Genomic DNA, 57,671 nt, shown 5'->3' on the forward strand with positions numbered 1-57,671 from the left:
TTTCCATTGTTCTCCCTGAAATTTTCCCTTTCGCTGATTCCCTGATATTTCTCTGTTCTGTTGCTCTTGGAAGCATGGAATATTCAGCTGTTATCCAGCCTTTCCCCTGTCCCCTCATAAAAGGAGGGACCCTCTCATCGATACTTGCTGTACAAATCACCTTCGTGTCTCCCACGGTTATAAGGACAGAGCCCTCAGGATGCTTTAAGTAATCTGTTTCAATATGTATAGGCCTAAGCTGCTCCGGTTCACGTCCATCTGCACGCATAAGCTGATTCCCCCTTCTTTTGCTAAGATAAAAATTATTTAGTACGACATATGTATCATTTGCTCAGGTACATTGGCATGCCTTCATTTTACCAACAAAGAAGAGGCGGCATTAAATGCCAACCCCTTTTTCCTGTTACTATATAGTATAACAAAATCTGGTCTATTAAAAACTTCCTGTATTCACATTTTCAGGACGGGTTACAGGTTCGGATAGTTTTTGGCCATCCTCATTGACAATCTCTGCTTTGCCATCGACTGTGACCGCCACACTTTCGATGCCCTTTTGTTCTGTCAGTGAAAGGACAAGGGCATTCAGCAAGTGCTTGGAAATCATTTTCTCTTCGAAGCTGCTGAAGACATTCTCATTGAAGTTTAATGTGACTTTTCCTTCTTCAATTTTAGGAGCTTCAAGCAGCTCTACATCCGGAAGGAAGTCTGTCACCAGATTGGAAGCATAGTTCGGCCCTTTTATCAGTTCGGATACAACCGCTTCAACTTTATTGTCCATATCATTGCTGACACGCTTGGTGACAGGCACGTAATAATAGTTTTCTTCATCCCCGCCCAGATAATAAACGGTAACCGGCTTCGTATTCGTGATATCCACTACTTCCGTTGTATCCATGTTTATTCCATTAGCTCTGCTTAACGCCGAACTGACCGGAGTGCCATTCACAGGCATCTCTTTTAATTCATGTCCGTTTAATGTCAGCTTAACTTTATCAATGGAATCAAATTGTGTAAGTGTCCAGGTAACTGATTGAAGAATATTCTTTTCATCTTCTGGAGCATATTCCTGAAATTCTTTTGAAAAATCAACGGTTGCAACTTTATCTTTAATATTTACAGAAACTTTTGTATCAGCCGGAAGGACTGCTCGGAAATCATTAGGAAGAAGCTCTGTAACAGGACCGTTTTCTACCAGATACTCTAACGCCTGTGTAGCAACTGAATTAGTTTTTGGAAGATCAATTGTCTGGGGAACGACATACCCATTCTTATCAATCAAGTAAAGCTCTGTTTTAAGATTTGCCGTAACACCCTCTTCATTTTCGGCTGTTTCTTTTCCAGCTGTTTCTTCGGCAACACTTTCGCCTTCATCGGTATAAGATACTGCTTTTGGCGGATCGACTTTTTCCTTCCCCTGGCTTCCAAACAATCCGCAGCCTGATAATAGAACAGATGATACCAGCACAGCTGACACTATAGACGTTTTTTTATTTAAAGACATACATAATCCCCCCTGAGACAGTTTGTACTACATGTATACGAGCCTATCTGAAATTTAGACCGTCTTTTGGGATAAAAGTGTTAATAGATTTTTGACAAATTTGGACAAATCGGAAAGAGGTGTGAAATGGCATCCATTAAAAAAAGAAGCCCCCATAAGGAGCTTCTCTGTCAAATTTGTTTCTGCAGTTCATCTTTTACCAGGACGGCTTTGATTTTAAAATAATCTATTTCTTCCGGAAGTTCATCTTTAATTGGTTTAAGTTTGTCTCTTCCAGCTTTTTCAGCAGCCTGTAAAACGAGCTTTTCTTCAGTTTCATTGAAAATATCTGACCAGTCAATTACATTGCCTTCTCTGATAGAGCGAAATATATGCTCTTGAATTGTTATCAGTGAGAAATTTCGCTTTTTGGCTATTTCCCTTATTGAATCTCCATCCTTGTAATAGTCAAAGGAAATCTGGTAGCTTGGACGATCATCTATAGGTTCCTCTGTTTTTGGCGGCGCTTCTGCTGCAGGCTTAGGGGAAATATTATGTTCTTCGGCAAATTCTTTAATAGCCTGGATAAAGTCTTCCCCATACTTTTCAAACTTCATTTGCCCTATACCTTTAATATTTAACATCATGTCTTTGCTGACGGGAAAATAGCGGCTCATTTCTTTTAATGCTGCATCAGCAAAAACTACGAAAGGAGGGACATTTTCCTCATCTGCAATCTTTTTCCTGAGCTTTCTCAGGATCTCGAAGAGTTCATTGTTTTCTTCTGTTTCCTGAACAGGCACAGGCTCATTTATTTTCATGGATAATCTTTTCTGCCCCTTCAAAACGGGAACTGCACTGGCGGATAGCCTTACTGTCGGATATTTTCCATCTGTTAAAATCAGATAGTCCTCAGCGAGCAGATAGTTTATCATATCAGCAATCTCTTTTTCTTTGCGGTTTTTCAGCAATCCAAATGTTGAAAGTGTATGAAAATTCATTTCGCGGATTCTCTTATTAGTGGAGCCTTTCAAAACCTGGGCTGTCAAAGTAATGCCAAATCTTTCTCCCATTCGCTTAATGCATGAAAAAATCATTAAAGCTTCCTGAGTAATATCCATGCTTGTCCGTTCATCCAGACAGCTGCTGCATTTGCCGCATTGAATAGGTTCAGCATTCTCATCAAAATATTCAATGATATAGGACTGGAGGCATTTTTCTGTATGGCAGTAATTAACCATATCCTTAAGCTTGCTGTATTCCTGCTCCATTTTCCGGGGATCCAGACTGCTCTCCTCTATCAAAAACTTCTGCAGCTGGATATCCTGAGGAGCAAACAGCAGGTAGCATGTGCTATCCACCCCATCTCTGCCAGCCCTTCCCGCTTCCTGATAATAAGCTTCAATGTTTCGCGGAAGGTTATAGTGGATGACATATCTGACATTGGATTTATCAATCCCCATTCCAAAAGCATTCGTTGCAATCATAATATCTGATTTATCGTATACAAAGGCATCCTGTGCTTCTTTTCGTTCTTCTTCCTTTAGGCCTGCATGATATTTGGCAGCTGAGCAGTTCTTGCCTTTTAAAAATTGGTACAGCTGGTCCGTTTCCTTGCGGCTTGAAGTGTATATAATTCCCGCTTCGTTTTTATGTTTCTTTATGGTCTGCAATATAAAGTCCCTTTTGTTAACACCTTTCAAAACTTGGAAAGATAAATTCTCCCTTGCAAAACCAGTAATGAACGTATTTTCCTCTTTTATGTTTAAAAGCCTGCGAATATCATCTGCAACATCCCGTGTTGCTGTTGCTGTCAAAGCAGCGATTACAGGTTTCTGGTTCAGGCTGTTAAGCTCAGCGACAACGGAACGATAACTTGGTCTGAAGTCATGCCCCCATTGAGAGATGCAGTGCGCCTCATCAAAGACGATAGCACTAATTGAAATAACGTTTAATAATTCCAAAAAGGCCATGGAACCAAATCGTTCCGGCGCCACATACACGAGCTTATATTCACCATTACGTATTCCGGCCACAACATGCTGATACTCGGCAGAAGACAGTGTGCTGTTGATAAAAGCAGCCGGGATGCCGGCAAGGCTAAGGGCATCTACTTGATCTTTCATCAGGGAAATTAAGGGAGAAATCACAATGGCCGTTCCGGGGAGTACAAGAGCGGGTATTTGGAAGCAGATTGACTTTCCGCCTCCAGTTGGGAGAATGCCAAGAGTATTGGTTTGAGAAAGGATATTTTGAATAATCTCCTGTTGTCCGGGGCGGAAAGTGGTATATCCAAAATATTTTTTCAGATAGTTTTCGGCTTGTGCCAGCAAATTGATCACCAACTCAACTAATATATTTTGTCTTTCATTCTCATGATACCAAAGCTTTTTAAAAATGTAATCCTAAAAGAAAAGCGGAAGCGCCTTGCCCACGAAGGAACGCAGACTAAGAACGCCACGTCCTGTGGCAACGTCCGCATGACCCCCATCCTCTCAAAAGCTGCCGCTTTTGGTCGTGCGATGATTATGCTGTTCGAAGCCTTCCTTGTCCTAGGGGCCCCCGAGGGGGTAGGCGCTCCTCCTAAAAGCTACCGCTTTTAGTCGTGCGATGATAAAGCTGTCGAAGCATTCCTTGTGGAGCTAGACAGTTATCCGCGTTCAAAATTTTATACTTATCTTTAAAAAACACCTTCTGAAAAAGTTCAGAAGATGTCCGTATTTGTTAAAGCGATATTTTTTCTACGGTTTTTACAGGAAAACCCAGCCACTTTGAAGCAATTTTAGAAAAAATGGCCGTTGAGCCCGTTGTGCAGAATTTATATTCAGGGTTCTCATCAGCAGCTTTAAGCATTCCATAGTGATGAAGGATGGTACTTGCTTCCCTTGCTGTTTCCTCACCGGAACTGATGACATTTACGTCTTTTCCCATTACATTTTTTATAATTGGTTCTAATAAAGGATAATGGGTACATCCGAGAATGAGTGTATCCATTCCTTTGCCTTTAATAGGCTGAAGAGTCTCAGCCACGATCTTTTTGGCAACAGAGCCTTCATACTCCCCGCTCTCTACAAGAGGAACGAATTTAGGGCATGCCAGACTATGCACATCAGATCTCCTGTTTAACTGAATCAGCGCATTTTCATATGCCTTGCTTTTGACTGTGCCTTCTGTGCCAATGACACCAATTTTATGATTTTTCGTTACTTTTATAGCTGTTCTGGCCCCAGGGAAAATGACACCGATAACCGGTATCGTCAGTTCCCTGCGTATTTCTTCCAGGGCTACAGCAGTAGCAGTATTACAGGCAATGATCAGCATTTTAATATTTCTGCCAAGCAAGTATTTCGTCATTTGCCAGGTAAAGGATTTTACCTCGTCACCAGGCCGGGGGCCATAAGGGCATCGGGCTGTATCTCCAAGGTAAACAATATCTTCATTTGGCAGCTGCCGCATGATTTCTTTTGCGACTGTTAAGCCTCCGACTCCGGAGTCAATAATTCCTATAGGTTGTTTCACAAGTACCGCCTCATTCTCCTCGCATATCATGGTGTAATTTCATTAAGTTATCTTTTAAGAACAAGACCTCATTATGTGAAGAATTTTTAAGAACTTCTTTTAGATAATCCTGGCGTTTTTTTATAACTTCTTCAATAATCCGCTCTCCTTCTTCAAGCAGGTGGATCCTGACCACTCTTCGGTCATTTGGGTCTTTTACCCTTTTCACAAGGGTGTTTTTCTCCATTCTGTCAACAAGATCTGTTGTCGTGCTGCATGCAAGATACATTTTGTTTGACAGCTCACCGATGGTCATATCGCCTTCTTCAAAAAGCCATTGCAATGCAACAAACTGAGGAGGGGTAATGGTGAAATCACTTAGAATTTCCCTTCCCTTCTGCTTGATAATGCCGGATATGTATCTTAAGTCTTTCTCAATTTCAGCTACCACATCATTTATTTCATTTGTTTTAGGATCTTCAAGCTTCATTCTTAAACACTCCCATTTAAGCTTTTACGACGTTTTCTGCCCTTGTGCATTTATTTTCACCTTTTTCCGTAAAAATTTCAAGACAGAAATAAATCCAATAATGAAAAAATCCCTTTATAAATGTGATAACCGGCTTCCCAGAAGGATAGCCGGTCTAAATTAAAGTTCTAGCTCTCCCATTCGAAGGAGCTCTACAACAGCTTGTGATCGCCCCTTTACACCAAGCTTTTGCATGGCATTGGAAATGTGGTTCCGAACCGTTTTTTCACTTATAAACAATTCACCAGCGATTTCCCTTGTTGTTTTATCTTGTACTAACAATTCGAATACTTCTCTTTCTCGTTTGGTGAGTAACGGCTTGTGAGTATATTCATTCTCCTTCAAGTATTGTAACCCTCCTTGCCTTTCGCCAGCTATGAACCGCGGGATGGGTATATATTTAGTCACCATATCATATGTCAGCAAAACAGCCGAAGTGACTATATTTAGTGAAAGGAGAAAGTTATTTTCAAAAATGTGCCATTGTGCCGCTAGGCCCGTACTTTAACCCCGCTTTTCAGCATTTCTTTCATTTCTTCGGTCCAAGGCACACCCTTGCCTGTCACCTTTGATATCTGCACCATCGTCCCTCTGCCGGTGAAGCAAACTGAACCATCTGATTTCTTGCCCATATAATGAAGATCAACAGAAGAATTACCTATTGAAGCAGCTTTTACATATATTTGTATCTCTTCATCAAAGAAAACCTGGCGGATAAAATCGCACTGGAGGTCTGCTACGACTGGTATGGTTTCGTTATCAGGCTTTACCCAGTCCTGCATGAAGCCTTTACTTTTGAAAAATTCTATCCGTGCTTCTTCATAATATGTGAATGGAACGGTATTGTTCAAATGTCCAAACATATCTGTTTCAGAAAATCTGACTTTTACTGGATGAAAGAAAATGAATTCTTCTTCCCATTTTTTAAAATCGTCAATATAGCTCAATTTTTTCATGCTGGTTCCTCCCGGCTATTAATGAATGAGCGCTCACTCTTTTATATTTTATTATAGTGTTTTTGGAATTATTTGAACACCAAAACCTTTCAGCTCTGAATGCAAAAACCCCTCTCCAAAAAGGAAAGGGGTTCTATGATGTTTAGATCTGGTCGCTTCCAAAGAAGTTTTTGAAAGACTGGAATGTTGTATCGCGGTTAAGTGCCGCGATGGATGTTGTTAAAGGAATGCCTTTCGGGCAGGACTGTACGCAGTTTTGAGAGTTTCCGCAGTTGGCAAGTCCGCCATCACCCATGATTTGCTCCAGGCGTTCTGCTTTATTCATTTCACCAGTTGGGTGAGCATTGAACAAACGAACCTGTGATAAAGGAGCTGGCCCGATAAAGTCAGATTTGCTGTTTACATTCGGGCATGCTTCCAGACAAACACCGCATGTCATGCACTTTGACAGTTCATATGCCCATTGGCGCTTTCTCTCAGGCATACGCGGTCCTGGTCCCAAATCATAAGTACCATCGATCGGAATCCACGCTTTAACCTTTTTCAAGGAGTCAAACATACGGCTTCTGTCGACCTGCAGGTCACGGACTACAGGGAACGTGCGCATCGGCTCAAGACGGATCGGCTGTTCCAGCTGATCTACAAGTGCCGTACAGGACTGGCGGGGCTTTCCATTGATAATCATTGAACATGCACCGCAGACTTCTTCAAGGCAGTTCATATCCCATGCGATTGGAGTAGTCTGTTCGCCCTTCACATTAACCGGATTACGGCGAATTTCCATTAGAGCAGAAATAACGTTCATATTTGGACGGTAATCTATTTCAAACTCTTCCTGAAAAGGGGCTGAATCAGGAGTATCCTGGCGGCTGATTACAAAACGGACTGTTTTAGTTTTTGTTTCTTGCATGGATTAATTCTCCCCTTTCTTTTTGGAATAGTCACGCTTACGCGGTTTTATTAAGCTTACATCAATGTCTTCATAATGGAATGCTGGAGCGGAATTTGCATCAACAAACTTCGCCATTGTTGTTTTCATAAATTCCTCATCATTACGCTCTGGGAAATCCGGCTTATAGTGGGCACCGCGGCTTTCATTACGGTTGTAGGCACCAATTGTAATAACACGTGCCAATTGAAGCATATTCTGCAATTGGCGCGTAAAGCTTGCACCCTGATTGCTCCATTTCGCAGTGTCATTAATATTGATGTTTTTATAGCGCTCCATAAGTTCAACAATTTTTTCATCTGTTTTCAAAAGCCTGTCGTTGTGGCGGACAACCGTTACATTGTCTGTCATCCATTCACCAAGCTCTTTATGAAGGACATATGCATTCTCTGTGCCATCAAGAGACATGATATTATTCCATTTTTCTTCTTCCTGTTTTACATGGCGGTCAAATAATGATGATGGCAGATCTTCAGCACTCTTATCCAGGCCGCTGATATATTTGACAGCATTCGGACCTGCCACCATACCGCCGTAAATGGCTGATAGTAGTGAGTTTGCACCCAGACGGTTGGCACCGTGCTGAGAATAATCACATTCACCTGCAGCAAATAAGCCAGGAATATTTGTCATCTGATCATAGTCAACCCATAGTCCGCCCATTGAATAGTGGACAGCAGGGAAGATTTTCATTGGCACTTTACGAGGGTCTTCACCCTGGAATTTCTCATAGATTTCAATGATTCCGCCAAGCTTGATATCAAGCTCTTTAGGATCTTTATGGGAAAGATCAAGATAGACCATGTTCTCCCCATTAATGCCAAGCTTCTGGTTAACACACACGTCAAAAATTTCACGGGTTGCAATATCACGGGGCACCAGGTTTCCATAAGCAGGATATTTCTCCTCAAGGAAGTACCATGGTTTTCCATCTTTATATGTCCAGACTCGTCCGCCTTCACCGCGCGCAGATTCACTCATTAGGCGAAGCTTATCGTCTCCCGGAATAGCGGTTGGGTGAATTTGAATAAATTCTCCATTTGCATAATAAGCGCCCTGCTGATAAACGATTGAAGCAGCCGATCCAGTGTTGATAACCGAGTTAGTGGATTTTCCGAAGATAATTCCAGGTCCTCCGGAAGCCATAATTACAGCATCTGCAGCAAATGACTTGATCTCCATAGAAGTCAGGTTCTGGGCAACGACACCTTTACAAGCTCCATCATCGTCGATTACTACCCCTAGGAATTCCCAGCCTTCGTACTTTGTTACTAACCCTGCCACTTCATGGCGGCGGACCTGCTCGTCCATCGCGTAAAGAAGCTGCTGACCTGTTGTAGCACCAGCGAATGCTGTACGGTGATGCTGTGTTCCACCAAAGCGGCGGAAATCCAGCAGTCCCTCAGGTGTACGATTAAACATAACACCCATACGGTCAAATAAGTGAATAATTCCTGGTGCTGCCTCTGCCATTGCTTTTACAGGCGGCTGGTTTGCCAGGAAGTCTCCGCCATAAATTGTATCGTCAAAATGAATCCAAGGAGAATCGCCTTCCCCTTTTGTATTTACTGCTCCGTTGATGCCGCCCTGGGCACAAACAGAGTGAGAACGTTTAACCGGCACTAAAGAAAATAATTCAACCGGAGTCCCGGATTCTGCAACTTTAATTGTCGCCATTAAACCGGCTAATCCGCCGCCGACAACTATAACCTTTCCTTTACCCATAGTGACTCACTCCCTAATTACTAGTACAACTTAGAAAAGCGCAGAGCGCCTGCCTATCGCGCTTAAAGCCAGACCGCTTCTCAACGCTGCAATATTATTGGCACGTTTAAATCCAAAGTCTAATAGTCTTTTATTGTCTTTTAAATAAATGCTGTAAGAGCACGTACACCAACAATAGATAGTGCAATGAAAATTCCGATCGTTACATACGTGGAAATGACCTGTGAACGAGGAGATACTGTAATTCCCCAGCTGACAAGGAATGACCAAAGTCCATTAGCAAAGTGGAAAATTGCAGAAATGACTCCAATAATATAGAACCAGAACATAAATGGATTAGATAGGATGTTCTCCATCATCTGAAAGTTAACTTCTGCTCCAAAGGCAGCCTGTACACGTGTTTCCCAAACATGCCACGCAATAAAAACCAGCGTAATGACACCTGAAACACGCTGCAGCATAAACATCCAGTTACGGAAGTATCCATACCTGCTTGTGTTATTTTTCGCAGTAAAAGCAATATAAAGGCCATAGATTGCGTGGAACAGCAAAGGTAGATAGATTACAAACGTTTCAAGGAATATTCTGAATGGAAGACTTTCCATGAAATGCGCCGCATTATTAAAAGATTCCTCTCCCCCTGTTGCAAAATGGTTCACTACAAGGTGCTGCACCAAAAACAATCCAACCGGTATAACCCCAAGTAATGAATGCAATCTGCGATTAAAAAACTCACGATTACCTGCCATAAACTTTCCCCCCCTGATTTTAAAAAAATGATGCTGAGCCCCCGCTCAGGACATCATCTCGAAAATGTTATTCATTTTCTTACAATTATGTGACATGTCCATTTTACTCCCAAGATAATAGAGCGTCAAGAAAACGGATACATAAAATGTTCCATATTAATAAAATTTTTAAAAAATATTTACGGTTAAAAAACATATATTATTCTTCGGTTCAATATGACCTAGTTGCTGGTCTCCAGTATACTGAAATAGTAATTATTTCTATGCAAATCGTTCTATTTTTCCCCGAATTGATATTAACTCCCTCAGCATATTGTATATAATAGAATCATAGAAAGAGGGGAGACTATTGAGCGAATTAGCATCTGCGAAATCCACTAATGAAGATCACATACAGACAATTCCGGTATTTGGCTATGAACTAATCCGGGAAGTGCTGCTGCATGACCTTTTGGGAAATGAAGCACCGGAAATTTTATATTGGGCCGGCAAAAGGATCGCACGCATGTATCCTCTTGAAACAGCCAGCCAGATTGCCGAGTTTTTTATAAACGCCGGCTGGGGAAATCTTTCCATCGCAAACGAATCGAAACATGAAATTGAAATGGAATTATCAAGCCAGCTGATTGCAGACCGCTGCAAAAAGAACAATAACTGCACCTTTCAGCTTGAGGCCGGATTTATAGCCCAGCAGATTGAACTTCAAAAAGAAGTCATCTGTGAGGCATTTGAACATCCCCGCAAAAAAACCGGCAAAATCCTTATTACAGTGAAGTGGGATAAAAAGGATCCTGCTGAGTAATATCATATGTACAAACAATAAGCTATCAATTTTGATAGCTTATTGTTTGATTTTCCTGGAATTAAGCCTTAACCGGAGAAACTGACAGCTTGAATGCATCATGCAAAGCATCAACTGCATCAATCATTTTGCTGTTTTCAACAACCGCCGATACTTTAATTTCTGACGTGCTTACCATTTTCACCGTTATTTCATTCGCGGAAAGCACTTCGAACATTTCTGCAGCCACACCCGGATTGGAAATCATGCCTGAGCCAACAATCGAAACCTTGGCGAGGCCGGATTCCCATTCAATTCTGTCATAATTTAATTGTTCTCTATGCTTTTCCAGCACTTTTACTGTATCTGTAAGATCTTCATTCTTTATTGAAAATGAGAGGTTTGTCGTCTGAGCTTCTGTCATGCTCTGGATAATGATATCAACGTTAATGTGATTTTTGGCAAGGGCCGAGAAAATAGTAGACAATCCAGTCAGTGAATTAGGAAGACCAAGAATCGTCACCCTTGTTATATCATCCTCAAAAGCCACACCGCGCACGACTAAGTTTTGTTCCATTTTTACTTCCTCCTCAATGATTGTTCCGGCTTCCTTCTCAAGGCTTGAACGCACTTCAAGGGGAAGTCCATAGTTTTTAGCAAATTCGACTGCTCTTGGATGGAGCACACCAGCCCCCAAATTGGCCAGTTCAAGCATTTCATCGTAGGAAACAGAATATAATTTTCTGGCATTCTTTATAAAGCGGGGATCAGATGTAAATACCCCGGTTACATCGGTATAAATATCACATTTATCAGCTTTAAGTGCTGCAGCCAGTGCAACAGCCGTTGTATCAGACCCGCCCCGGCCAAGTGTGGTGATGGAACCATCTTCAGTCATCCCCTGGAAGCCTGCTACAATCACAATTTTCCCCTGGTTTAATTCCCCCTGAATGGTACCTGGATCGATATTCACTATCCTCGCATTGCCATGGACTGCTTCTGTCTTAATACCTGCCTGCCACCCTGTAAAAGAAACGGCGGGATGCCCTTTCGCATTTAATGCCATCGCCAATAAAGAGATGGTCACCTGTTCGCCGGTTGTAAGCAGCATGTCCATTTCCCTTTTATCAGGTGAGGGTGAAATCTCCCTTGCCATGCCAACCAGCTGATCAGTCGTTTTGCCCATTGCCGAAACAACCACAACAACATCGTTTCCCCGGTTTTTTTCTTCAATTACCCGATTGGCGACATTTTGAATTCTGTCTACAGTCCCCACGGAGGTGCCCCCGAATTTCTGCACAATGATTCCCACAGCTTTCCCTTCTTTCTAAAGAACTCGTAATTTTATGATTTGCCGTCCTATGTAAGTGAAGCATGACAGTTCACTCTCTGTATTTGACAATGGCCTTAAATCTAAAATACCCTTTTGGGCAATAAAAAAAGCAATGGAATAGTTTACTATCCCATTGCTGTGCAGCCAAAGTATAAAAATGCAAACACAGTGAGATAGCTCTCCAGAACGGCATTGTCCTGACAATTCTGCATTTGTTCAATGCAGAACCAGCAGAGAAAATGATGAGATTTTCTCCACTTCGGCGAACATACCCTTTCAAAGCTTTTCATGGAAGCTCATTCTTCTCCAAGCTTTTACTGATGAAGTTCGCACCTCTACCTTCACTTAACGATTCAGTTCACAGTTCACTTCGTTTGAACTATATGAACATACGCTTTATCGCTATAAAGTGATATTGATATAAAGTTTCAATTAGTATAACATGTCTGAATTTTTCTGTCTATATCCATTTATGACTTGGGATTTCCATTTTGTTCCTCAAACCTCTGTTTTAATTCCTCAGCAACATTCGCAGGAATGCCTATTTTCCTAAACTCCTCGATTGGTGCCTCTTTCATTTTCTTTACAGATCCAAAGGCTTTCAGCAGCTGTTTCTTTCGTTTTTCTCCTATGCCTGGAATATCATCAAGAATAGACTGAAATGCACTTTTTCCGCGAAGCTGGCGATGAAAAGTAATCGCAAAGCGATGAACCTCGTCCTGAATTCTCTGCAGCAGATAAAATTCCTGGCTGTTCCTTGCAAGCGGAATAATTTGAAGCGGATTACCATATAAGAGCTGTGAAGTCCTGTGCTTCTCATCCTTCACCAGGCCTGAAATCGGAATATCCAGACCGAGTTCATTTTCAAGCACATCCCGAACAGCTTCAACATGCCCTTTTCCCCCATCAATCATAATTAAGTCCGGAAGCGGCAGCTCTTCTTTCAGTACCCTTGTATATCTGCGCCGGACTACTTCTCTCATGGATCCATAGTCATCAGGGCCTTTAACGGACTTAATTTTATATTTACGGTACTCTCTTTTCTCTGGTTTGCCATCAATAAAGACGATCATGGCTGAAACAGGGTCCGTTCCCTGGATATTTGAATTATCAAATGCTTCTATCCGGTGAGGAGTATAAATTCCAAGCTGATCTCCCAGATTTTCTACAGCCTTAATTGTCCGTTCTTCATCACGCTCAATTAAAGAAAACTTCTCCTGAAGAGCAATTTTTGCATTTTTATAGGCAAGCTTCACCAGGTCCTTTTTTTGCCCGCGCTGCGGTTTTAGCACTTTAACATCCAGAAGCTGTTCTGCCATTACAGCATCAACCGAATCCGGTGCCAATATTTCACGCGGTTTAAAATGGTTTGTTTTTGTATAAAACTGGCCGAGGAAAGTTAAGATTTCTTCTTCCGGCTCATTATAAATAGGGAACATTGATACATCCCGTTCAATGAGTTTGCCCTGTCTTATGAAGAATACCTGAACACACATCCATCCTTTATCAACCGCATACCCAAATACATCCCGGTCGGTAAAGTCTGTCAATGTCATTTTTTGCTTTTCCATTGTTGCATCTATATGGGCAATTTTATCCCTAAGCTCTTTTGCTCTTTCAAAGTCCAATTCTTCAGCAGCTGCTGTCATCTTTGCAGTCAGGTCTTTTTTAATCTCTTTGTATCCGCCATTTAAGAACTTTGCAATCTCATCTGTCATTTGCTTATATTGGTCTTCGCTTACGGCCTTCACACATGGCGCAAGACATTGGCCTAAATGATAATAAAGGCAAACTCTGTCCGGAAGAGTCGAACATTTGCGGAGAGGATAAATTCGGTCGAGCAGCTTTTTTGTTTCATTGGCAGCCTGCACATTGGGATAAGGTCCGAAGTATTTTCCCCTGTCTTTTTTTACTTTTCTGGTTGTAATCAGACGGGGATGGCGTTCGGCCGTCAATTTGATAAAAGGGTAGCTTTTATCGTCCTTCAGCATTACATTATATTTCGGATCATATTTCTTGATCAGATTCATCTCAAGGATCAATGCTTCCATATCTGAAGAAGTGACAATGTACTCAAAATCTATGATCTCATTAACAAGTCTTAATGTTTTTCCGTCATGTGAGCCTGTGAAATAGGATCTTACACGGTTTTTCAGGATTTTTGCCTTCCCCACGTATATAATGGTTCCCTGCCTGTCTTTCATCAAATAACAGCCCGGTTGGGCAGGAAGCAGCATCAGTTTATTTTTTATCGTATCATTCATGGCACTTCACCTCCCCGGTTAAAACTTTTTTATTGAAGTTCAATTTATTCATTATTTGGCATAATCATTTTGGGGTGCATGCTAGTAATAAAACATTTACGCTGGCAGCAAACCAATATTATTTAATATGCAGATGGCACATTATTATCATCTTATTATATCAGCCTGGAAACTTGCAGCATAACAACAAAACCCAGATGACAAAAAAATCCCGATGTCCTCTTGGGACACCGGGAAATTTCTTATAGATTAAGCATGTTTTGTAAGCAATTCGGCAAGAGCTTCTTTCGGCTGGAAACCAACCACTTTATCTACAACTTCACCGTCTTTTAGAACGATTAATGTTGGAATGCTCATTACGCCAAACTTGCCAGCAGTTTCCTGGTTTTCGTCAACATCGATTTTTACAATTTTCACTTTATCGCCCATTTCAGAATCAAGCTCTTCTAAAACAGGAGCGATCATTTTACAAGGGCCGCACCAAGGAGCCCAGAAATCTGCCAATACTAATCCCGAACCAGTCTCAGCAGTGAAGTTTTGGTCAGTTGCGTGTGTAATAGCCATTTGATATGCCTCCTAAAATTTAACTCAAATACTAACGACAGTATATCATCGTTTATTATATGTTGCGAACAATCTGCTCGATCGTAATTTACCCTATTTGGAGCAGATTATTCTCTTTCTTTCCCTATTGCCGCTATGTATAATGGGCGGCCATCAGCCGCCCATTAAGTAATACTGTCTTATGCGTTTACTTTAAGCTTTTTGAATTCTTCAGTTAACAGTGGAACAACCTCAAACAGGTCTCCAACAATACCGTAATCAGCTACTTTAAAGATATTGGCTTCCGGATCTTTGTTAATGGCTACGATTACTTTTGAGTTGGACATCCCAGCTAAATGCTGAATAGCGCCCGAGATACCGCATGCAATATATAGATCAGGTGTTACAACCTTACCGGTTTGGCCAATCTGCAGTGAATAGTCGCAATAATCAGCATCACAAGCTCCGCGTGATGCACCCACTGCTCCATTTAGAACAGAAGCAAGCTCTTTTAATGGCTCAAAGCCTTCCTCGCTCTTTACGCCGCGGCCGCCGGCAATGATAACCTTAGCTTCGGATAAATCAACGCCTTCACTGGCTTTGCGGACAACTTCCTTAATGATTGTGCGAAGATCTTTGATTTCTGCAGCAACAGAAGCAACATCTCCTGATTTTGATTCGTCTTTTTCCAATGGAGCTATGTTGTTTGGACGGATTGTTGCAAAAAGGATGCCATCTGTCATAATTTTCTTTTCAAATGCTTTGCCTGAATAAATCGGGCGGGTGAACACCAGGTTGCCACCTGCCTCTTCAAGGCTCGTTACGTCAGAGATTAAACCCGACTCCAGCTTGGCAGCAATTTTTGGAGCAAGATCTTTCCCTAATGCTGTATGTCCAAAAATCAGGCCTTCCGGACTTTCGGAATCAATCACAGCCATTAAAGCCTGTGAAAAGCCGTCAGGAGTATATTGCTTCAGCTTTTCATCTTCAACTGTTACAACACGGTCAGCTCCATAGTGAATCATCTCATTAGCTAAAGCGCTTACAGAATCACCAATTAAAACACCTACAACTTCTCCGCCTTCTGACGCAGTCTTACCAGCTGCAACAGCTTCGAAGGATACATTACGCAATGAACCGTCACGGACTTCACCCAACACTAATACTTTTCTAGCCATATGATTTACCCCCTGCGTTATTATTATCAGTTATTGATGATCAGACAACTTTGGCTTCAGTATGAAGAAGCTTTACAAGTTCCTTAACTTGGTCTTCCAATTCGCCTTCAAGAACTTTTCCTGCTTCTTTCTTAGGCGGCAAATAGATTTCGATTGTCTTTGTTTTAGCTTCAACATCGTCCTCATCAAGATCAAGATCGTCAAGCTCAAGTTCATCAAGAGGCTTCTTTTTTGCCTTCATAATTCCCGGCAAGGACGGATAGCGCGGTTCATTTAAACCCTGCTGGGCAGTGACCAATAATGGAAGTGATGTCTCAATTACTTCTGAATCCCCTTCAACATCGCGCACTACTGTCGCAGAGCTGCCATTGATATCGAGCTTAGTAATAGTTGTTACATAAGAAATGCCCAAAATTTCTGCTACACGAGGTCCAACCTGTCCCGAACCGCCATCAATTGCTACATTTCCAGCAATGATTAAGTCAGCATCTTTGTCTTTCAAGTATTCGGATAAAATTTTTGCAGTCGTGTACTGGTCCCCATAATCAAGATCATCTTCTGTGTTTATTAATACAGCTTTATCGGCACCCATCGCAAGAGCGGTACGGAGCTGCTTTTCAGCTTCTTCTGTTCCCACAGAAACAACTGTTACTTCTCCGCCATTTGCATCACGAACCTGGATTGCCTCTTCAATTGCATATTCATCATATGGATTAATGATAAATTCAGCGCCATCTTCATTGATTTTGCCGCCGGAGATTGTAATTTTTTCTTCAGTATCAAATGTTCTCTTCATTAATACGTAGATGTTCATGATTTCCCTCCTAGTAATTAAGCATTGTCATAAAACAAAGCCATTAATTAAAACATTTCTTCACTTCGAAAGATTGAAAATATTTAATGCATACAGAAAGGCTAATCTGCTTGGAACGCCACTCTTTTTTTGAAATAGCTCTTTTCTCATAGATTATTATTGTTACTATAAATACAGTCCGTTGATTTCCGCTTCAGGCACTTGCTTTCCGCGGGGAGGAGTGCGAGCCTCCTCGGCTTCGCCTGTGGGGTCTCCCACTTTCCTCTCCTCCCGCAGGACATTGAATATGCTTCCTCGAATGGGCACCGCACGAAGGAAATGCGTCAGCATTTTCGAGGATCAAGTCCCTTCCGCTCCAAACAACTCAGCGAATTAGAATTGAAAAACAACAAACTATACGTAAACAACCTTTGAAATTGAGCGGGCGCTCGCTCACAGACCATAACTTAACCGATGAATCTTCTGAAGATTAAATCATCCGCATACAAGTCTATTATAATAGATTATGAGGATGAATGTAATCTTTCAGCCCAAATCTTTTAAAACACTATTTTCCGGTAAAATTCGGTTCACGCTTTTCTATAAACGCAGATATGCCTTCCTTGCCATCTTCAGAAACAAATACTTCTCCAAACAATTCCGCTTCTTTTTTAACACCTTCGTAGAATTGTCCGGTCTTTCCGTAGTTTAAGAGCTCAATGGCCGCCTTAATCGATCCCGGACTCTTCTTGGCAATCTTCTTCGCCATATTATAAGCGTTGTCCAAAAGCTGCTCCTCAGGATAGGCATGGTTAGCCAAGCCATATTGCACTGCCTCAAGCCCGGTAATTGGGTCACTTGTAAAAAGCATTTCTGCTGCACGTGCAGCACCGACATATCGAGGAAGCCGCTGAGTTCCGGCAAAACCGGGAATCAATCCAAGCTGAAGCTCCGGAAGACCGAGCTTTGCGTTTTCAGCTACGAGACGGAAATGACAGCCCATCGCAAGCTCCAGGCCGCCGCCCAATGCTGCTCCATGAATCGCTGCCATAATTGGCTTAGGGAATTTTTCCATTCTTTCAAAGAGATCCTGTCCATAGGTCGCCAAGTTTGAAAAATCTTCCCCACTTTCAATGGTTGTAAATTCTTTAATATCAGCACCTGCCGAGAAGAATCTGCCTTCCCCATGAATAAGGATCACCCTAATTTCTTCATTATCTTCAACTTCATCCAGGACAGCTGAAAGCTCTTTCAATAGACCTGATGAAAGAGCATTCGCAGGCGGGCGTTCAATAGTGATCGTCGCCACGAAGTCCTGTTGGGACCATTTTAGATATTCCATCTTATCCCTCCTGACTATATTATGGAGCACTTTATCTGCCTCAAGGTTTTCCGCACCCGCTGATCAAAAGTTTATGAACAGGCTTTGCCAAAGCAGTAAGATCATATTTTTGCTCATTCATTACCCATGTGGTCACTGTTTCATCCATGGTGCCAAAAATCATCTGTCGTGCGAGCCTTATGTCCAGGTCAGCTGGAAACTCGCCGCTCTCCCTGCCGTCAGCAAGAATCCTTTCCACTAAAGCGAGGTATCCTTTGAGCACCTCATTAATTTTATGCCGAAGGTCTTTATTGGACTGCCTCAATTCAAGCTGGGTTACAATTGCCAGGTGCCTGTCTTCCGAGAGCATTCTAAAGTGTGATTCTACCATCATTAATAGTTTCTCTGCAGCTTTCTCTTTTCCTGCAATTTTTTCTTCAATTTTCTCAACAAAGTAGCCCATTTTATCCTGAAAGAGGGATATTAATATATCTTCTTTGTTCTTAAAATATAAGTATATGGTGCCATCAGCGACACCAGCCTGTTTGGCAATTTTTGATACCTGTGCCTGGTGATAGCCATTTTCAGCGATCACGACTACAGCCGCATCGATAATTTGCCGGTATTTAGGCTTTGTTTTTTTCAAGCGGTTCCCTCCTTTCAGAATAAACAGGTGTATTGATTTTTATTGAGCAGCAGGGTTGGAGTAATACCATTCCTGCTGCCGGGATTGGCCAATCAACTTAGTTTATTTTTGAATTTAAAAATCGGTCTAAAATGAATGAATCATCATTCATATTTTTATAATAGTAGGACAATTCATTTGTGTCAAGAAATTATCTCTAGAAATATAATTTATTATTACATTTCTTTTATGTCTGGACAAGCTTATTGGCTCAAAAATAAAGAGCCGATCGAAAATCGGTCTCTGAAGTTAAGCCCGCTTTTCCTCTTCTTCTTTAAATTTCTTTTTTTCTTCATCTACTAATGCCCTTCTCAGTATTTTTCCAACAGCTGTCTTAGGAAGCTCCTCGCGGAATTCATATAGCCTTGGAACCTTATAAGCTGCAAGATGCTTTCTTGCAAACTGATTCAGCTCTTCTTCCGTTGCTTCTTTGCCCTCTTTCAGCACAATATATGCTTTTACTGTTTCTCCGCGATATGGGTCAGGTATACCGGCAGCAACCACTTCCTGCACGGCTGGATGCTCGTATAGCACTTCTTCTATTTCACGCGGATAAATATTGAATCCCCCTGCAATAATCATATCTTTCTTCCTGTCCACTACATAGAAGTATCCATTCTCATCCATATAGCCCAGGTCACCTGTCAGCAGCCAGCCATCTCTTAAGGTCTGTGCTGTTTCTTCCGGGCGGTTCCAATAGCCTTTCATTACCTGAGGACCTTTAACGGCAATTTCGCCAACTTCTCCTGCCGGAAGCGCTTCTCCCGTTTCCAGTGAAGAAATGGCTGCATCTGTATCAGGCCAGGGGACACCTATACTGCCTTTGACACGGGGGCGGTCCCATAAGAAATTCGCATGTGTAACAGGTGAAGATTCCGTCAAACCGTAGCCCTCGACAAGCTTTCCTCCTGTTATTTCTTCAAATTTCTGCTGGACTTCAACGGGCAGGGCAGCAGATCCGCTGATGCAAGAGTCTATGGAAGATAAATCATATTTTTTTATATCCGGATGGTTCAATAACCCAATGTAAATCGTTGGGGCACCAGGGAATAAGGTCGGCCTCTCTTTATGAATAGTTTTCAGGGTCGTTTCCGGGTCAAATTTCGGAAGGAGGACCATTTTGTGAGCATCCATAACAGATAAGATCATAACTGTTGTCATTCCATACACGTGAAAGAACGGAAGTATGCCCAGCACTGTTTCTTCGCCGCGCCTGCACTTATAAAGCCAGGCTTTACACATTGCTGTATTGGATACCAGATTGCTGTGCGAAAGCATTACACCCTTTGGAAAACCGGTTGTGCCGCCTGTGTATTGCAGTAATGCCAAGTCTTCTTCAAAATCGAAGTCATGGATTTTCAGAGGTTCCGCCGGCCTTTTTAAAATCTCCGTCAGCAAATGGTTATGCCCTTCATGTTTTACATTTACGACAATTCTATACTGTTTTTTCTGGATAAAAGGATATATTAGATTTTTAGGGAATGGAAGAGCATCTTTGATAGCGGTTACAATTATATGCTTCAATTCTGTCTGCGGCATCACTTTGCTCACTCTCGGAAATAAGATATCCATTGTAATGATTGCTTTTGCTCCTGAGTCTTTCATTTGGTATTCCAATTCCCGTTCCATATACAGCGGATTTGTCTGGACAACAACCCCGCCAGCCATCAGAATTCCATAATAGCTGATAACGGACTGCGGAGTATTCGGAAGCATAATCGCCACGCGGTCTCCCTTTTCAATTCCGAGATTCTGCAAATATGCAGCAAGCTTCAGGGAAGAGTCATATATATATTTATATGTGAATTCCTTTCCCATAAAGTGGATGGCTATTTTCTCCGGAAATTCTTCTGCAGCATTCTTCAAATAATCCTGTACCGGCTGTTTGGGATATGACAAGGTTGAGGGGATTTCTGCCGGATATTGCTTAAGCCATGGTTTTGCTTCTGCCATTTTGTCCCTCCTTTGTTTCAAGCCCATTTGAAAAACAATGGACAACCTCAAAAATTTTTAGAACATTCTAACTGTTCGACCTTATTATAATATAATGCTGGTTCTATGACAATTAGAATAAGACCTTACACTCAGGAAGATATTTTTTTCAAAGGGCTGTCCAGCCAATCGTGGATATTCTTTTTAATGGACATAACAAAAAAATCGCCATATATACTGGCGATTTTCCCATATCCATATTTCAAAAAAATATTATGTTATGAAAAATATATAAATGGCCCCTATAAGAATAAACACTCCGCTAAGAACCAGCAGAACCTTTGCTAACTTTTCCAATGTTAATTCTCTCCTTATGATAAACCTGCACCGATGACATAAGACAATCCGATTGACAGCACCATGGAAATAAAACCGACTGCTTTGTTATTATTTTCAATTTCTTCGTCAATTCTAAACTTAGGTGTTAAAAATTCAAATATGAAATAGCCGATCAACAAAAGAAAAAATCCAAAAATTCCCCAGGTAATCATTGTCAGCAAGGTATCATTATGCATGATGGAATGCCTGAAGATATTTGCAATCCCAAAAATTTTTCCGCCGGTCGCCATTGCTACAGCGATATTTCCATTTTTGATTTCTTCCCAATTGCGATACTTGGTAACTAATTCAAAAATAGCTAAAAAAACAATCATACATAAAATGACTACACTGTAATAAGCAGCTGTCTGAATAAATTCATTTTCCCAAAATTCTTTCATTTCCATTCTCCCCGCTGGAATAAGTACCCTCCCCCCTAATCAAAAACAAAAGGGGAGCTGGTGGCAAAACTTATTTAAATTCAACGACTGTAACCCCTGTGCCGCCTTCTCCTGCTTCACCAAATCGAATTTTTTTAACTGACCTGTGATTTTTTAGATACTCCTGAACACCCTGCCTCAAAGCCCCAGTCCCTTTACCATGAATGATGGAGACACGTGGATATCCAGCCAAAAGGGCATCATCTATATATTTCTCCACTCTTAATAGTGCGTTTTCATATCGTTCGCCCCGTAAATCAAGTTCAAGGCTCACATGGAAATCTTTGCCTTTTACGGTTGCAACTGGTTTTGTTTCAACAGGTTTTGGACTCTTGATATATTCTAAATCCTTCTCGGCAACTTTCATTTTCAAGATGCCGATTTGAACCTGCCATTCATTGTCAGACACCTTTTCAAGCAAATGCCCTTTTTGTCCAAAACTCAGAACTTTTACCTCATCACCTGCTTCAAAAACATGTTTATTATTCTTTGGCTTTAATTTATTCTTTGCCGAGCTCATCTGCGGTGCAACTTCGGACAGGCGTTTCTTTGCTTCTATCAGCTCATGTTCCTTCACTTCAGCATGTTTCTCCATGCGCATTTTTCTTAAGTCACGGATAATTTCTTCTGCTTCTGCCTTGGCTTTCTCAACGATATTCCCGGCTTTCTCTGCTGCCTTCTCATGCATTGCATCTTTTTGCTCATAAAATTCAGCCATTTGCTTTTGCAGATCTTTATGAAGTTTTTCTGCACTTTTCAAAAAGTCATTGGCTTCTTCCATGTCAGCCTCTGCTTGTCTGCGGCTTTCTTCAAGTGATGCAATCATATTTTCAACTTGATTTGTATCTGCTCCGATATAGGATCTTGCGGTCTCAATCACTTGATCATTGAGCCCAAGCCGTTTTGATATTTCAAAGGCATTGCTTCGGCCCGGAACCCCAATCAGCAGCTTATAGGTTGGACTTAGCGTTTCAATATCAAATTCTACACTGGCGTTGATAACTCCTTCTCTGTTATAGCCATAGGCTTTCAGTTCAGGATAATGAGTTGTGGCGATAACTCTTGCCCCCCGCTTGTATACTTCGTCAAGAATGGAAATCGCCAGGGCAGCACCTTCCTGCGGATCTGTACCTGCACCAAGCTCATCGAATAATACCAGACTATTGAAGTCAACCTGATCAAGAATATCCACGATATTAACCATATGCGAAGAGAAGGTACTCAAACTTTGTTCAATTGACTGTTCATCTCCGATATCAGCATAAACATTTCCGAAAACAGCCGTTTCAGAACCATCAAGCGCAGGGATCTGCAGACCGGCCTGAGCCATTAATGTACAAAGCCCTACTGTTTTTAATGTAACTGTTTTGCCGCCGGTATTTGGTCCCGTAATGACAATGGTAGAATATTCAGCTCCGAGCTTAATATCATTTGCCACAACTTCATCCATAGGAATAAGCGGATGCCGGGCTTTGAATAATGAAATTTTCCCTTCATTATTGACTTTTGGCTTGGAGGCTTTTATGCGTTTACTGTACCTGGCTTTTGCAAACATAAAATCGATTTCCCCAAGCACATCTACAATGGTCTCCAGTTCACTGCTGTTTTCAGCGGCCTGTCCTGACAGAGCGATGAGAATCCGTTCGATCTCCTGCTGTTCTTTTACCCTGATGCCCTGCAATTCATTGTTCAGCTGGACAATGGACGCGGGCTCAATAAATAATGTCTGGCCGGAGGAGCTTTGGTCATGGATAATACCGCCGTAATGCCCCCGGTACTCCTGCTTTACAGGTATGACAAACCGGTCATTGCGGATTGTAATAATCGCATCAGAAAGCATTTTTTGAGCACTGGAGGAGCGAATCATGCTCTCCAGGCGCTCTCTTACACGTGATTCTTTCGTGCGCAGCTGATTTCGAAGGGAACGGAGAGTCTCGCTTGCACTGTCAAGCACTTCTCCATTATCGTCAACGGCATTGCGGATAGACGTTTCCAACTCAGCCAATACAATAATTTTATCTGTATATTCCAGCAGGATCGGCAGGCTGCTTTCTTCCTCGGCAAATTCCTCGATGAACCTTTTCATCTGCCTGCTTGCATGAATCGTGCTGGATATCTGGTAAAGTTCCTGGGGACTAAGCATCCCGCCAATAACCGCTCTCTTCACATGAGGACGAATATCAAAAATGCCTCCAAGAGGTACATTTCCCTTAATTCTAAGTACTGTTACGGCTTCATCTGTCTCTTCCTGCCTGCGGATTACTTCTTCATAGTCAGTGGAAGGGCGAATATTTATGGCCTTTTTTCTTCCCAAGGATGAAGAAACGTGCTCAAGCAGCTGTTCCTTCACTTTATTGAACTCAAGTATCTTCAATACTCTTTCTTGCATGAGGATTTTCCCCTTTCATGCCCAATTTCCTACTGCCGTTCTTTCAGAAATTTGAGCAAATCTTCTGTTTCCATGGCATTTAGAACGGAATCCTTCTTGATCCATCCCTTCTTTGCCGCAGAAACGCCGATTTCCATGTGATTTAGAGTGTCTATTTTATGTGCATCAGTATTAATCACTATTTTCACACCGGCTTCCTGAGCTTGTCTGATATGCTCGGAAGCAAGGTCCAGCCGGTTCGGATTTGCATTCAGCTCAAGGGCTGTATTTGTTTCCTTTGCAAGCTCGATGAGCATCTCCATGTCTACTTCATAGCCTTCCCTGCGGCCGATCAATCTTCCCGTAGGGTGGGCAATGATGTCGACATGGGCATTATGCAGCGCCGTTTTCAAGCGAGCCATGATTTTTTCCTTCGGCTGTGAAAAAGAAGAATGAATGGAAGCAATGACAATGTCCAATTCTTCTAGAAGTTCATCATCATAATCAAGCGATCCGTCGGGCAGAATATCCATTTCCACTCCTGACAGTATCGTGAAATCATCGAATTGCTCATTAAGCCGCTTTATTTCTTCTTTTTGACTGCGAAGTCTTTCAGCAGTCAAACCGTTCGCCACTTTCAAGTACTGAGAATGGTCTGTTATAGCCATATATTTATAGCCGCGGGCCCGGCATGCTTCAATCATTTCCTCAATGGAATAGGCGCCATCACTCCAGGTTGAGTGCATATGAAGGTCACCCTTAATATCTTCAAGAGTTATTAATTCCATGTCTTGCGTATATTCATCCACTTCTTTCCCATCTTCTCTAATTTCAGGCGGGAAGAGTGGAAGTCCGAAATGGGCGTAAAATTCCTCTTCATCTTTAAAAGTAAGGATTTCACCTGTTTCTGTGTTTTCAACTCCGTATTCACTGATTTTTTCCCCGCGCTCTTTTGCAAGCTGGCGCATTCTGACATTATGGTCCTTCGATCCAGTAAAATGATGGAGTGTTGTGGCAAATTCATGCGGCTCAACTAAACGGAAATCAGCCGATATATCATAGGAATGTTCAAAAACAACGGAAACCTTTGTATCTCCTGCGGCGATCACTTCTTTGATCCCGGATAAACTTAGTAACTGCTCTTTGACAGAAGAAGGATTGTCTGTAGCTATAATAAAGTCGAGGTCTTTGATTGTTTCCCTCATTCTCCTTAAGCTTCCTGCCCTTGAGTATTTTTCTATATCCTTCATTTCCCCCAGGGCGGCTTCTATGCCTTCTGCTATAGGCAGCATAAATGCAAGCGGCAGCCGTTCCGGTCTGGTTCCTGCATTTTCAAGGGCAGCGAGTATCTTTTCTTCAGATTTTTCCCCAAAGCCTGCAAGTCCGCGGACCTTCTTATTGCGGCACGCATCCTCAAGGTCTGCGGCATTTTCGACACCTAGTTCTTTATATAGCTTGGCAATTTTCTTGCCGCCCAGTCCTGGGAGCTGAAGCAGAGGAATTAATCCAGAAGGCACTTCTTCTTTTAATTCATCCAGAACAGAAGACTTTCCTTCTTTTATGTACTCCTCAATAACAGCAGCGGTTCCTTTCCCGATGCCGGATAACTTTGTAAAGTCATCAATTTCAGTCAAGCTTTCATCATTTGATTCAAGTGCCAGTGCCGCTTTTCGAAAGGCAGCTGTTTTGAAAGGATTTTCTCCTTTTAATTCCATATAAACAGCGATTGTTTCTAAAAGCCTGACAACATCTTTTTTATTTATACTCACGAAAACCACCTGCCTGTAACTGTATTAGTATCCGTATTATCTCTTATTTTGCGGTGGAACTTCAAATTATGGCTATCTCTAAAGCCTCTTACTTAATAAGTGAGGTTTTACTTTTTAATATTGCCCGTTGGTTTAGCTAGTTTGTAGATTTAAATCCACAAAACTTATATAGCCTTTCAAAAAGAAAACTTCTCTAGAAATAGAGAAGTTACGCAGCCATATATTCAACCCACATTTCTTTGAGCTGGTTAGAGAGAACAGGCGTATTCTTAACCATTAATTCTGCCATAAAGGAATTATTGATCGGCCCCTGCAGCACTTCTATTGGAACCAGTGCGGCTATGTATAATAGAATAAACATGATAAGATAGACTTCGATAAATCCGAGAATGCCGCCAGCCCAAACATTCAGCTGTTTTAAAACAGGAAGATGGGCAACAAAATCAAGCATGCTTCCGATAATCTGCAGTAATATTCTTACCGCAAAAAAAATCACGACAAATGCAATGGCGCGATAGTAAGCATCTTCAAGATCTGCATTCTCAAATAACGTCTGAATCGCCGAGTCACTGCTAAAGCTGGGATATGGCACCCATAAGGTCAGCTTAGGTGCTAGTTCGCCGTAATACATACGGGCTACAATGAAAGCAATAATGAATCCAGTCAAATGAATTAATTGGAGGATAAATCCTCTTTTTAAGCCTATAAAAAAGCCAAAAACCAAAATAATGATAATTGCAAGATCCAGCATGACTACTTTCCGTCCTTTACTCTATTTAATTCGTTCTCCAGCCGTTCCAGACGGTCTGTTAGCTTTATATAATCATTAACAGCATTGACTGCGGTTAGCACGGCTAACTTACTAATGTCGAGTGAAGGATTCTTCGAACTGATCTCACGCATTTTATCGTCAACCAGCGAAGCGACAAGGCGAACATGGCTGGAGCTCTCTGAGCCTACTATTACATATTGCTGTCCATAAATATCTACACTTGTTCGATTTCTTTGTATCTCTGACAACGTCCATGCCCTCCTTCTTTAAAGAATCCTAATCAATATCATAACATGAACGTAAATTGGTGGGAAGTCAAAGCATGTCAAAAGAGCTCAGTTCATCAGAAAAGCGGAAGCGCCTTGCCCACGAAGGAACGCAGACTAAGAACGCCACGTCCTGTGGCAACGTCTGCATGACCCGCATCCTGCAGGCCTCAAGCACAAGACGAGCCTCCCAGAAAGGCCTTCTTTGCCTTTTTGGGAGGCTTGCTCGAAATGTGGAGGCGACTGCCCAGGGACGACAGGCATAAGACGTTTCCTTTCAGAAGGCGTTTTTCCTTCTGAAAGGAAACGGATTATGATCCCGAGTCCCTAAGAGCCGAAACAAGACAAGCTTGTGACCTCGAGGGGTAGGCTGCTTGCGCTGGACAGTTATCCAAGTTCAAAATCAAGCGGAATTTTTGTAATACTTCCCAAAAAAGCAGCAGATTCAACCAGATAACAAAGATGAGGAGAATTAATATGAGCCAAGTAGTACTTTTAAAAAAAGCCAATGAATTATCAGAAATGAAGGCCTATTATTCAGGCAGCCTAAATGACAAGCAGCCTCCTGGAAGCGTATTTGCTGCAAAAGTGCCTGGATGTTCGATCACTGCCTATAAATCAGGCAAAGTCCTATTTCAGGGAAGCGGATGTGAGACAGAAGCTAAAAAATGGGGAGATACCGCACGCAGTGCACAGCCAAGCAAAAAAAACAGCCCTGCCGCTGCCAACTTGCCGGAAAATATCAGTTCCCTTACTGTCATAGGATCAGACGAAGTGGGTACCGGTGATTATTTTGGCCCCATCACGGTTGTTGCAGCATACGTAAAAAAAGATCAAATCCCTTTACTGAAGGAGCTTGGAGTTAAAGATTCCAAAAATCTGGGAGATGAAAAAATCATTGAAATCGCAAAACAGATAAAAGATATCGTTCCCCACAGCCTGTTAACCCTGCATAATGAAAAATACAATAAGCTTCAGCAATCAGGGATGTCACAGGGGAAAATTAAAGCATTACTGCACAATCAAGCAATCGGGCATGTTTTAGGGAAAATTGCTCCTGAAAAGCCTGAAGCCATTTTGATTGACCAGTTTGCAAAGGAAGAGGTTTACTTCAACTATTTGAAAAACCAGCAGACCATTCAGAGGGAACGGGTCTTTTTCAGCACAAAAGCGGAAGGAATCCACCTCGCAGTTGCAGCAGCATCCATCCTGGCCCGCTATGCGTTTGTGCGCCACTTTGAAAATCTTAGCACAAAGGCCGGTTTCCGGCTCACTAAAGGCGCCGGTCCGAAGGTTGATGAAGCAGCAGCCCGGCTGATCAGGGAAAAAGGGCGTGAGGCATTGCCTTCTTTTGTAAAACTGCACTTTGCGAATACTCAAAAAGCGATGAAGCTTTATAGCAGGAAGTATGATTGATAATGAAGCGGCCAATCAAGGGAGATTGGCTGCTGTTTAAATGTTTAAGAGGACCATAACCCTTTGGAATATATATTTATCGGCCAAAAGCAGAGGTTTATCGGCCAGTTTTGGGTATTTATCGGCCAAAATGAGAGATTTATCGGCCAAATGAGCTCTTTTAACGGCCAAATAAAGAAAAGGCAGCCCTCAGGCTGCCTTCCTCATTTTATCCTCTCAATACTGCTCCGGCTTTTTCCTTCACAGCATCCAATACTTTGTCATGTGCTTTTGTCACATCTTCATCGGTTAGTGTACGTTCAGGGTCGAAGTACTTAAGGGAGAAAGCAATTGATTTTTTGCCCGGCTCCATCCGTTCGCCTTCGTACAGGTCAAAAACATGAACGTCTTTTAATAATTTCCCGCCAGCTTCTTTAATGATTCCTTCAAGCTCGCCCGCGGCTGTTCCCTTATCTACTACAAGGGCAATATCCCTTGTGATTGAAGGGAAACGCGGGATAGCTTCATACTGCAAAGGTGAAACTTCTTCTTCCAGGATCGCTTTTAAGGAAAGCTCAAACGCATATGTTTCTTTCAAATCAAGGTCTTTTTCCACAGTCGGATGGATTTGGCCGACAAATCCCACTGATTCCCCGGAAAGCAATACTTCTGCTGTTCTTCCCGGGTGCATCCCATCCTTTTGTGCCTGACGGAATTCAGCCTTATCGGATAGTCCCAGCTTATCAAATAATCCCTCAAGAATTCCTTTTACAGCGTAGAAATCAACCGGCTTCTTTTCTCCCTGCCATGGGTGGCTGTGCCATAAGCCAGTAACCGCTCCAGCAAGATGCTCACGCTCTTCAGGCAGATCCTCTTCTCCATTGGAGAGGAACACCGCTCCTGTTTCATAAATAGCCAGGCTGTCGTTTTGGCGTGCAGAGTTATATTTTAATACTTCTAGAAGCTGCGGAACAATACTTAATCGGAGCAGGCTGCGATCTTCACTCATAGGCATTGCCAGCTGCACAGGTTTGCGCTCTTCCAGTGCATATTGAGTCGCTTTTGCTTCATTTGTTAATGAATAAGTCACTGCCTGGTAAAGCCCTGCACCTTCAAGGTAACGGCGGACCAATCTGCGTTTGTTCTGGTATTCAGTAAGATGCCCTGGTGTAGACGATCCAACCGGCAAAGTCGATGCCAGATTATCGTAGCCAAATAAACGGCCAACTTCTTCAATAAGGTCTTCTTCAATCGTAATGTCGCCTCTGCGTGTTGGAACTGTAACCGTAATTGTATCGTTATCAGTATTTGTTTCAAATTGAAGACGGGCAAATATATCCTCTACTTCTTTCATGGATAATTCCGTGCCAAGTACACGATTGATTTTTTCAAGCGTTACAGACACCACAGCAGGTTCCACTTGCAGTGCATCTGCTTCCACAGAACCTTCAAGCACTTCTCCGCCCGCATATTGTGCGAGCAATTGAACAGCTCTTTCTGCAGCAGCTCTAACTCTGTTTGGATCCACACCTTTTTCAAAGCGGGCACTTGCTTCGCTTCTTAAGCCATGGTCTTTTGAAGTTTTTCTAACCGTTGCCCCTTTAAAATAAGCTGATTCAATAAGTACATTTTTAGTGTCAGACTGCACTTCAGAATTTGCCCCGCCCATGACTCCGGCAAGTGCAATTGGTTCTGTCCCATTTGTTATTAAAAGGTGATCTGAGGTTAACTCACGCTTGGCATTATCAAGAGTGACAATCATTTCGCCATCGCCTGCTTTGCGGACAAGGATTTGCTTTGATCCCAGCCGGTCATAATCAAAAGCATGAAGAGGCTGGCCGTATTCAAGCAGAATGTAGTTTGTGATGTCCACCACGTTATTGTGAGGTCGAATGCCCGCCGCCATTAACCGAGCCTGCATCCATACAGGAGAAGCTCCTATTTTTACATTTTTTACAACCTTTGCAACGTAAAGAGGATTATCTTCTTTTGCTTCCACCTGAATTTCAATGTAATCAGACGCCTTTTCAGAAGAAGTCTCAGCATGCGGCTCAGGAAGCTTTACTTCTCTTCCTAAAATAGCTGCTACTTCATAGGCAACACCCAGCATGCTTAAGCAGTCAGAACGGTTCGGAGTCAAACCAAGCTCGAGTATCTGGTCGTCACGATTAAGCTGCTCAAGAGCATCCTGGCCAACTTCTGTATCATTAGGGAAAACATAAATGCCTTCAGAGTATTCCTTTGCAATCAGCTTGCTTTCAATGCCCAGCTCTTGAAGCGAACAGATCATTCCATTTGATTCTTCGCCTCGGAGCTTCGCGCGCTTAATTTTGAAATTGCCTGGAAGCACAGCTCCAACTGTAGCCACGGCCACTTTCTGTCCCTTATCCACATTTGGGGCACCGCATATGATTTGTACAGGCTCACCAGCTCCTGTATCAACTAAGCATTTATTCAGTTTATCAGCATTTGGGTGCTGTTCTCTTTCAAGGACATGCCCTACAACAACACCTTTGATGCCTTCATTCAAAACCTCTACGCCTTCAACTTCAATACCGCTTTTTGTAATTTTTTCTGCAAGCTCTGCAGGTGTAACGCCTGATAAATCAACATATTCCTGCAGCCATTTATATGAAACGAACATTTATGATCCTCCTCTTTTATTGTCCAGCTCTGGCTCCTACCCCCTCGAGGTCATTGAGGCCCCCAGGTTGGGGGTCATGCAGACGTTGCCACAGAACGTGGCGTTCTTAGTCTGCGTTCATTTGAACAGTCGCCTCCGCTTTTCTAATTACTCATGAATTGAAAATTGCTTTAAGAAACGAACATCATTTGTATAGAAGTGGCGAATATCATCCACACCATACTTCAGCATGGCAATTCGCTCAGGTCCCATTCCGAATGCAAAGCCTGTGTATTTCTTAGAGTCGAAGCCTGCCATCTCGAGAACATTGGGATGAACCATTCCAGCGCCAAGAATTTCAATCCAGCCAGTGCCTTTACATACGCTGCAGCCTTTTCCGCCGCAGATTTTACAGGAAATATCCATTTCAACAGATGGCTCTGTAAACGGGAAGAAACTTGGGCGAAGACGGATTTCCCTGTCTTCTCCGAACATTTTCTTCGCAAACACTTCCAATGTTCCTTTCAAATCGGTCATTCGGATGTTTTCATCTACAACAAGTCCTTCTATTTGCATGAACTGGTGGGAGTGTGTAGCATCATCATTGTCACGGCGATACACTTTTCCAGGACAGATGATTTTAACCGGCCCTTTGCCTTCATGCTTCTCCATTGTTCTTGCCTGTACCGGCGAAGTATGGGTACGAAGAAGAATCTCTTCTGTAATATAGAAGGAATCCTGCATATCGCGGGCAGGGTGGCCTTTTGGAAGGTTCAATGCTTCAAAATTATAATAATCTTTTTCAACTTCAGGGCCTTCAGCTACTGTATAGCCCATTCCAATGAACAAGTCTTCAATTTCTTCGATAATGCGTGTCAGCGGATGATGGTTTCCTGATTTGACAGGACGTCCAGGAAGAGTTACATCTATCTTTTCTGCAGACAGCTTTTCCTGTACTGCCGCCTCCTCAAGATGCTTCTGCTTTTCTTCAATGCCAGCAGCAATACTGTCTCTCACTTCATTTGCAAGTGCTCCCATTTTTGGGCGCTCTTCCGCAGACAGTTTCCCCATTCCTTTAAGAACTTCTGTTATTGGGCCCTTTTTGCCCAGGTAAGATACACGGATGTCATTTAGTTCTTTTAAATCAGCAGCAGTGCTGATTTTTTCCAACGCTTCAGTTTGCAGTTCCTTTAAACGCTCTTGCATCTAAAAATCCTCCTTGAAATTAATCTTTTTACTTTTTTGGCCAAAATAAAAAACCTCTATCCCCATAAAGGGACGAGGTTTCGCGGTACCACCCTTTTTAACACATATATGTACTTCATGCACGTGTTCACTTCATTGGGATAACGGCTTATGCCGGTACATCTTTACACGGAAAAGCGGAAGTGGCTCGTTCAGCCGCTTCAGCTGGACAACTCAGCAGAGCGCCAACAATACTTTTCAATGGTCCCGATGCCAACTCAGGAGGTGAATATCCCCTTGCATTTCCTGTAAAAATGCTTTCAGTCTTAGGCATTTTCTCCCTGAAAAGGCTGACTGCAAGGTACTGGTCTCCGTCATCGTTTTGTTATTATAATTTTGCTGTTAATTATATTACATTCTTGAGGCTGTTTCAAACGGTTTTCAAAAAATTGCCGCCCATTTTCTATTTTCTTAAATGATAAAGAAGAATTCCGGCAGCCACCGCCACATTAAGTGATTCGCTTTTCCCGAATATCGGTATATAAAGGTTTGCTGCTGTATTAGCCAGGAGCTCTTTATTAACACCATTTCCTTCATTTCCAACGAGCAGTGCGAAGGAATCAGAGGACTCATACTTCGTGTATTCCTGGGCATTTTCCAAAGCGGTTCCATAGACAGGGACTTTACTTTCTTTCAGTCTGCCGATCCAGTCAGACAAATTCCCTCTTAAAACCGGCAAATGGAAGTGACTGCCCTGTGCAGAGCGAAGCACCTTTGGGTTATATGCGTCAACGCTGCCTTCACCCACAATAACGGCATCGATACCAGCAGCATCAGCCGTCCTGATCATCGTACCCAGATTGCCGGGATCCTGTACGGCATCAATTAATAAATACCGCCTTCCCTTTATGACATCAGAGGATTGTTCCTGACTGCAGACAGCAAAGATTCCCTGCGGCGTTTCCGTATCAGCCAGCTGCCCGATGATTTCATCTGTAACCATTGTTACAGGGATGTCCCCATAATCCCATCCGGGAGGCATGTCTTTATTTTCACTAATGATTATTTCAGCTATTTGATTGGCTTTGAGTGCTTCTTCCACTAAATGAAAGCCTTCAACCAAAAATGTTTCTGTTTTGTCCCGCTCTTTTTTAGTCAAAAGTTTCTTCCATTCTTTAATTTTTGGATTTTTTGCAGATTGTATATGCTTCAACACGGTCTCTCCTTTTATAGAAAATCCCGCACAACCGGAATTTCTTTATACAGTTTTTTCATTATAGCCTATTTGAAATACATAATAAAAGCGAAATTAGAGAAGATAATAACGAATTAAATCTGGAAGGAGTGCATAAAGGTGAATTTAAACCTGCGCAATGCCATTTTACACAATGTTTCAGGCAACTCTCAAGACGAACTTAAAGATACAATCGTAGATGCCATTCAAAATGGGGAAGAAAAAATGCTGCCTGGATTAGGTGTTTTGTTTGAAGTAATTTGGAAAAACTCTTCAGAAGAAGACAAGCTGGAAATGCTTCAAACATTGGAGAGCGGCCTTAGATAGAGCAGAAAAAACTCCGGTAGCCCCGGAGTTTTTTCTATTATTCAAAAGTAATTTTATCAACAGTTTCCCGGTCAAGCTTTTTAATCACTTCAGCAATAAGCTTAACGGCATTTTCATAGTCATCGCGGTGAAGCATTGCTGCATGAGAATGGATATAGCGTGTTGCGATGGTGATTGAAAGTGATGGAACTCCATTATGAGTAACATGAATGGCTCCTGAATCTGTTCCGCCGCCAGCGATGGCATCAAACTGATAAGGGATATTCAGTTCATCCGCAGTGTCTGTTACTAGATCACGAAGGCCTTTGTGCGAGACCATTGATGCATCATAAAGGATGATTTGCGGCCCTTTGCCCATTTTGCTCATGGCTTCTTTTTCAGAAATCCCTGGTGTGTCGCCTGCAATTCCCACATCTACACCAAATGCGATATCCGGCTCAATTTTTTGAGCTGAAGTGCGGGCTCCGCGAAGTCCAACCTCTTCCTGTACCGTTCCTACACCATATACTTCATTTGGATGATCAGCATCTTTCAATTGCTTAAGCACATCAATGGCAATAGCGCAGCCAATGCGGTTATCCCAAGCTTTTGCCAAAAGCATTTTTTCATTATTCATAACCGTAAACTCAAAATAAGGAACCACCATGTCACCAGGTTTTACTCCCCACTCTTTCGCTTCTTCACGGCTTGAAGCACCAATATCAATAAACATATCTTTAATTTCAACAGGCTTTTTGCGCGCCTCCGGGGACAAGATATGCGGCGGCTTTGAACCAATTACCCCGGTGACATCTCCCTTGGACGTTACAATCGTCACCCGCTGTGCAAGCATAACCTGTGACCACCAGCCCCCAACTGTCTGGAAGCGGATGAAACCTCTATCATCAATGTTTGTTACCATAAATCCAACTTCATCCAAGTGGCCAGCAACCATGATCTTAGGACCGCCTTCTTTACCGTTTTTTTTAGCAATCAGGCTTCCCAGTCCATCTGTTGTCACTTCATCAGCATATGCTGTTATGTATTTTTTCATAACCTCGCGCGGTTCGCGCTCATTTCCCGGAATTCCTTTCGCATCCGTTAAGTCTTTAAGCATGGTTAACGTTTCATCTAATTTAGCCATCATTTCGACTCCCTTAATATTTATTCAACCTTATTATACAGAACATGCGATTTAATATAAAGAATTATCAGACGGATATTTACTCCGGCTGAAGGCGGACCTTCAGGATTAGTATCCTTCAGCCTGCCTTTTATAATTTACTTCATTTTTATCTATATATGCTTTTTCTATATGTGAAGAGTTAAAACCAAGCATTTCCCCTAGATGTAAATAGGCAGCAATAAGCCCTTTATAATCCGCTAGGGAACGGCTTGTACGAAACTGTCCGATTCCATCATAGACAGACAAAAACTGGCCATTCACTGACTCCGCCTTTTCCAAAGGAACAGCATATTCCTTTTCGGCGTCAAATCCGCATTCAATTCCAAGTGATAAAATGAAATGTATACCGTCTACAAACTCTTCCAATATTGTTTCCTGAGGAGAGGATGGCTTAAGGCTCCAAAACTTGAAGCATCTTGTCTCATTTGCAAGCTCTCCCAATTCAACCAGCAGCGCAAGCACCTTACGTTCAAATAAATCTTCTTCCTCTAAACCATGATTTGATTCTATATGGCTGTCCAGCCCTTTTTGCATTTGAAATAATAGCTGATAATTCATTTTCCACCATCCTATTTGACATAAATGATTAACATACAAAACATTGCCTATCAAAAAAATTATAACAAATCGCAAAAAAGTTGAAACTTTTTTTAATCTCATCCGTAAAGTAAGGAAAATAATAATGGAGGGCTGGTTAATATGTGGCTCCTGCGTATGCTATTGTTTGCTCTGATTCTTTTTCTTATATACACCGCGGTAAAATATCTGCTGAATTCTAAGAGAAAGCTCGAGCTTGCCCACGAACAGAAACGATATTATTTTTGGGATGACCAGGAAAATGTCAGGAAGAACTTCCTGATTACGTATAAAGGGGTTTTATTTGAGGGCGAAAAGTATCTGGGAACCACAGACAATGCTTTTGATGTGGTCTCCATTTTCATCTGGCCGCACAAAACATCGGCCCTCAAAGGGATGGTAAGGGAGGATTTTCTTTTTATTGAAAGAAAGATAACTGAGGTCTATCCCACTGCAAAAATTGACTGGAAAAGTCCTGTGAAGGAATTTATGCATAAAACAGCTTCACCAGGCGAGGAAATTAAAGACCATCTGTAAAAAAACGTTCGGCGGTGCCCGAACGTTTTTTTATGCTGCTTTAAAGAATTCCTTCCATTTGATAACGGTCACCTTTTCCCTCAGCACAAATACTAAAACAGAAAGTGAAAGCAAAATCAGGATAATCATTGAAGGAGTGAATCGGCTGATGAATTCTCCGAAAACGGTATAAAAAACGGCCAGCGGCAAATTGGTGATCCATGAATTTTTTAAATATTGGTCAAAACCCTTATTTCTCTCCATAAGACAAAAGTTCAATAAATGATAATGAATAAAAGGGATGAGCCTTAAAACTGCAACCTGGCCGACAGTCAAATTCCGATATTCCCCGAACCACCGCTTTTTTAATAATGAAAGCTTTTCATGTGTCTTCGGCATTTTTGTGATCAAAAAATAAAAAAGAATGCTGCTGATCATCAGTCCTGCAATGGAGAAAACAGAACCAAAAAAACTTCCAAACAGAACTCCTCCAGTTATGCAGACAAGCGGTACCGGTATGAATAGAAACTGCCTGATGATATGAAAAAAAATAAAAACAATGGGAGCAAGAATTCCAGCAGTCTCTGCCATAGCAAACAATAGAGTCAATTGATCATTCATGCCTTCACCTCTCCCCGATGTCTTTCCTGCTGTTCCCTAAAGCTTATGGATAGCCCTGACTGTTTATGACAAGAGAATAACCAGGTACACAAGCAAGCCTGCTTCAAGCATCGCCAAAATAGGCAGTCCCCATTTAAACTGCACATGCTTCGTTTTATGCCTGAAGGTCTTCATTCCAAGAGTCATTCCGGCAGCCCCGCTCAAAAAGGCTGTGATCCAGAGGTTTTTTTCACTGATTCGATACTGATTTCGTTTCGCCTTCTCCTTATCAAGCTTCATCAGGTAAAAACCAATCACATTCATAAGCAGATAGATAAGAGCAATTGTATTGACCATGAGCTTTCTCCTTTATATGAATTAAGTCTGTAATGAGCTTAAATGAAACGGCAGATTCTGTCTATTAAAAGCAAAATAAAAGCCATCCCCATTTAAGGGAATGGCTATTTTATGAATAATCATTACTTGCTAAGCTGTTGCTTTGCAACTGATGCTAATTCAGCAAATGCTTTTTCGTCAGCGATTGCTAATTCAGCAAGCATTTTGCGGTTAACTTCGATGCCAGCAAGCTTTAAACCATGCATTAAACGGCTGTAAGAAAGACCGTTCATGCGAGCTGCTGCGTTGATGCGAGTAACCCAAAGTTTGCGGAAGTCGCGCTTTTTCTGGCGACGGTCGCGGTATGCATACATTAGGGATTTCATAACCTGCTGGTTAGCAACTTTATATAATGTATGTTTTGAACCGTAATAACCTTTAGCTAATTTAAGAACTTTTTTACGACGTTTGCGAGTAACAGTACCGCCTTTTACACGTGGCATATTATTTCCCTCCTAATTTCGAGATATTACTTAAGATTTACTAGTAAGTTACGGATGCGCTTGTAATCGCCTGAAGAAACAAGAGTTCCTTTGCGAAGCTTACGCTTTTGCTTTTGAGATTTGTTAGCGAACATATGGCTTCTGTAAGCATGAGAACGCTTCAGTTTACCAGAACCTGTTCTTTTGAAACGCTTAGCAGCGCCGCGGTGAGTTTTCATTTTTGGCATTGGGAATTCCTCCTCTTACTTGTCGTTTTTCGGTGCTAAGACCATAAACATGCTTCGGCCATCCATTTTTGGATGTGACTCGACTGCTGCAACTTCATTGCATGCTTGTGCAAATCGGATTAAAACACGCTGGCCAATTTCCTTATGCGTAATGGCACGACCTTTAAATCGGATCGATGCTTTTACTTTATCGCCTTTTTCAAGGAATTTAATAGCATTGCGAAGCTTTGTATTAAAGTCATGCTCTTCAATAGTCGGGCTAAGACGAACTTCTTTAATACTAATAATCTTCTGGTTTTTGCGAGCTTCTTTGTCTTTCTTCTGCTGCTCGAATTTGAACTTTCCGTAGTCCATGATACGGGCTACCGGAGGTTTCGCATTCGGTGCAACCAGAACAAGATCAAGATTGGCACGAGAAGCAATTTCAAGTGCGTCGAATTTTGATTTAATACCTAACTGCTCGCCGTTTTGGTCAATAAGACGGACTTCGCGGGCGCGAATGCCCTCGTTTAACAACATATCTTTGCTAATAGCTAGACACCTCCAAGGTTTAATGCGAACACAACGTTTGGGTCAAGAAAAGCGCAAGCGCCTGCTGGAGCAGACAGCTTTAAAGCTGCCAGCTGCACCGGACCAAAGCTGAATCGCAAGTTATGCAACATTTCTCTTCCGGAGTGGAAGCAGAGCTGTTTTTAACCAAATAAAAAAGTGCGGATGAAAACACCCACACTTACGTATATAAACAGAAAATGTTCACGTAAAACCTGCCAACTGCACTTTGCGTCAATCAGGTGAGAAGCGGGTGCTTCTTCTTTTCCTCAAACTGTATTCAATTTACCTTAGCTACTATATCACAAAGTATGATTTCGTGTCAAACGAATAACTTTTATCACAACGAAGAAAAGCATAACAAAATTAATCGCTTTTGGCAATATGATTTTAACATTTTTTCAAAATGAATTTAATGCCAACTTTTTGGTTGGCATTAGCTGACTCTGAAATCATAGTTACTGGCGGGTTGTCACGAAGCGTTCACAAAAAAAGGGCTGCAGCTCATGCAGCCCTTTTTCATAGTTATCGTTTAACTTCAGCTTTTAGTGCTGAGATGAAGTCTTCAAATGAAACCGTTTCTGATTTTTGCTCTCCATATTTACGGACATTGACAGCTTTTTCAGCTACTTCATTGTCCCCTACAACAAGCATGTATGGAGTCTTTTGCATTTGCGCTTCACGGATCTTATAGCCGATTTTTTCATTACGGTCATCCAGCTCTACGCGGAAACCCTCTGCCTGAAGCTGCTCCTGGACTTGTTTTGCATAATTAAAGTGAATATCAGGAGAAACCGGAATGACCTGGACTTGAACTGGGGCAAGCCAAGTTGGAAACGCTCCCTTATACTCTTCAATCAGGAATGCCACAAAACGCTCCATAGTGGAAACGACACCGCGGTGGATAACGACCGGACGATGAGGCTTTCCATCTTCAGCTACATAAGTCAGGTCAAAACGTTCAGGAAGCAAGAAGTCCAGTTGGACAGTAGATAATGTCTCATCCTTGCCAAGCGCAGTTTTAACTTGAACATCCAATTTCGGACCGTAGAAAGCTGCTTCTCCTTCTGCCTCAAAATAATCAAGACCGATTTCATCCATGGCTTCTTTAAGCATTGCCTGTGCTTTTTCCCACATTTCATCATCATCAAAGTACTTCTCAGTATCCTGTGGATCTCTGTAGGAAAGACGGAATGAGTAGTCATTGATATCGAAGTCTTTATACACTTCAAGAACCAGATGTACTACGCGCTTAAACTCTTCCTTAATCTGGTCAGGGCGGACAAAGATATGAGCATCGTTAAGAGTCATGCCGCGTACACGCTGAAGGCCGGATAGTGCTCCTGACATTTCATAGCGGTGCATTGTTCCAAGCTCAGCAATACGGATTGGCAGTTCACGGTAGCTGTGGATGCCATTCTTATAGATCATCATATGATGCGGGCAATTCATTGGACGAAGAACAAGCTGTTCGTTATCCATTTCCATTACAGGGAACATGTCTTCCTGATAATGATCCCAATGGCCGGATGTTTTATAAAGATCTACACTTCCCATGATCGGAGTATATACATGGTCATAGCCCAGTCTTTCTTCCTTGTCAACGATATAGCGCTCTATGTTGCGGCGGATTGTTGCCCCTTTTGGAAGCCACATCGGCAAGCCCTGTCCGACTTTTTGCGAATTCATGAACAAGTTAAGCTCTTTGCCGATTTTACGATGGTCACGCTCTTTCGCTTCCTCAAGGAGACGCAAATGCTCAGCCAGGTCTTCCTTCTTAAAGAAACCTGTTCCATAAATGCGCTGAAGCATCTTATTGTCACTGTCGCCTCTCCAGTAGGCGCCAGCAATACTTAATAATTTAAACTCTTTTAGTTTGCCAGTCGATGGAACGTGGACTCCGCGGCAGAGATCAAAGAATTCTCCCTGCTCATAGATTGTCACTGTTTCATCTTCCGGGATGGCTTCAATCAGTTCAAGCTTGTATTCATCACCAATTTCCTTGTACATCTGAACCGCCTCATTACGGCTGACTTCCTTGCGGACAATGTCAAGGTTTTCATTAATGATTTTCTTCATTTCTTTTTCAATCACAGGAAGGTCTTCTGGTGAAAGTGATTCTTCCAGGTCGATGTCATAATAAAATCCGCCTTCAATGACAGGACCTACCCCAAGCTTTACATTTTTATATAAACGCTTGATTGCCTGCGCCATTAGATGGGCAGTACTGTGGCGAAGAACCTCCAGCGCATCGTTTGAGTCCGGTGTTACAATTTCAATAGCTCCATCCTTTTCGATTGGACGGCGAAGATCATACATTTCTCCATCCAGCTTGCCGGCAATTGCCTTTTTCTTCAGGCCCGGGCTGATCGAAGCTGCAATATCTTCTGTTGTCGTTCCCTTTGGAAACTCCTTTACAGCTCCATCTGGAAACGAAACTTTAACAACTTCTGACATGATATTTCCTCCTTATTTATAAAGCGCAAGCGCCTCGATCAGCCCCGACAAGCACAAGACGAGCCTCCTAAAAAGGCGTTCTTTCCTTTTTTGGAGGATTGCCCGAAATGTGGAGGCGACTGCCCAGGGACGACAAGCATAAGACAAGCCCTGCAAGAAGGCGTTTTCTCCTTCTGAAAGGGATTGGTTTATGTCTCGAGTCCCTAGGAGCCGCAACTAGACAAACTTGTGACCTCGAGGGGCTAGGCGCTGGAGCTGGATTCAGATTTTGCTCCTAAAACGCGATATACACTTGAAAAAATAAAAAAACCCGTCCCTAAAAAAGGGACGAGTTGTATTTAACACGCGGTTCCACCCTACTTCTCGTTCTCTTAGAAGAAAAACGACTCTGTAGTAAGATAACGGTCTTTTCCCGCCAGCCCATTTCCTGGCTGGAGTTCAGAGGCGGTAAGCATTCGAATCGTGTTAGGAAGGTTTCAGCCTTGCCTCCCCTCTCTTTAAACCGTATTAGAATACCCATATCCTCATCGCAACTTTTGTTCGATTTTTATAATATGTACGTTATTATAGTTTGTTATTTCAGGAAAATCAAGGGTATCTTTTACATTTTTCATCATCGGCATAAGAATGGGCGTTTTGATAATTATAAAAGGCTTCGATAGAGCTTAATTCAAGTCTTTCTTCAAAAATATTGCGGATTGTTCTGACCAGCGGCTGCTCGAAATCATCTGAATACAGATAAATAGCTGAAGGTGCGATTGAGAGCAGCGGCGCAATCGTAACGGAATCCACGTATACAGGATGATTGGATAATAGCTTGCGGTCAATCATTCTTAATAGCTCTCCGCGTTTAATTTCGCACAATTGCTCATCATAAAAATATACGCCTTCATCCATCAGGACATGGATCGTATTAATCTTTGGCTGCTTTCCTGACAGGAAATCTCTCAATGTATGAATAAACATCTGATATTCCTGCTCCATTTTATATTCATCGATGGAAACTTCAACGTATTTGGTCATTTCATTCATAAGCGGCCGCATTCGGAATTTTACGAAAGAATCAAAAGAAAAGGAAATGTTATTCTGGAACAGCTGATCAATTGCGCTTTTCAAACTTTCTTTTACATCCAGGCCACTGACAAACGCAGCAAGATCCTCCCGGCTTCCTTCCAAAATAGAGTGAATGATTTCAAGAATCTGCTGCTGCTCACCTTCGTCCTCATAATAATAATGCTCCATGAGTATCCGTTTAAACCAATCATCCTGCTTCTGATTCACTATAAATTGAAAAAATACTTCCTTAACAGTATTTAGGACAGCGCCGCTATTATCAGCAGAAATTCTGACTATATGTTGACCTTCAAAATGAAGAATATTATTATCACATTGACAAAAAGACTGCAGCTGTTCATAAAGATGCTCATAAAAATTCCTCGCATCCGTGCTGCTTTGGAAAATGATTTCGATCAACCAAATCCCCCCTTTATACAAATCTCTGTTCTATGTATATGGTGGACTTGGCCAAATTAGAAGTGGGATTAGCCTTTTAGTGCATTAAACTATAAGAAAAGCGGAAGCACCTTGCCCACCCCCGATACCTCGAGGGGGTAGGCGCTCCTCCTAAAAGCTAACGCTTTTAGTCGTGCGATGAATATGCTGCCGAAGCGTTCCTTGTGGAGCTAGACAGTTATCAAAGTTCCAAGGAATGATTTCTTTCTTAATAATAAAAGCTGCCGGAAACTTTATCGGCAGCTTAATATGTTATACTCTTCTGTTCGGTCCTTCCACAAGCACTGGTTCAGCAAGGTATTTAATGCGCTCCATGATTCTCCTTGCCTTCATTTTCTCTTCCTCGCCGCGCTGGCTGTAGGAGAGATGATGTTCGAGACCCTGCAGGTCGAAATTGGAAGTAAAGAAGGTTGGCAGGCTTTCCTGCATGCGGAACTGCAGAATCGGCCCTAAAATCTCATCCCTTGTCCAGCTGGACATGGTTTCTGCACCAATGTCATCGAACATTAAAACCGGTGCTTTTTTAATGGTTTCAATCTTGCTGTTCAAAGTTTGATCTCCAATTGAATTTTTCAATTCCCTGAATAGTTCAGGAACGTAGACAATCATGGAGGATACTTTCTGGCTTGCAAGCTTATTGGCAATAGCACCAAGCAAATAAGATTTGCCTACACCGAATTTCCCATAAAAATAAATTCCCTTTCCCTTGGATCCCGGCTGGTAGTCCATAACAAAAGATGCCGCCTTATCAACAGCCTCAATGCGATCGTCATCATCATATATGGAATCAAAAGTGGCATGAAGGATATCCGATGGTACATATAAGCTCTGAATTAATTTTTCATTTCTCCGCTTCTCATCGTGCATGACCTTGCGCGGGCACTTATCATATTTCAGATCGACCGATCCTCTTTGAATCACAAGTTCCGGATGATAGCCCTGCATAAAATTCACACAGCCCTCCAAGCTCGGACATTTATTGCACTCCTTGCTCTGCTGTGTATACTCAAAGAGTTTGCTAAGGCTCTTTTCAACCATCTCGGATGTTAATTCATCCCGATGAGTTTGGATAAAAGCCTTCACTTCAGGGTGATTGAGCGTTTGGTTTCTCATCAATTCATACCTTTTTTGAAAACCTTCATTGCCCGCAAGGCGCCTTAATGTTTCATTAATTTTCTCCATCAATCAGTCACCTCCTGTGAACGCAGTTTTTTTAATTTTTCATGAAGCTCCTTTTTTTTCATTTCCAGTTCATACTGATCCTTTTCGCTTATTTGCTGCTGGGGCTCTTTCTTTTTGGCGGATGCACTGCTTTTTTCATCAAACCAGTCCGGAAGCATCTCTGTCCTGATCGGCTTCTTTTTGTTTCCAGTTGTGCTGGCTGCTTTCTTTCCTTCCGCCCAATCCAGGTATTGCCGGTGTTCTTTCTTAGCTAAAAGCATAGCTTCCTGGGGTGTTTTTATTTTCTTTCTAGCCCAGTGGCCTGCTATTTTTTCTACGTAGCCTTTGGTCAATTTCATATCTGTTTTGAGCATAACATATTGAATCAGCACATTAATTACCCCTGGCAAAAGCTTTTGCTGAAACATGACATCTTCAATGATCTGCAGATCGGCTTTAGATGGCTCTGCCCCTCCTGATATATCTTTTAACAGCTGCCTTGGTGAGGTGATTTCCAAATAACGGATCAACTCTTCTTCCTGCGTTTCAGGCTGTTTTTTATGAGTCTGATGGATGGCAGGCTGAACCCTGTCAATTAGGGATGGCAGCTGGTCCTGGTTTTGGAATTGATACCAGTCCCGTGCAGATTTTCTCAACTCATCAATGTTTATCTCATTATCTTCATTTACAGCGCTGATGACGATATTTTTCATTTGAATAGGGTCGATTCCGTACAAAAAGGCAAGATTGCTGATGGATTCCTTTACTTTAACTGTAATAGCCTTTTTTGGTACTAGTGATTCATTCAGCCCTGCCTGAAGCAGTTCAAAATTAAAATCTTCATTCCCGATTTGAATACCTTCCTGCTCCTGCCTTCCAATATACCCTTCCACCTCTGATTCATTCATCATCTGCACCACTTCATCGTCAATCTCAAAAGAACCGGGGTGTCCTGATTGAAATACATCCTGAAAAGCCTTGGTTACTTCCTCATACCCTGTGGCTGTCTTCACCTTCTGGTCTGAGAAGAAGCGTTTCAGCCTCATAAATTGGTTTCTGCCCAATTTCTTATAAAGGTAAATATTGAGCATGCCATCAAGGAAAAATTGTTCAGGTGTCAGCGGGGGAAGCAGTTCATAAATAAATGACCTTGTCTCTTCACCTTTGTTTACGTATACCTTTAAAAGTCCTATCCCCTCAAGCTTGAGGCGGGCTTCATATATATCCTTGAGCCCCAAGTCCATGAAATTCATTAAACTATGGTGAGAATTAGAAGATGACCATAGCCGATTTTCTTCAAGTTCCGCCCATAATGTCATATATAAACTGAAGCACAAAGAGCCAATGAGCGGCTGGTATAACAGCGTCAGCACTTTTCGATCATAATCATGCAAAAGCCCGCTGGCTGCTACTGTATATCGATCAATGGGGAGCATCTCCTGCCAATGCTGGGCCATGGTATTCACCTTTTTCTATTAAGAATCTTTATTACATTGATTACTATCAAAAACATATACCGTAAAAAAAGAGCCAAAGAATCCTTCAGCCCATCAAACTATTTATTTCGAAACCAGGGACAGCGGCAACTGACCTGATTTAAGAGTGTTCTTTTTTGATTAATTCTTTGAGTTCATCAATAAAAACATTGATATCTTTAAATTGCCTGTAAACCGATGCGAAACGAACATATGCCACATCATCCACATTTGCGAGCCTGTCCATGACCATTTCGCCAATTTCATCGCTTTTTATTTCGGAGACACCGTTGCTGCGGAGCTCTTTTTCCACTTCAAAAGTAATGTCCTCCAGGTCCTTTAGGGCAACCGGCCTCTTTTCACATGCTTTAATAAGGCCTCTCAGTATTTTTTCCCGGCTGAATTCCTCTCTGGTGCCTTCTTTTTTCACAACGATTAAAGGAATTTCTTCCACTTTTTCAAAAGTCGTAAACCGGTATCCGCATTTCTCGCATTCCCTTCTGCGCCGAATGGACCTGCTGTCATCAACAGGACGGGAATCGAGAACACGGGTATTATTGTTTTGGCATGAAGGGCATCTCATACAATCAGCTCCGAATTCTTTTATAAGTAAGTTATTTTGCTGGCGTTAGACCAATTACCGAATTTTATTTGTTACTCTTATCTTATAAAAAAGGAGTTGTCAGTACAAGTACAACTATTTATCTGCGTTTCTTGCAGAACCGAGAAAATCATGCCGTTTATTCACCTTTTCATAAATGGAAAGAACTTCTCTCTTAAGGATTGGGTGGACACCTGCCGGAGAGGATTGCTCAGTTGAGATATTGATATCTACAGCCGTTTCGAAAGGCCTGACAGTCACGACTGTGACAATGGCAAAACAAGATTTATCTTTCTTAATTTCTGCTGCTATCTCGCCGCGTTCTCTGGAAGTGCTGAGAATGTTCACATTTGGGTCTGCTTTAAATAAATCTTCAATCGTTTGCATCATTTGAGCTGTATTGGTTCTATAATATCTTGTAGTGAGCTCAGGATCAGAGTGGTTTTCATTTGTTTCACACTGCTTTTTATAGCGGCTGGCAAGCTGCCTGAAAATAGACATCCTCTTTCCTCCGTTATTTATTATGTATCCTTATTGTACTATTTTTGCGGAAGATACTAAAGGCAGTGGTAGTGTATTAAAGCAAAATAAAAAGAGGTGTATTCAATACACCTCTGGATTGCCTAAGTTCATTCTGTTATTAAAGTACTTGAGCTTGTTTAACTTGAACTGGACCCATACCGCGAGGAATTTCGATATTCTCACGCGTTTGAGCTCCTAACGATTCTGCAATAAAGTCTGCAGCGATGTTAGGGTCAAGATCTCCACACGTATATACATCAATGCTGGCATAGCCATGCTCCGGGAAGCTGTGAATAGTTAAATGAGATTCAGAGATGATAACCACTCCGCTTACACCCTGTGGCGCAAATTTATGAAATGCAACCTCGCGAATTTCAGCACCAGATTTTAATGCAGCATTTACGAATGTCTGCTCAATAAAATCCATATCATTTAACTTTTCAAAATCGCATCCCCAAAGTTCTGAGATTACGTGACGACCCATAGTTTCCATATTCAAATTTCCCCCTTTAAACTTTTAAGCTATTAATTAATGAAATTCCAGATTTAAACTGGTCCATAACTACCACGGGGGAAAGTTAGTCCAGAGAGGTCCTAACCCTTTAAGTAGCTACCATACCAAAACCTCGGAGAAGTTCACGAGGATTAGTATACTTTGTTTAATTTCTTTTTGCAACACATTGTTTTACATTTTTTTTGGCAAAATTTTTGAAGACTTTGTCCTTCTCAGGATTAAATTTGTCCAATAAAAGGAGCCTGCCGGGGAATGGCAGGCTTTAAGGGTATGGGTAGTTTTATATTAAGAGAAACTGGCTATTAACCAATTTTTACTGCAGATGCCTGGAAAAGTTCCTGTGCAACAAATTTTGTTAAGTCTACAACGCGGCAAGAATAGCCCCACTCATTATCGTACCATGCAAGTACTTTCACTTTGCTGGTGCCGATTACCATTGTAGATAATCCATCAATGATGGCAGAGTGTTCATTTGTGTTGAAATCAATTGAAACCAATGGTTCGTCAGTAATATCAAGGATACCGTGCAGCGATCCGTGTGAAGCAGTTGCAAATGCCGCATTCACTTCTTCTATTGTAACGTCGCGCTTTAAATCCACCACGAGGTCAACTAAAGAAACGTTTGGCGTTGGGACACGGAGTGCCATTCCATGCAATTTGCCCTTTAAGTGAGGCAATACCAGCGACAAAGCTTTGGCGGCACCAGTGGAAGTCGGGATTATGGACTGTCCGCAAGCACGTGCCCGGCGTAAATCCTTGTGCGGGTTATCAATATTCTTTTGGTCGTTTGTATATGCATGAACTGTGGTCATAAGTCCGTTTTCAATTCCAAATTGTTCATCAAGGACTTTTGCAACAGGTGCAAGGCAGTTTGTTGTACATGATGCATTTGAAATAATATCATGTTCTTCAATTTTTAATGCGCTTTCATTTACGCCCATAACAATAGTCACATCTTCATTTTTTCCAGGAGCAGTAAGAATTACTTTTTTAGCCCCGGCTTCAAGGTGAAGAGCTGCTTTATCACGTGAATTGAACTTTCCAGTAGCTTCAATGACGATATCGATGTTCAATTCTTTCCACGGAAGTTCTTCAGGATTCCGGTTGCTGACAAGCTGAACACTTTTGCCGTTCACTACAATAGCATTGTCTTCTGGAACAACACTTCCTTCGAATGGTCCGTGGTTTGTATCATATTTAATTAAGTGTGCCAAAGTTTCAGCTGGATAACTTGCATTTATGGCAACTACTTCAAGATTTTCATCAAGGATGGCTTTTCTAAAAACCATTCGTCCAATTCTTCCAAAACCATTAATCGCTATTCTCGCCTTCATGTTACGGCCCCTTCCGCATTAGTGTTATACTTTTTGTTACCCTAAGATGTAATTAGTATAACATATTAAACATCATTTGTGATGAATAAAATGCGGATTTTTTAATGTTTAACAATTCAGAAATATAAGTTCCTTACTTTCATCAGGATTTATGGGGGAATGGCCTAAATACAGAAACATAATGTTTATTTTTGTCATACTAATTGGGTATTAAATGGATCAAAAAAAAGAGCCTGTCACAGGCCCTTAGATAGCATTCCATTTTCTTAAAATATCCCACAATTGTTTCTCTGTTTCTTCAATTCTGCCATTATTATCGATTACAGCATCGGCCAATGCCTTCTTTTCTCTTAAAGGCATTTGGGAATGGATTCTTGCCATTGCTTCTTTCTCGGAAAGCTGATTTCTTTGCATCAGCCTCTGCAGCTGTATATCTTCATCTGCATAAACTAATAATGTTTTGTCGCACATGTATTGTAATTTACTTTCAAATAAAAGCGGTATATCAAGAATAATCAGTTGTTCATTACGGCTGATAGCTTGTTCCTTTTTGGCTGTCATTCTTTTGCGGACGGCAGGATGTACAATGCTATTTAATGCTTTCCGCTCTTTTTCATCATGAAAAATAATGGAGCCCAGTTCCGCACGATCAATTGAACCGTCTTTGAGTAGAACCCTTTCCCCAAAATGACGGACAATTTCCTGATAAGCTTCTTCTCCTTTTTCAACAGCTAATCTGGCTTCTATATCCGCGTCGATTACAGTGTATCCTTTTTCGATGAGGAGAGATGAAACGGTGCTTTTCCCGCTTGCAATCCCGCCTGTCAAACCTACAGTCAGTGACATAGTGTGTTCCTTTCATATAAAATGCTAGATTTTTAATATCCCGATTACGATTAAAATAATCCCAGGGATGAATGAGAACTTATGGACCCATCCGCTTTTGGAGAAGAGGGATCCTACCTGCATTCCCATAAACACAAACAGAGAACTCATAACGGCGACTGTCATTGCCAGGTAAAAAGGCGAGTACCCTAGCATGGCTGCACCGATTCCAGCTCCGAAAGCATCAAGCGATAAAGCGAGCCCAAGCATAAGTGCTTCAATTCCTGTGATGGTTCCGGATTTATCAAAATCAGCGGACATCGGCTTTTTCAGGATATTAATGACAAGCCCAAGAGATTTGATTTCCAGGTTTACAATCGTTTTTTCATGCGGCAGAACATCCTTAACCTTTTCCGGCCTGAAAAATTGATAAAGAACCCAGGCACCAAGAAAAATAAGAATGACTCCCCCTAAACTTTCAGCTAAAGCCGGAGATAAAAAGGCTTCTATAAAATGGCCAATTGTCATGGCAGCCATTAATGTTATAGCTGAACAGCAAGCGATTATACTGATCGATTTAAATGGTATTCTCATTTTCCTTAAGCCATAGGTTAAACCGACACTAAAACTGTCAAGACTGACAGCAAAAGCAAGTATCAAAAGTGAGAATGTATGCGCCATAGAATAGAGCTCCTTCCTGTCAATCGCTACAATAGTATATGGAAGAAGCCCATCCAATGTTATTCGAAACGCATTTCAGCTCTATTCTTCATTATTATTTTTTCTGGCAAGCTGGACAGTAAACTGTCCCCCTGCCTCCTGTCACGATCCGCTCAAGCGTGCTTCCGCAGACTTTGCAATCCTCCCCTTTTCGCCCATACACGAAAAGTTCGAGCTGAAACATGCCAATTTGCCCCTGGGAATTAACATAGGAGCGAATGGTGCTACCTCCCTTATCAACCGCTTCCCTCAGGGTATCCGCAATCTCTTTGTGAAGTGTCTCCATTTCGCTCCTTGTTAAGCTATTTGCCGCTCTTTCAGGATGTATTCGTGAACGGAATAATGCTTCATCTACATAAATATTTCCTAGCCCTACGATCGTTTTCTGATCGAGAAGTGCAGTTTTGATATTGCGGGTGGTCCGGGCAAGTCTCGCAGCAAGGTCGTCTGCCGTAAACTCTTCTGCAAATGGTTCCGGTCCCAGGTGTGCCAGCGGAAGAGTCTTAAATTCTTCGCCCTTTGCATATAGGTGCATCGTTCCAAATTTACGGACATCCTTATATCTGAGCTCAGTGCCATCTGTAAAATGAAAAATCACATGAGTGTGTTTTTCAACAGGTTCTTCTTTTGAAAAGAGTCCGTACCTGCCTTCCATTCTCAGATGGGACACAAGGGCATAATCATTGGTATAGAGTATTAGAAACTTTCCTCTCCTGCCAATGTCCTGAAAAACTTGACCTGCTAAAGCATCCTTGAATTGGGCAAGCTCTTCCGGATGCTTAACCATTTTGGGCCAGAAAACCGAAACATGTGCAATGGTTTTGCCGATCACCAATTCCTGCAATGTTTTTCTGACCGTTTCAACTTCAGGAAGTTCCGGCATGGTCCTCCCTCCTTTTTAATGCAGTTTAGAAAACTTATTCTGTATTCAAAAATACAATCTGCTTTTATTTCGCATCAAACCACGTTGGCCCGAAGGAATAATCCACTTTAAGCGGAACTTTCAATTCTACTGCATTTTCCATAACGTCCGGTACGATTTTTTTGAGCGTTTCTATTTCATCCTCTGGTACTTCAAAGATCAGTTCATCGTGAACCTGCAGCAGAAGGCGTGCTTTGAGTTCTTCTTTTCTTAGGCGGTCGGCCATGTCAATCATGGCTTTTTTAATTATATCTGCCGCGCTTCCCTGGATTGGTGTATTCATGGCGGTTCGTTCTGCAAAGCTTCGCAGGTTGAAGTTTCGGCTTGTAATTTCAGGCAGATACCTTCTTCTGTGAAGAAGGGTCGAGACATATCCTTTTTGTTTTGCATCATGGATAATATCGTCCATGTACTGCTTAACGCCAGGATAGCTTTCCAGATAGCGCTCAATAAATTTACCCGCTTCTTTCCGTGTGATGCCCAGGCTTTGAGAAAGGCCATAATCACTGATTCCGTAGACAATTCCAAAGTTAACGGCCTTTGCATGGCGCCGCATATTGGAGGTAACTTCATCGGCATTAACGTGGAATACCTCCATTGCCGTTTTGGTGTGAATATCCATATCTTCAATAAATGCTTCTATCAGCTTTTCATCATCTGCAATATGAGCCAGTACTCTCAGTTCAATCTGCGAGTAGTCTGCTGCAAAGATGGACCAGCCAGGTTCTGAAGGGACAAATGCCTGCCTGATTTTTCGCCCTTCCTCCAGACGGATCGGAATATTTTGCAGGTTCGGATCTGTTGAGCTTAACCTTCCTGTCTGTGTAAGAGCCTGATTAAATCTGGTGTGGACTTTGCCTGTTTCATAGTTAACCACCTTAAGCAGGCCTTCAATATAAGTGGATTGAAGTTTGCCAAGCTGGCGGTAATGCAGAATGTCCCGGATAATTCCATGGCTGTTCTCAAGTTTTTCCAGGACATCAGCAGAAGTGGAATAGCCTGTTTTGGTTTTTTTAATGACAGGCAGCCCTAATTTTTCAAAAAGGATCACACCGAGCTGTTTTGGAGAATTGATATTAAAGGCTTCCCCGGCAAGCTCATGTATGCGCTTTTCGATTTCATCCAATTTGGAGAGCAGGTCTTGTCCCATTGTTTTCAGGCGTTCAAGATCCACTTTAATACCGGTTGATTCCATATCAGCCAAAATCAGAGACAGCGGCATTTCCAGGTCATAAAACAGCTCGGATTGCTGATTTTCCTTTAATTCACTATCGAGTTTTTCCTTCAGTGTCATCAAGGCCGCTGCTTTCCTTGCCAAATGACCGGCAAGTTCCTTTTCATCCGGAATCCGCCTTTTTGCTCCTTTTCCGTAAAAAGCTTCATCAGATTGAATCGCATTATAGCCATGATTTTTTGCTATAGAGGCTATATCTTCAATAGTCTGAGACGGGTTAATAAGATAAGAAGCAATATAAAGGTCAAAATCGGCACCTTTTAGATGAATACCATGATGCCGGAGTGAGACTTCCGATCTTTTTGCATCATATACTGTCTTCTTTTTGGTTTCATCTTCAGCCCATCTTTGAAAAACATCAGACTCTAGTGCCGTATCTTTGGAGAAGAAAAAATTCCCCTTATCATTCGCAACGGAGAAACCAATAATGTCTGCATAATGGTAATTATCTTCCAGAAGCTCAACATAAAATGCATTTTCATCAGTAAACATCTCTTCCTTAATTTCATCTGCAATGGTAAATTCAATTTCTTCCAGATTCTCTTCGACTGCTTCTATGTCTCCGCCAAGCTTTTCCAGTAAAGAGTTAAAGCCTAATTCTTTAAAGATGCTTATGACTTTTTCTTTTTCAAAACCTTCATATTCAATGTCTTCAATTTCAATTTCAACAGGGGCCTCTCTCGTGATAGTGGCAAGTTCTTTGCTCATTAAAGCTTGATCCCTGAATTCTTCCAGCTTTTCTTTCAGTTTTTTTCCGCTCACCTTATCAACAGAATCCAAGAGCTCTTCAAGGGTTCCAAACTCTTTCAGCAATTTAAGGGCAGTTTTTTCTCCTACTCCTGGAACACCTGGGATATTATCTGAACTATCTCCCATTAGGCCTTTCATATCAATAATCCTGTCAGCAGTGATTCCGTATTTTTCTTCTATATGAGCTGGTGTGTATTCTTCAATATCAGTAATGCCTTTGCGGGTAATGCTGACTGTTACAGAATCGGAACTTAACTGTGTTAAATCCTTATCCCCTGATATAACTTTAACTTCATAGCCATCTTTTTCGGCATGGAGGGACAGTGTTCCAATAATATCATCCGCTTCAAAGTTTTCCAGTTCATATCTGGAAATTCCGTAAGCATCAAGAAGTTCTCTGATATAAGGGAACTGCTCTGATAGCTCAGGCGGTGTTTTCTGCCTTCCGCCTTTATACTCGCTGAAGGTTTTATGGCGGAAGGTTGTTTTTCCGGCATCGAACGCCACAAGGAGATGCGTTGGTTTTTCATCCTCCAGAATCCTTTGCAGCATCATGGTAAATCCGTAGACAGCATTTGTATGTATTCCTTTGTCATTGTTTAAAAGCGGTAAAGCAAAAAATGCCCGATAAGCGATGCTGTTGCCATCTATCAGAACAAGCTTTTTTTTATCCAACTAGTATCTCCTCCTCTTAAGAAAAGCGCAAACGCCTTGCCCACAATAAAAAAGCCGATATTTTCCTTTATTCTATCATGAGCAGATAGAGAAAGAAAAATAACGGCTTTCGGGTTATAAATTATTAATCCGTATACCCCATCAGCAGCCGGGCATATGGTGAGTCCGAAGGGAGAACAATGACAGTCTCGCCATTAATGGTCTTTTTATAGGATTCAAGCGTGCGGTATAAGGAATAAAATTCAGGATCCTTTGAGAAGGCTTCGTTGTAGACCTTCGCAGCTCCCGCTTCTCCTTCCGCCCGGATCGTTTCAGCATCCGCCTGGGCCTTGGCAAGCATTTCCCTGACATTCCTGTCCGTGTCAGCAATGATGATGTTCTTCTGGGCATCACCCTTGGACAGGTATTCCTGGGCTGTTGACTGGCGCTCTGAAATCATCCTGGTGTACACGGACTGTTCATTTTCAGAAGGTAAATCTGTTCGTTTAATTCGTACATCTGAAACTGTGATTCCATAGTTATCATTAGAAAGCAATTCATTCACTTTAGTAGTAATTTGATCATTCAATGATCCCCGTGATGACTTTTCATCATTAATTATTTCATCATAATTCAGCCGGCCTAATTCGGAGCGGGTCACAGAGTAGATGAACTCTTCCATTCTGGCCTCCGCCCCCTCCAATGTTCTGGCGTTTGATATCATTTTCTTCGGGTCATCAATTTTCCATACTGCATAATTATCAATAATCATGACCTTTTTGTCCTTTGTATTGATTTCAGCTTCGGACACGTCATAAGTCATTTGGTATTTTGGCAGCGTCGAAACACTTTGGATAAATGGTATTTTGTATGCTAATCCAGGCTCGCTCTCAATCCTGACCACTTCTCCAAATTGACGGATGACCTTGTACTCCCCTTCCTTTACAATAAAAAGGTTACTGAAAAGAATTACGAGTGCGGCAATGACAAGCACAAGGGTGATTCCAAGTTTGGTATAACTTCTCCACTGGAAATTCCCGCCCCGTTCTTTGATATTTACGACATTTTGATCACTCATTATCCGCACCGCCTTCCTCTTTCGGTTTGGCCTGTTCTTTCTCAAGCGGCCTGATCGGGAAATATTTCATTGTATTTCCATCGTCATTCATAATGTAAATTTCAGCGCCTGGAAGGACTTGCTCCAGCGTTTCAAGGACAAGCCGCTCTCTAGTGATATCAGGATTATTTTTGTATTCTCCGTACAATTTATTAAATACTGCCACATCTCCACGCGCTCTTTCCAGACGGGCCGCCTTTTCTCCTTCTGCTTTGGAGGCAAGAGCCTCCTTCTCACCTTCTGCTTCATTCATTCTCTGGTTCTTATATTTTTCTGCTTCATTTATTTTGGTATTAGCTGTTTCCCTTGCATCCGTTACATCCGTAAAAGCTTTTCTGACATCATCATTCGGCAATTCCACATCCTGCAGCTTGACTGCAAGAACGGAGATGCCTATATCATATTTGCCAATTAATGAGGTTAGGAGCTCTCTTACATCCGCTTCGATCTCTGCTTTCCCTGAAGTTAGCGCATCATCAATTTTAGAGCCTCCTATAATACTTCTTAAGGATGAGGAAGTAGCATCATATAGGATTTCTTCTGGATCTTCAGCATTATATAGATATTTTTCCGGATCCGTAATTTTCCACTGTACCACCAGATCTGCAAGAACGATATTTTCATCACCGGTTATCATCTTTGTCTCATCAGGAAAATCCTTTATTTCTCCGTCTTTTTCTTCATATCCAAACTGCAGTGAAAAAGTTTCTTTTGAAAGTTTCTCCACGCTTTGGACAGGCCATGGCAATTTGAAATGAAGTCCCGGCTCCGTAATGCCTTCCTCAACTTTCCCAAATGTTAAAATGACTGCCTGATCCGATTCATCGACGGTATACCATGTTGTAAAGGCAACTATACTTAAAATAACAATTGCCAGAATTAGCCCTGCGATTGTATAAATTCGCTTTAAGCTGACCATTTCTCTCTCCCCTTCCCTAGCGCTTTCTATAACTTTTCATACGATTTATTTACGTAAAGGTTTCATAAATATGACAAAAGTTAAAGAAAGAAAGAAAATCAAAGATGAAAAAGGCGAAAGCGGGGTCAGCTTTCACCTTTTTCTATGGCTCCTTGGATGAAGGGGTTTAACAATTATGATTTTATCAGCGGAATGTAAAGGGAACATAAATCTGCTGTAAAAATAATGTAAAGTTAATCCTGCCACTTCACCCATTTTTTTCATTATTCATTTTAGGAAGTTCAATTATAAAGGAGGTGCCCTTACCGACCTCACTTTTTACTGAGATGGATCCTTTATGGGCTTCAACCAGATGTTTTACGATTGCAAGGCCCAGTCCTGTACCGCCGGAATTCCTGCTTCTGGCTTTATCCACCCGATAAAAACGTTCAAAAATACGCGGAATTTCACTGGCTTCAATTCCAATCCCCGTATCCCTTATTTCAGTAAAAACTGTGCTGCCGGTCTTTGCCGTCGAAATATAGATGACCCCCTGATTCGGCGTATAAGAAATTGCATTTGATATGATATTTATAAACACCTGCTTAAGCCGGTGAACATCACCTTCGATATATACCGGTTTTTCATCTCTCTGATATTCAAAAACAATTTCCTTTTCTGCTGCTTTCCCCTTCATGATGGCCATCACATCTTCGAGCACATCAGTCAAATCCAGCTTCTGAATGGAAAGGCTGAATCCTTGCTTTTCGATTTTCGATAGATCCAGCAACTCCTGAATAAGAGATTGGAGACGATCACTTTCCTTCAGGATGATACTGAGAAAATCATTCAGAGCCTGTTTGTTTTCCATCGCACCATCCAAAAGAGTTTCCGAGAAACCCTTTATAGAAGTTATAGGTGTTTTCAATTCATGGGAAACATTCGCTACAAAATCCTTCCTCATCTGCTCCAGCTTCTTCAGTTCTGTAATATCATGAAAAACAAGCAAAATCCCTTTCCATTCATCATTCGTGCCAATAATCGGAACTCCATATACTTCAAAGTAACGTCTTTCGATATTGACAGGAATAATAAGCTGCTTTTTTACTTTCTGCTCAGTCATGAAAATTTCTTCGACCATTTCGGTAATACCTTTGTGCTCAATCACTTCATAATAGAGTTTGTATAGGTATTCGGAAGGATTTACATTGAAAACCTCTTTGTATGGCCGGTTCACTAAATTAATATAGCCCCTGCTGTCAATAAGAATCAGGCCGCTTCCCATGTTTTCAATGAGAGCTCCAAGCCGGTCCTGCTGCATTTCCTGGGACTTCACCATTTCCTGAAGATTCCTCGCCAATACATTGATAGACTTACTCAGCATACCTGTTTCGTCTTCCTGATCTTCATATGTTCTTGCCCGGTAGTTTCCCTTTGTAAGTTCAATCGCAACCTTTGTGGCTGACTCGATAGGCTTTGTATATCGTGCCGTAATTCTTGATCCAAGCAGAATAATCACAAATAAAGAAAGTCCCAGGCTGATAGTCAAAATCCACCAAATCTGCTGATAAGCCCTTTGGAATTCAGCCATCTTTGTGCTTAAGAAGATATAGCCTTCCTTCTCGCCATTTATCATGACAGGCTGCCAATAATAGTGCAGGTTAAACCCTCCGCCCACTTCCAATCCTGATTCATTTGCAGATTCCTTTTTTAAGACTTCTAATATAATTTCCTGATGCCTGCTTTTTGTTGTCTCGCTTTTGACGCTGCTGTCCATTAATATTCTGCCCTGGCTATCAGTAGCAGTTACACGCAAATCAAGAATCTCTCCGAACTCATTGACTTTATCAATACTGAGGGAGCCAATGCCTCCGTTGCCCTCAACATAGCTCGATACCAGTTCAGACTCTTTTTGCAGACGGGCATCAAATGTATTTAAATAATAGCTTTTAAAAAGCTGGCCTAAAAGAAGGCCTAACGCAATTAAAACAACCAGAATTAAAGTAAGCAATGCGAATAGCAGGCGGGTGCGAAACGTGTTCATTCTCCTTTAGGCTCCTCCAATTTGTAGCCCAGTCCGCGAATGGTCTTTATATATACAGGTTTTTTAGTGTTGGTTTCAATCTTCTCTCTTAAATGGCTAATATGTACATCAACGATTCTTGTGTCTCCCGCAAAATCATAATTCCAGACTGCGCTAAGAAGCTGATCCCTTGTAAGAACACGGCTCTTATTCTTAGCAAGATATAATAGCAATTCAAATTCCTTCGGAGTTAATTCAAGAAGTTCATCTTCAAAATAAGCTTCATAATGCTGCGGAAATATCTTCAGGCCGCCAATCCTAAAAGAATCGCCATCTTCTGTTTTCTCCTCAGCAGTCTCAGGCACAAATTGAGTTCTCCTTAAGATGGCTTTAACTCTGGCAACCACTTCCCGAGGGCTGAAAGGTTTTGTCATGTAATCATCCGCACCCAATTCAAGGCCAAGAACCTTATCAAATTCATCATCCTTGGCAGTCAGCATTAAAATAGGTGTCGCAATTTTCTGCTGTCTAAGCTGTTTGCATACTTCAATTCCATCAAGCTTTGGAAGCATAAGATCAAGTACAATAAGATCCGGCTTTTCAGAAATGGCCAGATCTTTTCCCTCCTGGCCATCCATGGCTGTGATCACTTCATAGCCCGCCTGCTGCAGGTTATACTGAAGTAAAGTTACGATAGATTGTTCGTCATCTACAACTAGAATTTTCTTATCCATACGATCCTCCGAGTGAATGAATTACCCCTGTTTGAAACCTCAGCTGAAACAGCACCATTGGAGTGTCAGCAATTTTTATAAAAGCAGGTATCCCTCCTGCCTATCAAACCCCTATTTGCCATATACCTTTATTATAATATATTTCATGATTTTTTTTCGGATCAATTGTTGGATGGGACTGGATTTCATAAAAAAAAGATGTGCGTTTGCTGCACATCTTTTTACTATCAGAAATTATCCAGAGCATTCCCATCCAATGGCTGAGGCTTGTAT

At 41.8% G+C, this 57,671-nt stretch carries 54 protein-coding genes, 1 riboswitch and 2 other annotated features (2 of these 57 running past the window's edge); of the genes, 4 read left to right on the forward strand and 50 right to left on the reverse strand.

All coding sequences use genetic code 11. The features are described from left to right. The 10 genes from rph to IRB79_RS22865 all read right to left on the reverse strand — a co-directional run. Positions 1-268, reverse strand: partial view of a ribonuclease PH gene (gene rph / locus IRB79_RS22820; RefSeq protein ID WP_243505168.1) — the beginning only. 503 nt of this gene lie to the left of the window's left edge; 268 of the gene's 771 nt are visible here — the first part of the coding sequence; its start codon is at positions 266-268; its stop codon lies off the left edge, out of view. Between the two features lie 165 nt (positions 269-433). Further along, positions 434-1,501: a GerMN domain-containing protein gene (locus IRB79_RS22825; protein WP_243505169.1), complete on the reverse strand. Its 1,068-nt coding sequence runs from the start codon at positions 1,499-1,501 to the stop codon at positions 434-436. A gap of 170 nt (positions 1,502-1,671) precedes the next feature. Continuing rightward, positions 1,672-3,813, reverse strand: a complete 2,142-nt coding sequence (gene recQ / locus IRB79_RS22830) for a DNA helicase RecQ (protein WP_243505170.1) — start codon at positions 3,811-3,813, stop codon at positions 1,672-1,674. A 391-nt stretch (positions 3,814-4,204) separates the two neighbouring features. Then, positions 4,205-4,999, reverse strand: a complete 795-nt coding sequence (gene racE / locus IRB79_RS22835; protein WP_279401037.1) for a glutamate racemase — start codon at positions 4,997-4,999, stop codon at positions 4,205-4,207. A gap of 10 nt (positions 5,000-5,009) precedes the next feature. After that, entirely contained in the window at positions 5,010-5,468 is a 459-nt protein-coding gene (locus tag IRB79_RS22840; protein ID WP_009333183.1) for a MarR family winged helix-turn-helix transcriptional regulator, read from the reverse strand. Between the two features lie 159 nt (positions 5,469-5,627). Next, positions 5,628-5,852, reverse strand: coding sequence for a helix-turn-helix domain-containing protein (locus IRB79_RS22845; RefSeq protein ID WP_009333184.1), 225 nt, complete (start codon positions 5,850-5,852; stop codon positions 5,628-5,630). 146 nt (positions 5,853-5,998) lie between these two features. Continuing rightward, on the reverse strand, positions 5,999-6,463 hold the full coding sequence (locus tag IRB79_RS22850) for an acyl-CoA thioesterase (protein ID WP_243505173.1): 465 nt from the start codon (positions 6,461-6,463) through the stop codon (positions 5,999-6,001). A gap of 142 nt (positions 6,464-6,605) precedes the next feature. Further along, on the reverse strand, positions 6,606-7,373 hold the full coding sequence (sdhB, locus tag IRB79_RS22855; RefSeq protein ID WP_243505174.1) for a succinate dehydrogenase iron-sulfur subunit: 768 nt from the start codon (positions 7,371-7,373) through the stop codon (positions 6,606-6,608). A 3-nt stretch (positions 7,374-7,376) separates the two neighbouring features. Next, the gene (sdhA, locus tag IRB79_RS22860) at positions 7,377-9,137 is read right to left on the reverse strand and encodes a succinate dehydrogenase flavoprotein subunit (RefSeq protein WP_009333187.1); all 1,761 of its coding nucleotides are present in this window, start codon (positions 9,135-9,137) and stop codon (positions 7,377-7,379) included. A gap of 140 nt (positions 9,138-9,277) precedes the next feature. Next, positions 9,278-9,886 (reverse strand): succinate dehydrogenase cytochrome b558 subunit, encoded by a 609-nt coding sequence (locus tag IRB79_RS22865; RefSeq protein ID WP_243505175.1) that lies wholly within the window; start codon positions 9,884-9,886, stop codon positions 9,278-9,280. A 349-nt stretch (positions 9,887-10,235) separates the two neighbouring features. Here IRB79_RS22865 and IRB79_RS22870 point away from each other — a divergent pair, with 349 nt between their 5' ends. Beyond that, positions 10,236-10,688, forward strand: coding sequence for a YslB family protein (locus IRB79_RS22870; protein ID WP_243505176.1), 453 nt, complete (start codon positions 10,236-10,238; stop codon positions 10,686-10,688). A 61-nt stretch (positions 10,689-10,749) separates the two neighbouring features. Here IRB79_RS22870 and IRB79_RS22875 read toward each other — a convergent pair whose 3' ends face one another. The 13 genes from IRB79_RS22875 to zapA all read right to left on the reverse strand — a co-directional run bounded on the left by IRB79_RS22875 (position 10,750) and on the right by zapA (position 26,691). Continuing rightward, the gene (locus tag IRB79_RS22875) at positions 10,750-11,979 is read right to left on the reverse strand and encodes an aspartate kinase (protein ID WP_243505177.1); all 1,230 of its coding nucleotides are present in this window, start codon (positions 11,977-11,979) and stop codon (positions 10,750-10,752) included. A gap of 187 nt (positions 11,980-12,166) precedes the next feature. After that, a riboswitch (Lysine riboswitch) is annotated at positions 12,167-12,346 on the reverse strand. Positions 12,347-12,470: 124 nt separating this feature from the next. Further along, complete coding sequence (gene uvrC / locus IRB79_RS22880; RefSeq protein WP_243505178.1) at positions 12,471-14,264, reverse strand: excinuclease ABC subunit UvrC; 1,794 nt, start codon at positions 14,262-14,264, stop codon at positions 12,471-12,473. A gap of 249 nt (positions 14,265-14,513) precedes the next feature. Next, positions 14,514-14,828, reverse strand: coding sequence for a thioredoxin (trxA, locus tag IRB79_RS22885; protein WP_243505180.1), 315 nt, complete (start codon positions 14,826-14,828; stop codon positions 14,514-14,516). A 179-nt stretch (positions 14,829-15,007) separates the two neighbouring features. After that, complete coding sequence (locus IRB79_RS22890) at positions 15,008-15,985, reverse strand: electron transfer flavoprotein subunit alpha/FixB family protein (protein WP_243505181.1); 978 nt, start codon at positions 15,983-15,985, stop codon at positions 15,008-15,010. Positions 15,986-16,025: 40 nt separating this feature from the next. Continuing rightward, a complete protein-coding gene (locus IRB79_RS22895) occupies positions 16,026-16,799 on the reverse strand; it encodes an electron transfer flavoprotein subunit beta/FixA family protein (protein WP_243505182.1) in 774 nt (257 codons plus the stop codon). A 547-nt stretch (positions 16,800-17,346) separates the two neighbouring features. Further along, positions 17,347-18,120: an enoyl-CoA hydratase gene (locus tag IRB79_RS22900; RefSeq protein ID WP_243505183.1), complete on the reverse strand. Its 774-nt coding sequence runs from the start codon at positions 18,118-18,120 to the stop codon at positions 17,347-17,349. A gap of 40 nt (positions 18,121-18,160) precedes the next feature. After that, positions 18,161-18,745: a fatty acid metabolism transcriptional regulator FadR gene (locus IRB79_RS22905; protein ID WP_243505184.1), complete on the reverse strand. Its 585-nt coding sequence runs from the start codon at positions 18,743-18,745 to the stop codon at positions 18,161-18,163. Between the two features lie 288 nt (positions 18,746-19,033). Then, positions 19,034-20,737 (reverse strand): long-chain-fatty-acid--CoA ligase, encoded by a 1,704-nt coding sequence (locus IRB79_RS22910; protein ID WP_243505186.1) that lies wholly within the window; start codon positions 20,735-20,737, stop codon positions 19,034-19,036. Between the two features lie 350 nt (positions 20,738-21,087). After that, entirely contained in the window at positions 21,088-21,495 is a 408-nt protein-coding gene (locus IRB79_RS22915; protein WP_206839031.1) for a DUF350 domain-containing protein, read from the reverse strand. A 70-nt stretch (positions 21,496-21,565) separates the two neighbouring features. Then, complete coding sequence (locus IRB79_RS22920) at positions 21,566-23,923, reverse strand: endonuclease MutS2 (RefSeq protein WP_243505194.1); 2,358 nt, start codon at positions 23,921-23,923, stop codon at positions 21,566-21,568. 29 nt (positions 23,924-23,952) lie between these two features. Then, positions 23,953-25,671, reverse strand: a complete 1,719-nt coding sequence (gene polX, locus IRB79_RS22925; protein WP_243505196.1) for a DNA polymerase/3'-5' exonuclease PolX — start codon at positions 25,669-25,671, stop codon at positions 23,953-23,955. A gap of 208 nt (positions 25,672-25,879) precedes the next feature. Then, the gene (locus tag IRB79_RS22930) at positions 25,880-26,422 is read right to left on the reverse strand and encodes a CvpA family protein (RefSeq protein ID WP_221878556.1); all 543 of its coding nucleotides are present in this window, start codon (positions 26,420-26,422) and stop codon (positions 25,880-25,882) included. Positions 26,423-26,424: 2 nt separating this feature from the next. Further along, on the reverse strand, positions 26,425-26,691 hold the full coding sequence (gene zapA / locus IRB79_RS22935; RefSeq protein WP_009333202.1) for a cell division protein ZapA: 267 nt from the start codon (positions 26,689-26,691) through the stop codon (positions 26,425-26,427). A gap of 495 nt (positions 26,692-27,186) precedes the next feature. On the opposite strand from zapA, the gene rnhC reads away from it, so the two are divergent. Continuing rightward, positions 27,187-28,125 carry a ribonuclease HIII gene (gene rnhC / locus IRB79_RS22940; RefSeq protein ID WP_243505198.1) on the forward strand — a complete coding sequence of 313 codons (939 nt, stop codon included), beginning with the start codon at positions 27,187-27,189 and terminating at the stop codon, positions 28,123-28,125. A 208-nt stretch (positions 28,126-28,333) separates the two neighbouring features. On the opposite strand, the gene pheT is transcribed toward rnhC, so the two are convergent. From pheT to IRB79_RS22960, 3 genes are all read right to left on the reverse strand, one after another. Beyond that, positions 28,334-30,748, reverse strand: a complete 2,415-nt coding sequence (gene pheT, locus IRB79_RS22945) for a phenylalanine--tRNA ligase subunit beta (RefSeq protein ID WP_243505200.1) — start codon at positions 30,746-30,748, stop codon at positions 28,334-28,336. Between the two features lie 147 nt (positions 30,749-30,895). Beyond that, positions 30,896-31,933, reverse strand: a complete 1,038-nt coding sequence (pheS, locus tag IRB79_RS22950) for a phenylalanine--tRNA ligase subunit alpha (RefSeq protein ID WP_243505201.1) — start codon at positions 31,931-31,933, stop codon at positions 30,896-30,898. A gap of 65 nt (positions 31,934-31,998) precedes the next feature. Beyond that, positions 31,999-32,299 (reverse strand) — a binding site (T-box leader). A 76-nt stretch (positions 32,300-32,375) separates the two neighbouring features. Further along, positions 32,376-33,125, reverse strand: a complete 750-nt coding sequence (locus tag IRB79_RS22960; RefSeq protein ID WP_243505203.1) for a TrmH family RNA methyltransferase — start codon at positions 33,123-33,125, stop codon at positions 32,376-32,378. Between the two features lie 141 nt (positions 33,126-33,266). Here IRB79_RS22960 and sspI point away from each other — a divergent pair, with 141 nt between their 5' ends. Further along, positions 33,267-33,473: a small acid-soluble spore protein SspI gene (sspI, locus tag IRB79_RS22965; RefSeq protein ID WP_221878562.1), complete on the forward strand. Its 207-nt coding sequence runs from the start codon at positions 33,267-33,269 to the stop codon at positions 33,471-33,473. 37 nt (positions 33,474-33,510) lie between these two features. Here the strand turns inward: sspI and IRB79_RS22970 are convergent, their stop codons facing one another. Both IRB79_RS22970 and IRB79_RS22975 read right to left on the reverse strand, forming a co-directional pair. Continuing rightward, entirely contained in the window at positions 33,511-34,596 is a 1,086-nt protein-coding gene (locus tag IRB79_RS22970) for a M42 family metallopeptidase (RefSeq protein WP_243509626.1), read from the reverse strand. A 108-nt stretch (positions 34,597-34,704) separates the two neighbouring features. Next, the gene (locus IRB79_RS22975) at positions 34,705-35,196 is read right to left on the reverse strand and encodes a dUTP diphosphatase (protein WP_243505205.1); all 492 of its coding nucleotides are present in this window, start codon (positions 35,194-35,196) and stop codon (positions 34,705-34,707) included. Between the two features lie 141 nt (positions 35,197-35,337). Between IRB79_RS22975 and IRB79_RS22980 the strand changes: the two genes are divergently transcribed. Continuing rightward, complete coding sequence (locus IRB79_RS22980; RefSeq protein WP_243505207.1) at positions 35,338-35,751, forward strand: sigma-w pathway protein ysdB; 414 nt, start codon at positions 35,338-35,340, stop codon at positions 35,749-35,751. Positions 35,752-35,781: 30 nt separating this feature from the next. Here IRB79_RS22980 and IRB79_RS22985 read toward each other — a convergent pair whose 3' ends face one another. The 22 genes from IRB79_RS22985 to IRB79_RS23090 all read right to left on the reverse strand — a co-directional run. Beyond that, on the reverse strand, positions 35,782-36,351 hold the full coding sequence (locus tag IRB79_RS22985; protein ID WP_243505210.1) for a TVP38/TMEM64 family protein: 570 nt from the start codon (positions 36,349-36,351) through the stop codon (positions 35,782-35,784). 63 nt (positions 36,352-36,414) lie between these two features. Continuing rightward, on the reverse strand, positions 36,415-36,687 hold the full coding sequence (locus tag IRB79_RS22990) for a DUF1294 domain-containing protein (protein WP_243505212.1): 273 nt from the start codon (positions 36,685-36,687) through the stop codon (positions 36,415-36,417). A 122-nt stretch (positions 36,688-36,809) separates the two neighbouring features. Next, positions 36,810-37,169, reverse strand: coding sequence for a 50S ribosomal protein L20 (gene rplT / locus IRB79_RS22995; protein ID WP_243505215.1), 360 nt, complete (start codon positions 37,167-37,169; stop codon positions 36,810-36,812). Positions 37,170-37,195: 26 nt separating this feature from the next. Then, a complete protein-coding gene (gene rpmI / locus IRB79_RS23000; RefSeq protein WP_009333215.1) occupies positions 37,196-37,396 on the reverse strand; it encodes a 50S ribosomal protein L35 in 201 nt (66 codons plus the stop codon). A gap of 15 nt (positions 37,397-37,411) precedes the next feature. After that, positions 37,412-37,915 (reverse strand): translation initiation factor IF-3, encoded by a 504-nt coding sequence (infC, locus tag IRB79_RS23005; protein ID WP_206839046.1) that lies wholly within the window; start codon positions 37,913-37,915, stop codon positions 37,412-37,414. A 177-nt stretch (positions 37,916-38,092) separates the two neighbouring features. Further along, positions 38,093-38,216, reverse strand: a sequence feature (ribosomal protein L20 leader region). Positions 38,217-38,470: 254 nt separating this feature from the next. Beyond that, positions 38,471-40,402, reverse strand: a complete 1,932-nt coding sequence (thrS, locus tag IRB79_RS23010; RefSeq protein WP_243505216.1) for a threonine--tRNA ligase — start codon at positions 40,400-40,402, stop codon at positions 38,471-38,473. 588 nt (positions 40,403-40,990) lie between these two features. Further along, positions 40,991-41,875, reverse strand: a complete 885-nt coding sequence (gene ytxC / locus IRB79_RS23015) for a putative sporulation protein YtxC (protein ID WP_243505219.1) — start codon at positions 41,873-41,875, stop codon at positions 40,991-40,993. 291 nt (positions 41,876-42,166) lie between these two features. Then, positions 42,167-43,096, reverse strand: a complete 930-nt coding sequence (gene dnaI / locus IRB79_RS23020) for a primosomal protein DnaI (protein ID WP_243509628.1) — start codon at positions 43,094-43,096, stop codon at positions 42,167-42,169. Continuing rightward, a complete protein-coding gene (locus IRB79_RS23025) occupies positions 43,096-44,532 on the reverse strand; it encodes a replication initiation and membrane attachment family protein (RefSeq protein WP_243505220.1) in 1,437 nt (478 codons plus the stop codon). Before IRB79_RS23025 ends, dnaI begins: the two co-directional genes overlap by 1 nt. A gap of 139 nt (positions 44,533-44,671) precedes the next feature. Continuing rightward, on the reverse strand, positions 44,672-45,133 hold the full coding sequence (gene nrdR, locus IRB79_RS23030; RefSeq protein WP_009333221.1) for a transcriptional regulator NrdR: 462 nt from the start codon (positions 45,131-45,133) through the stop codon (positions 44,672-44,674). A 114-nt stretch (positions 45,134-45,247) separates the two neighbouring features. Continuing rightward, positions 45,248-45,652, reverse strand: a complete 405-nt coding sequence (locus IRB79_RS23035; RefSeq protein WP_243505221.1) for a hypothetical protein — start codon at positions 45,650-45,652, stop codon at positions 45,248-45,250. 139 nt (positions 45,653-45,791) lie between these two features. After that, on the reverse strand, positions 45,792-46,166 hold the full coding sequence (speD, locus tag IRB79_RS23040; RefSeq protein WP_009333223.1) for an adenosylmethionine decarboxylase: 375 nt from the start codon (positions 46,164-46,166) through the stop codon (positions 45,792-45,794). A 323-nt stretch (positions 46,167-46,489) separates the two neighbouring features. Next, a complete protein-coding gene (locus IRB79_RS23045) occupies positions 46,490-47,521 on the reverse strand; it encodes a glyceraldehyde-3-phosphate dehydrogenase (RefSeq protein WP_243505222.1) in 1,032 nt (343 codons plus the stop codon). Between the two features lie 246 nt (positions 47,522-47,767). Continuing rightward, positions 47,768-48,367 carry a dephospho-CoA kinase gene (gene coaE / locus IRB79_RS23050; RefSeq protein WP_243505224.1) on the reverse strand — a complete coding sequence of 200 codons (600 nt, stop codon included), beginning with the start codon at positions 48,365-48,367 and terminating at the stop codon, positions 47,768-47,770. A gap of 24 nt (positions 48,368-48,391) precedes the next feature. Next, the gene (ytaF, locus tag IRB79_RS23055) at positions 48,392-49,027 is read right to left on the reverse strand and encodes a sporulation membrane protein YtaF (RefSeq protein ID WP_206839057.1); all 636 of its coding nucleotides are present in this window, start codon (positions 49,025-49,027) and stop codon (positions 48,392-48,394) included. Between the two features lie 94 nt (positions 49,028-49,121). Then, positions 49,122-49,949 (reverse strand): DNA-formamidopyrimidine glycosylase, encoded by an 828-nt coding sequence (gene mutM / locus IRB79_RS23060; protein WP_243505226.1) that lies wholly within the window; start codon positions 49,947-49,949, stop codon positions 49,122-49,124. 64 nt (positions 49,950-50,013) lie between these two features. Continuing rightward, positions 50,014-52,647 carry a DNA polymerase I gene (gene polA / locus IRB79_RS23065; RefSeq protein WP_243505228.1) on the reverse strand — a complete coding sequence of 878 codons (2,634 nt, stop codon included), beginning with the start codon at positions 52,645-52,647 and terminating at the stop codon, positions 50,014-50,016. A gap of 124 nt (positions 52,648-52,771) precedes the next feature. Continuing rightward, positions 52,772-53,704 (reverse strand): protease modulator HflC, encoded by a 933-nt coding sequence (gene hflC / locus IRB79_RS23070; protein WP_243505232.1) that lies wholly within the window; start codon positions 53,702-53,704, stop codon positions 52,772-52,774. Then, positions 53,697-54,662: an FtsH protease activity modulator HflK gene (gene hflK, locus IRB79_RS23075; RefSeq protein ID WP_243505233.1), complete on the reverse strand. Its 966-nt coding sequence runs from the start codon at positions 54,660-54,662 to the stop codon at positions 53,697-53,699. Before hflK ends, hflC begins: the two co-directional genes overlap by 8 nt. A gap of 247 nt (positions 54,663-54,909) precedes the next feature. Continuing rightward, positions 54,910-56,685: a two-component system histidine kinase PnpS gene (gene pnpS, locus IRB79_RS23080; RefSeq protein WP_243505234.1), complete on the reverse strand. Its 1,776-nt coding sequence runs from the start codon at positions 56,683-56,685 to the stop codon at positions 54,910-54,912. Continuing rightward, positions 56,682-57,398, reverse strand: a complete 717-nt coding sequence (locus IRB79_RS23085) for a response regulator transcription factor (RefSeq protein WP_243505235.1) — start codon at positions 57,396-57,398, stop codon at positions 56,682-56,684. Before IRB79_RS23085 ends, pnpS begins: the two co-directional genes overlap by 4 nt. A 227-nt stretch (positions 57,399-57,625) precedes the next feature. Further along, positions 57,626-57,671, reverse strand: the 3' portion of a protein-coding gene (locus IRB79_RS23090; protein WP_243505236.1) for a MaoC/PaaZ C-terminal domain-containing protein. The gene runs 431 nt beyond the window's last position; only the last 46 of its 477 coding nucleotides appear in the window; its start codon lies beyond the right edge, outside the window; the stop codon is at positions 57,626-57,628.

Origin of the sequence: Cytobacillus oceanisediminis (genome assembly GCF_022811925.1) — a bacterium.
GTDB classification, from domain to species: domain Bacteria; phylum Bacillota; class Bacilli; order Bacillales; family Cytobacillaceae; genus Cytobacillus; species Cytobacillus oceanisediminis_D.

Coding starts and splice junctions, on each gene's coding strand:
- IRB79_RS22825 (WP_243505169.1), bottom strand. CDS start 1,501: ATGTCTTTAAATAAAAAAACGTCTATAGTGTCAGCTGTGCTGGTATCA.
- IRB79_RS22840 (WP_009333183.1), bottom strand. CDS start 5,468: ATGAAGCTTGAAGATCCTAAAACAAATGAAATAAATGATGTGGTAGCT.
- IRB79_RS22850 (WP_243505173.1), bottom strand. CDS start 6,463: ATGAAAAAATTGAGCTATATTGACGATTTTAAAAAATGGGAAGAAGAA.
- sdhB (WP_243505174.1), bottom strand. CDS start 7,373: ATGCAAGAAACAAAAACTAAAACAGTCCGTTTTGTAATCAGCCGCCAG.
- sdhA (WP_009333187.1), bottom strand. CDS start 9,137: ATGGGTAAAGGAAAGGTTATAGTTGTCGGCGGCGGATTAGCCGGTTTA.
- IRB79_RS22865 (WP_243505175.1), bottom strand. CDS start 9,886: ATGGCAGGTAATCGTGAGTTTTTTAATCGCAGATTGCATTCATTACTT.
- uvrC (WP_243505178.1), bottom strand. CDS start 14,264: ATGAATGATACGATAAAAAATAAACTGATGCTGCTTCCTGCCCAACCG.
- trxA (WP_243505180.1), bottom strand. CDS start 14,828: ATGGCTATTACACACGCAACTGACCAAAACTTCACTGCTGAGACTGGT.
- IRB79_RS22890 (WP_243505181.1), bottom strand. CDS start 15,985: ATGGCTAGAAAAGTATTAGTGTTGGGTGAAGTCCGTGACGGTTCATTG.
- IRB79_RS22895 (WP_243505182.1), bottom strand. CDS start 16,799: ATGAACATCTACGTATTAATGAAGAGAACATTTGATACTGAAGAAAAA.
- IRB79_RS22900 (WP_243505183.1), bottom strand. CDS start 18,120: ATGGAATATCTAAAATGGTCCCAACAGGACTTCGTGGCGACGATCACT.
- IRB79_RS22910 (WP_243505186.1), bottom strand. CDS start 20,737: ATGGCAGAAGCAAAACCATGGCTTAAGCAATATCCGGCAGAAATCCCC.
- IRB79_RS22915 (WP_206839031.1), bottom strand. CDS start 21,495: ATGAAAGAATTTTGGGAAAATGAATTTATTCAGACAGCTGCTTATTAC.
- IRB79_RS22920 (WP_243505194.1), bottom strand. CDS start 23,923: ATGCAAGAAAGAGTATTGAAGATACTTGAGTTCAATAAAGTGAAGGAA.
- IRB79_RS22930 (WP_221878556.1), bottom strand. CDS start 26,422: ATGCTGGATCTTGCAATTATCATTATTTTGGTTTTTGGCTTTTTTATA.
- rnhC (WP_243505198.1), top strand. CDS start 27,187: ATGAGCCAAGTAGTACTTTTAAAAAAAGCCAATGAATTATCAGAAATG.
- pheT (WP_243505200.1), bottom strand. CDS start 30,748: ATGTTCGTTTCATATAAATGGCTGCAGGAATATGTTGATTTATCAGGC.
- pheS (WP_243505201.1), bottom strand. CDS start 31,933: ATGCAAGAGCGTTTAAAGGAACTGCAAACTGAAGCGTTGGAAAAAATC.
- IRB79_RS22970 (WP_243509626.1), bottom strand. CDS start 34,596: ATGGCTAAATTAGATGAAACGTTAACCATGCTTAAAGACTTAACGGAT.
- IRB79_RS22975 (WP_243505205.1), bottom strand. CDS start 35,196: ATGAATTATCAGCTATTATTTCAAATGCAAAAAGGGCTGGACAGCCAT.
- IRB79_RS22980 (WP_243505207.1), top strand. CDS start 35,338: ATGTGGCTCCTGCGTATGCTATTGTTTGCTCTGATTCTTTTTCTTATA.
- IRB79_RS22985 (WP_243505210.1), bottom strand. CDS start 36,351: ATGAATGATCAATTGACTCTATTGTTTGCTATGGCAGAGACTGCTGGA.
- IRB79_RS22990 (WP_243505212.1), bottom strand. CDS start 36,687: ATGGTCAATACAATTGCTCTTATCTATCTGCTTATGAATGTGATTGGT.
- rplT (WP_243505215.1), bottom strand. CDS start 37,169: ATGCCACGTGTAAAAGGCGGTACTGTTACTCGCAAACGTCGTAAAAAA.
- rpmI (WP_009333215.1), bottom strand. CDS start 37,396: ATGCCAAAAATGAAAACTCACCGCGGCGCTGCTAAGCGTTTCAAAAGA.
- infC (WP_206839046.1), bottom strand. CDS start 37,915: ATGTTGTTAAACGAGGGCATTCGCGCCCGCGAAGTCCGTCTTATTGAC.
- thrS (WP_243505216.1), bottom strand. CDS start 40,402: ATGTCAGAAGTTGTTAAAGTTTCGTTTCCAGATGGAGCTGTAAAGGAG.
- dnaI (WP_243509628.1), bottom strand. CDS start 43,096: ATGGAGAAAATTAATGAAACATTAAGGCGCCTTGCGGGCAATGAAGGT.
- IRB79_RS23025 (WP_243505220.1), bottom strand. CDS start 44,532: ATGGCCCAGCATTGGCAGGAGATGCTCCCCATTGATCGATATACAGTA.
- nrdR (WP_009333221.1), bottom strand. CDS start 45,133: ATGAGATGCCCTTCATGCCAAAACAATAATACCCGTGTTCTCGATTCC.
- IRB79_RS23035 (WP_243505221.1), bottom strand. CDS start 45,652: ATGTCTATTTTCAGGCAGCTTGCCAGCCGCTATAAAAAGCAGTGTGAA.
- speD (WP_009333223.1), bottom strand. CDS start 46,166: ATGGAAACTATGGGTCGTCACGTAATCTCAGAACTTTGGGGATGCGAT.
- IRB79_RS23045 (WP_243505222.1), bottom strand. CDS start 47,521: ATGAAGGCGAGAATAGCGATTAATGGTTTTGGAAGAATTGGACGAATG.
- coaE (WP_243505224.1), bottom strand. CDS start 48,367: ATGTCACTGACTGTAGGTTTGACAGGCGGGATTGCAAGCGGGAAAAGC.
- ytaF (WP_206839057.1), bottom strand. CDS start 49,027: ATGGCGCATACATTCTCACTTTTGATACTTGCTTTTGCTGTCAGTCTT.
- mutM (WP_243505226.1), bottom strand. CDS start 49,949: ATGCCGGAACTTCCTGAAGTTGAAACGGTCAGAAAAACATTGCAGGAA.
- hflC (WP_243505232.1), bottom strand. CDS start 53,704: ATGAGTGATCAAAATGTCGTAAATATCAAAGAACGGGGCGGGAATTTC.
- hflK (WP_243505233.1), bottom strand. CDS start 54,662: ATGGTCAGCTTAAAGCGAATTTATACAATCGCAGGGCTAATTCTGGCA.
- pnpS (WP_243505234.1), bottom strand. CDS start 56,685: ATGAACACGTTTCGCACCCGCCTGCTATTCGCATTGCTTACTTTAATT.
- IRB79_RS23085 (WP_243505235.1), bottom strand. CDS start 57,398: ATGGATAAGAAAATTCTAGTTGTAGATGACGAACAATCTATCGTAACT.